This window comes from Nitrincola tibetensis (genome assembly GCF_003284585.1).
Classification (GTDB): Bacteria; Pseudomonadota; Gammaproteobacteria; order Pseudomonadales; family Balneatricaceae; genus Nitrincola; species Nitrincola tibetensis.
In genome coordinates, this window is record NZ_QKRX01000008.1 from 57,672 (window position 1) to 115,342 (window position 57,671).

The window sequence follows — 57,671 nt, forward strand, 5'->3', positions numbered from 1 at the left end:
TGGATCTTGAGGAGGAAATACCAATTCCTCGCATCGATCCCGTTCAGTCTGCAACGAATTTACCTGCGCCTTTGCATCACTATTTGCAGACAGATCTTGACCACCTTCCTTGGAAGCGTTTGGGGTATGGTGTTCATCATGTTGATTTGAATTTGCAAGGGTCTGGCACAACGCGTTTATTGAAAATTGCTCCGGGCGTGTCAGTCCCTCATCATACGCATTCAGGCAACGAATTAACGTTAATTTTACGAGGCTCTTATACTGATGAGATTGGTCGTTTTAGTGCGGGAGATGTCGCAGACCTGGATGGTGAAGTGAAACATCAGCCCATCGTTGATACTGACCAAGACTGTATTTGTTTAATAGCCACGGATGCACCTCTGAAGTTTACGGGAATAATGGGACGCTTAGTGCAGCCATTTATAGGACTATGATAAGACCTTCATTATGAATGTGTATTGGATTCGAAATGACTTGCGCCGGATGGACAATCCGGCGCTTTTTTATGCCTGTGAATCGCAACAGGGCGTCATCGCTGTCGTGACACTCACTCCCAAACAGTGGGAGGTACACGTTGAATCACCTGCGAAGATGGCACTCTGGCGTGATCGTCTGATGGAGTTAAAAGATGAGTTATCTCAACTGAATATTCCGCTTCGTGTGCTCCAACTCGATACCTTTCAAGATGTACCCAAGGCGTTACAGCATTTTGTCGCCTCGGTGAGTGCCAAAAAGCTATTTTTTAATTATGAATATCCGTTAAATGAGCGTTCACGCGATAAGTCTGTTTGTGATGAGTTAAGTGCTGTTGGAGTTGAGTGCTTAGCCTTTCATGGCGAACTGATTGTGCAGCCCGGTCAGGTTCTCACGGGGCAGGGGACACCATTTAAAGTATTTACACCTTACAGTCGAGCATGGCGTCAATACCTACTTAAACATTTAACTCCGGCGCTTGCTATCCCTGCAATACAACCTTTATCTTCCATGCCGTCTGATGTGCTTCCAGCTGATTTAGGGATGAGTGCGCTTGCGAGTGATCAGCTAGCCTATGATGCCCGTCTTTGGCCAGTTACAAGTGCCGAAATCCATCAACGATTGAATCGGTTTGTAGAAGAACAGGAAGCGGATTATAAAGCACTGCGTGATTTTCCCTTTAAGGATAAAACATCAAAGCTTTCACCCTACTTGGTTCTGGGTGCTGTGTCGCCAAGGCAATGTCTTGCCGCATTAATGAGCCACTACGCATCCGATGCTTGGCTTGACAGTACTTGGTTAAATGAATTGATTTGGCGTGAGTTTTATCGACATATGCTGGTTGCTTTCCCTGAGCAAAGCAAAGGCCATCCTTTTCGGCCTGAAGTCGAAGAAAAAATACAATGGCAATTTGATGAAACACTCTTCAAAGCCTGGTGCCAAGGCGAAACGGGTTACCCAATTGTCGATGCCGCGATGAAGCAGCTCTTGTCCACGGGCTGGATGCACAATCGATTACGCATGGTGGTTGCCTCTTTTCTCACTAAATTGTTGCGAATTGATTGGCGGATAGGGGCAGATTTTTTTATGTCCAAGTTGATAGATGGCGATTTTGCATCCAATCAAGGCGGATGGCAGTGGTCTGCATCCGTGGGGGCAGATGCCGCGCCTTATTTTAGGATCTTCAACCCTCAGTTACAAAGTGAAAAGTTTGATGCATCGGGTGAGTTTATTGCCTTTTGGTTGCCAGAGTTGCGACAATTGCCGGCTAAGCAGCGCCACTTACCAGGTGCTGGCCAGTCTTTAGGACGGCCAGCACCCATCGTTGATTATAAAAAGGCGCGGCAATCGACATTAGATGCCTATCAATCCCATGCAAAATGAGAAGTATATGACTCCGAATGAATTAGTAACTGCGTTGAATGCAGGTCCAGTCGCCTTTGAAACTGTGATGGAAACCTTAAATGCTCACTACGATTTTACGCCTATGGCCTTTCGAAACGGTGATTTGGAAAATTCCGCTGATGTGAACCAAGGCTCATGTAAAATTTTAGCCTTTGCACAATTGAATTCGTTATCGGAGCAAGCCACGCTGAATGCGTTTGGCCGTTTTTACACAGAGGATGTATTAAAGAATCCAGAAGGCGGTGACCATCAAAATATCCGCAACTTTATCAACACAGGTTGGACGGGCGTGTCATTTGACGGTCAGCCGTTAAGCGTTAAAGCTTAAGTTTAGTGCCTAGGTTTACAATACCGCCAGTGCAGCATCGTAATTTGGCTCACTGGCGATTTCAGCAACAAGTTCTGTATAAAGAACTTGTCCCGCTCCATCGACCACGACCACTGCGCGTGACAACAGTCCAGTCAATGGACCATCGATAAAGGTTAGGCCCATTTCGTTGCCAAAATCACTACGGAAAGTGGAGCCACTTTTAACTTTGTCCAGACCTTCAGCACCACAGAAGCGTGCCATTGCAAAGGGTAGGTCTGCGGAGATACAGACAACCGTTGTGTTGTCTAATGAGGACGCGGCTTCATTGAACTTGCGCACGGATGTTGCACAGGTTGGGGTGTCGATACTTGGGAAAATATTGAGCACAACACGCTGCCCAGCTAAATCCTGCAATGCAAAATCAGCTAAATCGGTGCCTGTTAGGGTAAAGTTGGGGCATGAGCTACCAACAGCTGGAAGATCGCCAATCGTATTAACGGGGTTACCACGAAGAGAAACGCTAGCCATGTTATTATCCTTCCTTTAAAACTGAGTAAATTGCTTGGTTATTATAACCTGTTTAGACTTAATGCCTAGTCTTAATTCTAGTGCTTGATTAGAATAAAGAGATTACAGGATTCAAACGCGTGCCTGCCATTACGCAGGCTGACATTTGGGATAAGGAAGGCACTATGCCGATGCAATGGCCGCAATTGTTGACAACAAAACGTTATGGGCATGAAAATCTTACCAGCGCTGAGATAGGCCGCAGCCATTTTCATAAGGATCATGATCGAATTATTTTTTCGAGTGCGTTCAGGCGGCTGGGACGTAAAACCCAAGTTCATCCTCTCACACTCAATGATCATATCCATACGCGTTTAACCCATTCAATTGAGGTCGGCAGCCTAGGACGCAGCCTCGGTATTCGAGTGGGTGAGCTCATCGCAGATGAACTCCCGCCTTGGTCTTCTCCTCACGATTTAGGCATGATTGTACAGTCTGCCTGTTTAGCACACGACATAGGCAATCCACCCTTTGGTCATGCGGGTGAATATGCCATTCGAGATTGGTTTCGACGCCATTCTCAAGATCAGCGCTTTGCATCCTTACATCCCTTGGAGCTGCAAGATTTACAAACCTTTGAAGGCAACGCTCAGGGCCTTCGAGTGGTGACAAAAATCGAAAACAATCTATTTGATGGTGGTTTGCGGCTGACTTATCCAACCCTCGGCACCCTGATTAAATATCCCTGGACGGTTGAAAAAGGGGGTGACAAGGGGAAGTTCAGTGTTTTTCAATCCGAGGTGGATACTCTAAATCAGCTTGGACGAGAGCTAGGGCTTATAGAGCTGGGCGAAAACCATTGGTGTCGGCATCCTTTAACCTGGTTGGTGGAGGCGGCTGATGATATTTGTTATGCCATTCTGGATCTCGAAGATGCGATAGAGTTGCATATCTTGACGTTTGATGAAGTCAAACCCATCTTGTTGCAGTTGTGTGGTGATCTTGATTTCGATCATGAAATTTTCACCTCACAGGCGTCAGCCCGCCGCAAAATATCGGCTTTACGGGGTAAGGCGATGGAAAATATGGTTGAGTCTGCGATTGTGGCCTACCGTCATCACTACCCGGCCATTATGAGTGGGCAATACACTGGAGAGTTGTTGGCGGATGGTGATCCAATGGTTAAGGCGGGGTTGGCCACAGCGAAACGTATTGCACGAGAGCGTGTGTTCCCGAACAATCGCAAAGCCGAGTTGGAAGTCGGTGCCTACACCATGCTTGGAGTTCTTTTAGAGGCGTTTTGTGATGCTGTGTATGAAGCCCATGCGGATTCACCCGCTCAGCCGGGTTACCGCACTGAAAAAATTATGAATTTAATGGGCATTCATGCACCAGAACCGGATTGGCCTTTGTATCAAAGTTATTTGCGTGCTATCGATTTCATCTCAGGGATGACCGATAATTACTGCATCTATTTGGCGCGTCAAATTGGCGGCGGACTCGGGTATTAATCTTTAAAAACAAGGGGACACAATGGCGTCTTTGCAAGATCAACTTCGTGGCTTGGTGTATTCGACAGAAACAGGCCAGCAGTGCTCCGAATGTCGACACCCAGTGAAGGAGTGTATCTGTGATCAATTGGCCGATGAAACACGCTTGGCACAACTTGATGGTATTGTGCGCATACGCCGAGAGGTCTCGGGCCGAAAAGGAAAAGGCGTCACAACGCTTTCAGGTGTTCCTTTACCCGAGGCGGATCTTAAACGTTTGGCGAAAACTTTAAAACAGAAGTGCGGAACGGGTGGTTCCTACAAAGATGGCATCATTGAGATTCAAGGCGATCATCGAGAGTTGATCAAAAGCCTTCTGGAGGCGGAAGGCTTTAAAGTGAAGTTGGCGGGTGGTTAAGCGTTATTTACAAGGAGTACGACAGGGCAATGGAACCAAAGTTATGGCTGTTGCGTTGCGTACGGAATTGCTTGGTACGGTAAACCCGAGCGTAAGAGAGCTTCCAGCGCTCATAGGTGCCTGCCAAGCCAAACGATGCCTCAGCAAATGCATGGCGCTTGTCTACGGAGTGACTGTCTCGCCAAGTGTTGCCATCTAAGAAAATATCGCGGACCACAAAGCGTCCATCAAATGACATGAAGCCATGTACGCTCCATTGGTTATCAAAGCGTGGGTCGCCAAATCCAGGTACGCTGCTGTCACCTCCAGCCCTTAAGGCAGAGGTGCCTAAATCAGACGGTAAGTTTTTTCCAATACGAATTTGACCGCCTGTATTCACATAGGTGGCCACATTGCCAAGACTGCCTCCGGCATGAACGATGGCATCAAACTCCATTCCTGGAAACAATGAGGCACGTGCAATGCGGTTTTTATGTTCATAGACCAGTTGAATACCAAGCTCATTTTTCAGTTGGTTATCCCAACCATCAAAACGATCAAAGCCACGTAAGTCATGGACAATATCTTGCGCTTCTTTAGCTAAGGCGGCAGGTCCAACGACCCCTAGATTGACCTCAAAGGAGTTCATTTTATGTTGACTGCGCGTATGGTATCCCATCCCTGCATATAACCAACCCGCATAAGGGCGATCGTTAGGGTCGACCTCCGTTAGCAGTCTGTCTTCAGGGGTGAACATTTTTTGGCCTAAACTGAAGATAAGACGACGGCTGACGGCTTGCTGTTGATCAAAAGGGACTGGATCAAAGGGAGTTAAGTAGGTATTAACTCGGCGAATCCAGATGGGTAAATTAGCGTCATCAACAAAGCTTAAGATATCTGGTGAAATCCAAGAGACGCGCACACCATTGGTGTACTGCTGATCTGTATCGTTAAATAAATCGTTTTCAAAATACAGGTTAAGTGTCCAGCTTTGACGGACATCTGGTGCATTGTCTGGCAAAACAACGGGTTCAGCTAAGTTGTTGATATCAAAAACGTCATCTGTCTCTTCAGCCTTAAGGGCAGAAGGTGCGGCCAATAAAGCACAAAGCAAAGCACAGGTGATAGAAGTGAAACGTTGATCAGAGGTTGTTCTGAACACGTTAATATCTCCGATGAGAACATTAGGGAAGATTTAAATGACTAGATCTGCTGTGAACCAAAAAATTGATCGTAAAGCAGGGTGTTCCATCACAAATAGGTGACCATTTTGCCAAATGTTCAATCGGAAAAATAGAGACCAGAGTGTCAATTTTGTTGAAAAGAGATGTTGTGTGGGGGTAATCGCTTCATATTTAAGGCAAAGATATTCCTGACAATGCTCAGCTATCTGGAGGCATTGTCAGGGAAAGAAGGATTACACGCTTTCTAGCGCCTTTTGCGCTAAATGGAGGTCGAGCGTTGCCTTTAAAAGCTTGAAAAGATGCACAGATGCATCGATTTCTTCTTTCCGGTTCGTCAAACTTTCAATGTTTAATCCTAAAGGCAGATCAAGATGGCGACAGGCGCTGAGTATTTGATCTAGGTTTGTTTGGCAAATTTTGACGGACTCGGATAAGGGTTTTTCTGAATCGAGAATGCGCCAACGAGTTGCTTCAGGAATAGAGATTCCGAGCCACTCCATAAACTCAAGGGTTTTGGCGCTGCCACAAGGTGCGAAGGTTAAAATGATCCGCTTCGGCTGTTGATTCTGGAGCCGACATGAGCGCGCGTAACTGGTTAATAAGTCGATTGTTGCTTGAGGGTTATACACGGCTTGGGAGATAAAAAACTCACAGCCTTGCAAGGTTTTATTCATGAGGCGTTCGTGCTCATTCCCTTTTAATGCGTGACGTTCGGCAATGGTTACTCCACCTAGATGATAGTCGAAGCTCCCATTTTTAAGAATTTGATAGGCGTCATTCAAATTCAAGCGAATGTCGCCCTCAGAAGACGGGCTGCCAACGAGTACCAAATTATGAAGGTGGTACGTCTCACGAGTTTCATGCAGCCATGCTTTAAAGGCTTCGCCATCACGTTGTGCTACACTTTTATAGGTGATGATTTCGTGGCTAGATTGCGTTGCTAACAATGCAGAGTACTCTCGTGCGTCACGTGTATGAGCAAATGGAAAGGGACGTGGTGAGGCGATACGGCTGCTTTCATCCTGTATGTCGTAGACCACCAGACCGTCGTAATCTAGGCCCATTAGGCGTGCTAAGAGTTTGTCAGCAATCATGGACATCTGTTCATCATCGGTAGAGTGTTTTGGTGGGGTGGTCCCAATAAAGTAAACGCCCTGCTGAGGATCTTTGAACTTGGTGGAAAGTGACTGAGACATAAACTGACACGCCTTTGATTAAATATCGTCTTCGATGTCGATATTGTAACAATGAATTAGATTCAGATGTGCCTTGTGAGCCTTGAAAGTTTTTTGAGTTAAGCTGAAGATGACTCATATAAATAAAGTTACTTAAAATTCATTTTCTTATTCTATTTAGGTGAAGCTGTCCATGGAGACATTGCCCAATCAACTGTTGATACAGGCGGGAAGTGATGAAAAATTACCCCCGGTTGATCGCTGGAATCCATCATTTTGTGGTGATATTGACATGCGCATCGCCAAGGATGGTCGTTGGTTTTATCAGAACAGTCCAATAGGACGTGAGCGTATGGTTAAAATGTTTTCTCGTATTCTTTGGAAAGAGGGGGAGCACTACTACCTAAAAACGCCAGTAGAGAAGGTCGGTATTCGTGTTGAGGATGTCCCTTTTCAAGTGATCAGTTTAGAAGTAGTCCAAGAGAATGAACAAGTGGCTTTGCGTTTTACCACCTCTGTCGGTGATCAGGTCATTGCAGGAGTTGAACATCCTCTACGGATAGGAATAGATCCTGTAACGCAAGAGCCTAGCCCTTATCTAATGATACGTTGGGGCATGGAGGGACGTTTGTCTCGTAACGTCTTTTATCAGTTAGTTGAGTTGGCTGAGGAAAAAGATGGGCATTTAAGGGTGAGCAGTCAGGGTGTCATCTTTGATCTGGGTGCTATTTAACCCTCAAGCTAGGGGGAACTCAGCCGATAGCCTAAATAATATATGATTGAAATACGTATTCAGTGCAACGAATACGAACATCAGAGTTGGAGACGACCGTGAATACGATAAAATCCTCCTTGGTGCCGACACCAAGACCCTTCGATAACGCTATGAGCCCATCCAAATCAGCTAAGCCGTCAGAGTCGGGGCGCAGTTTGTCTGAGTTGCACAACAAAGTTTTGCAAACCCTATCCCAAAGCATACCGGGTATGTCCGTCGATAAGTTTAAAAAACTGGATGCGAATCAGTTTACACCAGAGAAGGTGGCCGATCGAATCAGCGGATTTGTTGCAGCTGGACTCGAAAATGCCCGTGCCCGTGGTGCATCCGAGGAGCGTGTACAGCAAATGTACGATGCGGCTATGAAAGGCGTAGAGCAGGGTTTTAAAGAAGCAAAAGAGATTTTAACTAACTTAGATGTGCTGAAGGGAACGATTGCAGACGATGTTTCCGAGACGGAACGTCTAACTTTTGACGCGCTGGCAAAGTTGTCACCACAACAGCGACTTGTTTCAAATCTGACACAGATGACAGCTGCACAACGTTTTGAAAAATCAGAAACCTTTGAATTAAACCTGATGACCAAAGAAGGCGATAAAGTCAGTATTTCCTTTGGACGATCTGAAAGCATGCAAGCAGGAATGGCTGTTGCCAAATCTGATTCAGGTATGGCTGCCATTTTTGATATGAGCCGAAGTGAGACTTCAGGATTTAGTTTCTCGGTGCAAGGGAATCTGAATGTCGATGAAATTGATGCGATTCAAAGCTTAATTCGCGATGTGAATCAGTTGGCGAATGAGTTCTTTGAGGGCGATGTGCAAAAAGCGTTTGAGCAGGCCGCGAATTTTAAAATGGATACGCAGCAGTTGGCTTCAATGAGTTTAACACTGACCCGCAGTGAAAGTTACAGTGCAGCGATGAGCTATGAAAAAACACAAGCCTTAGGCAACTCAGCTGAAACGCAAAGGCCTCAGCAACGTTTGTCGCAGTTAATGGATGGCATGAAGCAGGCGATGAATGAACAGATCAAGAGCTTTATTAAAGAGCCTGAGTCATTTATGTCTGAGCTGATGAATGGTTTGATGCACCAAGATATTCGGTATATCGATGCTCAAAAAGAGCAGCAAGAAAATCTGAACAACAACATGAGTCGCTTGTTAGAGTCAGTTTTTCCAAAGCAATAATTTAACTCTCCATCGATAAAACGGAGCTCTAACAGAGCTCCGTTTTTTATCTAAGCTTTGACAACATCGACAAAGTAAGCATCTTTTCCATCAATTTTTTCTCTAACCAGTCCATGGACATCAGTTTCAAAACCAGGGAATAAAGAGTTGAAATCGCGGGCAAACTTCAAGTAGCTAATGATAGTATCGTTAAAAATTTCACCTGGCACCAGCAAAGGGATGCCCGGTGGGTAAGGTGTCACTAGCATCGCAGTAACGCGTCCTTCAAGTTCATCAATCGAGACACGCTCAACATCACGGTGTGCCATTTTTGACCAAGCATCTGCAGGTGTCATTCCAGGCTCAATGTCGGACAAATACATCTCAGTGGTGACTTTGGCGACATCGTATTGCTTATAGACGTTGTGAATCTGATGACATAAGTCACGCAACCCAATACGCTCGTAAGCAGGATATTTTTTCGCAAACTCCGGCATAATGCGCCACATTGGCTGGTTGTGGTCATAGTCATCTTTGAACTGTTGCAGTTCTGTGACCATTGAGTTCCAGCGGCCTTTGGTGATGCCAATCGTAAACATGATAAAGAAAGAGTAAAGTCCAGTTTTCTCTATGATGATCCCATGCTCAGCCAAGTACTTACTAACGATGGCAGCGGGAATACCGACTTCGTCAAACTCGCCAGCTAAATTAAGCCCCGGTGTGATAATGGTGGCTTTAATTGGATCAAGCATGTTAAAGCCTGACTCAATTTTACCGAATCCATGCCACTTATCATCGGCATGAATCACCCAATCATCGCGATTGCCGATACCTTCTTCCGTAAGGTACTCAGGTCCCCACACTTTAAACCACCAGTCTGCACCGAACTCTTCATCCACTTTGCGCATGGCGCGACGGAAATCCAAAGCCTCTAAAATGGACTCTTCAACCAGCGCATGTCCGCCTGGTGGCTCCATCATCGCTGCAGCAACGTCACAGGATGCGATGATCGCGTATTGTGGGCTGGTGGAGGAGTGCATCAAGTAAGACTCATTGAAGCGGTGAGTGTCCAGTTTACGTGATTGAGCATCCTGAACCAGAATCTGTGAAGCTTGTGACAAGCCCGCCAGTAACTTATGCGTCGACTGGGTGGCAAAGACCAGTGTATTCTCTGAGCGTGGACGATTTTCACCAATGGCGTGCATGTTGTGGTAGAACTCATGGAACGAGGCATGCGGCAACCAAGCTTCATCAAAATGCAAGGTGTCGATGGTGTCACCTAACATCTCCTTGATGGTCTCAACGTTATACAAAACACCATCATAGGTACTTTGTGTAATCGTTAGAATACGAGGTTTTTTATTCGCCACTTCACGGGCAAAGGGATTCTGCTCAATTTTCTTACGAATTGTTTCTGGATCAAATTCAGATTTGGGTATTGGGCCAATGATGCCGTAATGGTTACGTGTCGGCATCAAGAACACCGGAATAGCGCCCGTCATAATGATGGAGTGCAAGATCGATTTATGGCAGTTACGGTCAACAACGACAATGTCTCCTGGCGCTACGGTGGAGTGCCAAACGACTTTGTTGGAGGTCGATGTACCGTTGGTGACAAAAAACAGATGATCGGCATTAAAAATACGTGCGGCATTCGCCTCGCTTGCCGAAACAGGCCCCGTATGATCCAGTAGCTGACCTAGCTCATCAACCGCATTGCAGACATCGGCACGTAAGAGGTTTTCACCAAAGAATTGGTGAAACATTTGTCCTACTGGGCTTTTTAAAAATGCAACGCCGCCAGAGTGCCCAGGGCAATGCCATGAGTAAGAGCTGTCGCTGGCATAGGCCATAAGCGCTTGGAAAAACGGCGGGGCTAGGCTATCAAGATATTTGCGTGCTTCACGAATAATATGTCGCGCCACGAACTCCGGTGTGTCTTCAAACATGTGAATGAAGCCATGCAGCTCTCGTAGAATGTCATTTGGAATATGGCGAGATGTGCGTGTCTCTCCGTATAAAAACACGGGGATGTCCGCATTACGCTTGCGGACTTCGATAATGAAATTTCGGACGGCTTCCAATGCGTGACCGTTTTGCTCATCGGCAAACTCTTCGTCATCGATTGAAAGAATAAAGCAAGAGGCTCGGCTGGCTTGCTGGGCAAAGGACGTTAAGTCGCCGTAGCTGGTAAAGCCAACCACTTCCATACCTTCTTTACTGATCGATTCAGCAAGGTCACGTATGCCAGAACCAGAGATGTTTTCGGAACGGAAGTCTTCGTCAATAATAATGACCGGAAAACGAAATTTCATTCATGTCGCCTGTCGTTAGAGGGTTTTATGGCATTGTCCTTCTTTAAAGTGACAACTCTGTTAAAGAAAGCCTGAAAAAGCCTTATGTAACTCACCTATTTTAGGTGATTAATATCTCAGCGGCTACCGCCCTGAGCGTACAATCCGTTGCTATATTTCGCAGCAATTGCATTTATGAGCTAAAACTAGATTAGCACTTCAAAGATATTTTTGCTAAAAACAGAAAAAAACAGATAAAATGAAAAAAACAGAAATCAGGAGTTTGCTATGCGGCGCATTTTTTTGGAAGTCATCTGTGTTCTCTCTTTGTTGAGCGTTGGAATTGTCTATGCTCAACCATTACCTGAGCCTAACGGAGCGGTTATCTTGACGGTCTCCGGTAAAATAACCAATACAAACTTTGGTGATCGTGCTGTGTTTGATCGCGAAATGTTAGAAGCATTGGAGCAGAAAATAACCGAAACCACGACCCCCTGGACTGAAGCAAAAGATCGCTTCGAGGGACCCTTAGGTCGAGCGTTGCTCGAAGCGGTCGGTGTGGATGGCGCAGAGGTCATGATTATTACAGCACTGAATGATTACAGTGCTGAAGTGCCTGTGAGTGACTTTATAGAAATCGATGCCATCTTGGCATTAAAGCACAATGACGCTTATATGCGAGTGCGTGATAAAGGTCCTTTGTTTATAATTTATCCCTTTGATGATGAGCCTAAACTCAAAAATGAGCTTTACTATAATCGGTCGGTCTGGCAGATTCGTGCAATAGAATTCCGTTGAGTTCCAACAGTGTGGGTGGTTCGTAGTGAGAGAGGCCAGTCCTAAAAAACAAATAAAACGCATGTTGGTATATGGGTTTAATGTGTGGTTGTTACCCTTTAGTGCGATTGTTTTTTTACTCGCTTCTCTTGTGATGCTTTTTACCCTCCATGATCGACAGGATCAAGTGTTGAGTGCGGCCCGCGATGATGCGTTGTGGGCCGCTTATCAACTGGATCGCGAGAATCTCAAATTAAGGACGCTTATCGCACAATATCAGCGTGATTTAGATCCTGTTACTTGGGATGAACTTTTGTTGCGCTATGAGATTCTTTATAGCCGTTTAAGTCATTTAGAAAGAGGGCAGTTGGCAGAGTTGTTTGACTCGTCGCCTCGAACACGAATGCTCTCAAATGAGATACTTCGACTGGTGAGAGAGATGGATCTGATTTTTGAGCAGGGAGATGCTCATGCCCAGCAGTCTCTTGCTAGTATTGAGGTACTGACGGCGGAGGTGCTGACAAACTCCGAAGAGCTTGTGACTCGAATGAAGGGAATAAGCGCACTCCTGATTACTGAAAACCGTGAGCATCAATTAAAACTCTACAACTATCTGGGTTTGTTGGTTCTGCTCTTGGCCATCATTGTGTCTATGATTATTTTCTTCATTGTCCGCAAAATGCTAGAAGCCAAAAATGCCCATAAGAATGCAGAAACCTTAGCCGCTGAGCTGCAGTTGGCTGCGATAAAAGCAGAGGCTGCAAGTAAGTCTAAGTCAGAATTTCTGGCGACGATGAGTCATGAAATTCGCACTCCTATGAATGGCGTATTGGGTATGGTGACACTTTTAAAAGAAACACCTCTAAGCCCTACTCAAGCTGATTATGTTGCAACAATTTACGGCAGTGCATCGGCGTTGCTCACTATCCTGAACGATATTCTTGATATTTCAAAATTAGAAGCAGGGCGTTTCGAAATTGATGATTCAGAGTTTGATCTTGTGCCGATGGTACAGGATGTGACGGCTTTGTTTTCGATCACCGCTGAGCAGAAAAACACTCGAGTACTCACGAAAATTGACGAGAGTGTTAAGGGGATATACCGCTCAGATGCTGGAAGAGTTCGCCAAGTCTTGCTCAATCTCGTTGGAAACGCAGTTAAATTTACGGACTCAGGCGAGGTGATTGTTTCTGTCAAGAAAGATAAATATCGCCAAGGTTGGGTGAGGTTCAGCGTTAAGGATACTGGGCTTGGTATTGCGGAAGACGCTAAAGGCAAGCTTTTCAATGTTTTTACGCAAGCGGACGCGTCAACGTCTAGAAAGTTTGGAGGGACGGGACTGGGGTTGGCGATTTGTAAACGTATTGTTGAAGGCTTAGGTGGTGAAATCGGCTTTGCAAGCTTGGAAGGCGTTGGAAGTCGTTTTTATTTTACGCTACCTATGACGCATCTAGGAGTAGCAAGTGATAAGGAGCCGGTAAAGTCATTTTCAGATCAAACAAAAGACCTGTTGAAAGGTGTGTCTGAGCCCATGGAGTCGCTGAGGTTTATTGCTGATAAGTCGCCATCTGCAGAGCTAGCCCCATCCAATCGTCTTAGGGTCTTGGTTGTCGAAGATAATCGCGTGAATCAAAAAGTGGCGATGGGGTTATTATCTAAATTCACTCAGGAAGTATTGATTGCTGAAAATGGTGTTGAGGCCTTAGCGCTGCTTGAAAAGGAAGCCGTTGACCTTGTCTTTATGGACATGCAAATGCCGATCATGGATGGTTTAGAAGCGGCTCGAGCGATTCGTTCGTCACAAACGGCGTTTAAAGATGTGCCCATTGTTGCCATGACTGCCAATGCAATGAAAGAGGATCGAGAGAGATGTTTAGCGGCAGGAATGAATGATTATCTTTCGAAGCCAATTAAAAAAGCAGAATTAGAGGTGATGGTAGAGAGGTGGGGCAAAAGGATTATAAAAAAAGAGAGCACTTAGTGCTCTCTCATCGATGTGTTTGAATTAACCGCGACGGCTTAATGCGGCAATACGGTCATCAAGCGGTGGGTGAGTTGAGAAAAGTGCCATTAGCCCATCTTTCAAATGACTGTTGATACCAAATGCCATCATTTGGTCTGGCATTTGATCTGGAATGCCTTGCTCTGCTTTTAGACGCTGTAGGGCGCTGATCATTGCTGCGGAGCTGACCAAAGTTGCACCTGCTTCATCCGCACGGTATTCGCGTTTGCGTGAGAACCAAGAGACGATCATCGATGCAAGAATGCCAAAGATGATTTCAAAGACAATCACGGTAATAAAGTAACCAATGCCGCGTCCTTCACCTTCCCCCTTACGTAAGAAGTTATCGACAGCATAGGCTGCAATGCGCGCAAAGAACATTACAAAGGTGTTCACAACGCCTTGGATCAAAGCCAATGTCACCATGTCGCCATTGGCAACATGTCCAATTTCATGGGCGAGTACGGCTTTGATTTCTTCAGGACGAAAACGCTGTAACAGGCCGCTGCTAACGGCAACTAACGCATCATTTTTATTCCAGCCAGTTGCAAACGCGTTTGATTGCTGGGCCGGAAAAATACCGACCTGCGGCATTTTGATGCCCGCTTTTTGGGAGAGCTCTGCAACTGTTTCAAGTAACCAGCGTTCTTCAGCGGTGCGTGGCTGTTCAATGATTTGTGTTTTGGTTGCCATTTTTGCCATGAATTTCGATAAAAATAAAGAAATAAATGACCCTGCAAAGCCAAAAACAGCACAAAAAATCAACAAGGATTGAAGGTTCAACCCAGTGCCGGATAAGTAATGCTCAACACCGAGTAGGTTCAGTGTAATGCTTGCAATGAAAATCACTGCAATGTTGGTTGCAAGAAAGAGGAGTATTCTCATGGTGGCTGTCTTTTCCTGTTAGAAGTTGAACTGGCTATTAGATGTGGGTGAAGGGTAAAAGTTTCAAGATGGAAAAGCCGGTTTTTTGAACCGGCTTAGTCTAAGCAAGGTATAGATGAATTAAAGATTGGCAACCTGGGTTTCGATGACACCTCTAAGTTCAAGGTAAGGGTCTAGGTTTTCAGGTCTAAAGAAAAGCTTATAAAACTGTCGCTCAGCCATACGACCTTTACGGCCCGCATTGTCTTCAGTGTAGAGCGCATAGAGATAACTCATTTGAAGATGTACAACGGCTGTGTGCATGGGTAGTTCGATTTCGCGACCTTCAAGATCTACGTGGGTTTTAGCGGTTTTTAGTGTGTAGAAAGACGCTTCAGCAACTTGATCAAGGTTGATTAAAAAGTTAGAGGTAACGGGAACTATATGGCGCTTATCTATGCCATTGTGCTGCATAGAGATACCAAGATTCTTTTTGATTTTGATAAACATGTTAGATCTGCATCCCTTAAATGTGCTTGGAAATAGAAGAATAGGTCAGTCAGATTACAAAAAGCTGAACCTGAATAAAACACTATTCAGGTTCTTTTATGATAGCAGTCTGTTTTACTTATTGCTCGTAGGTTTTCAAAAAAACCGCAATTCGCTCAATTGCTTCGACAAGAAGGTCGGTGCTGGGCAGAAAAACTAGGCGGAAATGTTGAGTATCATCAAGATTAAAGCCACTGCCCTGAACAATCAGTACTTTTTGCTGCTGCAGTAAGTCCAGTGCAAACTTCTCGTCATTGTGGATTGGGTAGCGCTTTGGATCTAGTTTCGGGAACAAATACAAGGCACCTTTGGGTTTGACGCAGGATACACCCGGAATATCATTCAGCATGCGCCAAGCCAGCTCCATTTGCTCATGCAAGCGCCCACCAGGTACGATGAGTTCATTAATGCTTTGGTAACCACCTAGCGCTGTTTGAATGGCGTATTGCGCGGGAACATTGGCACAAAGACGCATGCTGGCGAGCATGTCCAGTCCTTCCACATAGTCACGTGCTTTGTGTTTAGGGCCGCTGACAATCATCCATCCTGAGCGAAAGCCAGCCGCTCGGTAGGTTTTTGATAAACCATTAAAGGTGATGCACAGAACATCGTCTGCAAGTGAGGCAATCGACGTATGATCTGCTTCATTGTAGAGAATTTTGTCGTAAATTTCGTCAGCGAAAACAATTAATGAATGCTCGCGAGCAATTTCGAGAAGTGCCAATAAGATGGATTCAGGATAAACAGCGCCTGTTGGATTATTTGGGTTAATAATGACAAGGCCACGGGTTCGCTCTGTGATTTTACTGCGGATATCATCTAAGTCGGGTAGCCAATCATTGCTTTCATCGCAACGATAGTGAACAGGACTGCCGCCTGAGAGGCTCACCGCTGCTGTCCATAATGGATAGTCAGGTGAAGGAATCAGCATTTCATCATTGTCGTTCAGCAAGCCCTGCATCGCCATCACAATCAATTCAGACACACCGTTGCCGATGTAGATGTCCTCAATGCCAACATGTTTGATCGATTTACGCTGACATTCTTGCATCACCGCTTTACGTGCAGAGAATACACCTTTAGAGTCACAATAGCCTTGAGACTCGGGGAGATTGTAAATAACGTCTTTTACAATCTCTTCGGGTGCGTTAAATCCCCAAGGTGCTGGGTTGCCAATGTTTAGCTTAATGATACGATGACCTTCGTCTTCGAGACGCTTGGCTTCCTGCATGACAGGGCCACGTATGTCGTAACAGACATTGATAAGTTTATTCGATTTGCGGATAACAGACATCTTGTAGATCCCGAGCTCTAAAGGCGAGGCCTGAGCGTAAAAAAGCTAAAAAGAGTGTTAGCGGGCGTTTAGCATGATTTGGGTGCAAGAAATGGCAGACCAAGCGTCCCGGTAGGCGCATAATGATACGCCTTACATGGCTAATTTCAATTGGGAATCACGATAAATTACGTGCATGCTGGTTAATAATTATGACAAATAAAGTGGTTAAAACTGAGGATGAGTGGCAAAGTCTTCTCACGTCAGAGCAATTTTACGTGTGTCGTCAGAAGGGGACTGAAAGGCCTTTTTCCGGCGAGCTTTATGCATTAGACCAAGACGGTCAGTATCATTGTGTGTGTTGTCAGCAACCTTTGTTTTCATCTGCGCACAAATTTGATGCTGGCTGTGGTTGGCCGAGCTTTTGGCAGCCTATCGATCCACTTGCTTTGACAGAGCATGTGGATCGATCTCATGGCATGTTGCGAACAGAGGTGACCTGTAGTGGGTGTGGTGCGCATTTGGGGCATGTGTTCCCAGATGGTCCACCCCCAACAGGTCTTCGTTATTGTATTAATTCGGTCGCAATGAATTTTGAAGCATCTGATGAAACAGGCTAACCCTCTACAACGACCCTTGAATTAAGTAACGCGTAAATTCGGGGTCGTTAAACGCTTGCGTGAGCAGGTCAGTTGCCACTTCATTCATGAATTCACGGCTTTTTTGCTCATTGGGCGTTGCTAGGACTTCTTGGCGTTGTGCGGCTTCGAACTTTCCTGAATAGCTACGGCGTCCATCGTTAACGTTCATGCTCATACGTATTTCACCCACCAGTTCTCTTCTTACACCATCGCTGCGAAGAAAGTAGGTGACTTGGTCAAGTGTTAGGACTAAACGTGCATTTGAAGATGCGCTCGTCTGAACGCCCATGCGATTGAGTGTGTTGATCGCGGCTCGCTGAAATTCGGTGGTCATTCCATCTGTTACAGAAATAGTTGTTTCGTTGCCAAACCTGTCAGCCAAGGTGCCGATTTTGAGTTGTTGTTGCGGGTAGCGTACCTCAACGGATAAGGGGATGGAGGATGGGAGTCTGGGTATGGATGTGATTTGAGGTTCGAAATAGATGCGCTGTGGCATAGGGCCACTGGTGCATCCGATCAAAAGCAGCGTTGATAGTATGATCGTAAGGGGTAGCGTGCGCACAAATAAATCCTCTAAACAGTTGTGAGTTCAGGTTCTAAAGAGTTGATGAATTCAGCCAGTGAATCCGCAATGCATAGATGGGGTGACTTGCCTGGGCGCTCAACCCAAATGCGTCCATCTGCATTGTCAATGCTGATCATCATCTCAGTGTCAGGAAGAGTCAATGCAAAGAAAAGCGTCAAGGGGTGTCTACGCCGCGTTTTTTGCAAAGCATGCCCAATAAAGTTAGCGCGTAGACGTTCAAAATCATCATCATTCCAAACCTGTAACAAGGATAGTTTGCCTTGTGCGGTGCTTGCAGTGATTGGATCTGACCAATAATGACTGTAAAAGTCGATGATATCGGGGTGTATTGGCGTTTCCAGAGCTTCACTTAGCCTCTCAAACATATCGGTCGCTTGAGTTTGACGTTTGGGCAGCCATCTGACATCGTCACCTTCTTTGCCGTCTTCTAAATAGCAAACGCTAAGCCATTCGGAGTCATAAGGAACGAGTGGAGTTCCTTTCTCATCTACTAGCTTAAAAAACTTTGTGTAAAAGCCATCAAGTGCATCTTTAACAGGGGAAGAGGTTTTTCGCATCGGGTGTCCATCGCTGGTGATCGTGAATTTGGGTTACTCTAGCTTTCTGAGTGTAAGTCGATCAAGTCCTTGGCACTAAAATCAGTGTTGACCTGTGATTTAGTGGCAGCGTTGAGTGTTTGTGGTTAAATTGTTTGTATAAAATTCAATCAATTACACGGCGTGCTACTTGATGTTAGAGAAAAAAATTAATTTTCTGATAAAATATTTTTAGGTGTGAAAAAGGGCTGGAGCCCTTATGTTTGCTGGCGATTTGAGTGTTTCGAGAATTGTGCTATCAAAAATATTTAAATATTTTGCAAAGAAGTGTTTGACAAAGTTCTGAATATCATTAGAATTCGCACCGTCATTGAGGCACAGCAAAACAGCGACAGCCGCAATGACAGCAATGCCAGATTACGGAGTGGTAGTTCAGTTGGTTAGAATACCTGCCTGTCACGCAGGGGGTCGCGGGTTCGAGTCCCGTCCATTCCGCCACTGGTATTGAACGTTATGGGCGAATAGCTCAGTTGGGAGAGCACCTGCCTTACAAGCAGGGGGTCGGGGGTTCGAACCCCTCTTCGCCCACCATAACGGAGTGGTAGTTCAGTTGGTTAGAATACCTGCCTGTCACGCAGGGGGTCGCGGGTTCGAGTCCCGTCCATTCCGCCATTTATGTAAACGTTTTAGTGGTTACCGACATTTTATTATGTCATTCGTTATGGGCGAATAGCTCAGTTGGGAGAGCACCTGCCTTACAAGCAGGGGGTCGGGGGTTCGAACCCCTCTTCGCCCACCATAACGGAGCGGTAGTTCAGTTGGTTAGAATACCTGCCTGTCACGCAGGGGGTCGCGGGTTCGAGTCCCGTCCGTTCCGCCATTAAAATTGTTTATATTTCTAAATGCATATTTCTTCCAGCTCATATTCTAATGCCTTGATAAGACAGAAATGTCTTGATGTATCGATAATTAGGCTAGATCTGTGTCATCCCCAAATTAGCGGTAACAAGTGGTTCAAACTTGAACCTGTCCTCAAGCGAAGCCTTGATTCAGGTAAGCGAAGACCCTTGCTCAGTTTTGGCGGCTGCTATTCAAATCACCTTCATGCGTTGGCCTATGCGGGTTACCATTACGGTATTGCAACCATTGGTGTTGTCCGGGGCGAAATGCCCAGTCCATTAAATCCCACGTTGCAAGATGCAGAATCTTGGGGAATGAAGCTTCATTTCGTTTCAAGACTGGAATATCGAAATAAAACCCATCCAGATTTTACTCAAGCGCTTTATGAGCAGTTCGGAGATTTTGAGCTGATCCCGGAAGGGGGGAGTTCTCCAGAGGCTGTTTTAAGCTGCGCTAATATCTGGTCTTTTTTAGCAGAGTCTGATTTCGACTATGCACTGTGCCCCCTTGGAACGGGAGCGACGGCAGCTGGCTTGCTGTTAGGAAAGCCTAGAGACTGTCACCTTGTTGTCGTTCCAGCGCTTCAAATTAGCGCGCAAGAGGCGCGATCTATACTGTCTCAGCATTTAACTGAAATGAGTGTGTCTATGCCTGAGGGTTTGACGGTGCTGGATGGAAGCTCGCCTTATGGGAAGGTCAATGCGGAGTTGGCTTCGTTATGGTATAAAAACCCAAACCTTTGGGATCCTTTATACACGTTAAAAATGTATCAAGCGTTTTGCCGACTTGCAATGTCTGATACATTTCCTCATGGTAGTCGTGTAGCCTTGTTTCATACAGGTGGAATGCAGGGGTTGCGCGGCTGCAAGTCGAGAATTGAGCGATTAGCCCCTGAATTTCAAGGGCCATTACCACTATAATGAAGACAGACTTCTTAACAGTGAGATACCCATGGATAACTTTCGTAACATTGGTTTGATTGGTCGCCTAGGTAGCAAAGCGGTGATTGACACCTTGAAGCAGTTGATTCGATTTTTGGATGATAAGGGATTGAATGTCATTTTGGATCAAAAAATAGCAGAGGTTATGCCGGGTCATGGTCGACAAACCAGCAAGCAAAAAATGATGGGTGAGATCTGTGATTTAGTTATTGTTGTCGGTGGTGATGGGAGTTTGCTAGGAGCAGCACGGTCGTTGGCTCAGAGTAATGTCCCAGTGCTAGGTGTTAACCGAGGGAATCTAGGCTTCTTGACCGATATTTCACCACAAGAAATTGAAGAACGCGTCAATGAAGTGCTGCAAGGTAAGTACAGTGTTGATACACGTTTTCTTCTGGATGTGAATATTCGTCGTAAAGGTGAGATGGTTGGAGAGATGGCTGCCTTAAACGATTGTGTGTTGCATCCAGGTAAAGCCACACGCATGATTCAGTTTGATTTATATATAGAGGGGCAGTTTGTTTATACCCAGCGTTCAGATGGATTGATTATTTCAACCCCGACGGGGTCGACTGCATATGCGTTGTCAGCGGGTGGACCCATCATGCACCCTAAATTGGATGCGCTTGTGTTGGTGCCCATGTTCCCGCACACCTTATCAAGCAGACCGATTGTAGTGAATGGTAACAGTGAGTTGAAGATGGTCGTGAGTGAAGAAAACTCGACCTATCCAACTATTTCGTGTGATGGCCAGTCCGATTTTAGTTTGACGCCTGGGGATATTATTACGGTCCGAAAAAAGTCAGCCAAGCTTAAGCTGATTCATCCCGTCGATTATAACTTTTATGAAACCTGCCGCGAAAAACTGGGCTGGTCATCCCGGCCAAGTTAATGGAGGCACTTAGTGAGCGAGCGAGCGTTTAAAGGCTATGACCTAATTGGTGATATTCATGGTTGCGCCTTGAGTCTTCGAATTCTCCTAACTCGTATGGGCTATACCCAAAGCAAGGGTGTCTATTCTCATCCTGAACGGCAAGCCATCTTCGTGGGGGATATTATTGATCGCGGCCCTCATATCCGTGAAGCTCTGCATTTGGTAAGAGATATGGTTGATGCCGGTCATGCCCAAATTATTATGGGTAATCATGAATACAATTACCTGTGTTATTTGACACCCGCACCTAGTGGTTTCGCACAAGCCTATTTGCGCAGTCATACGCCTCGTCATGAGCGTATACTTGAACAAACGTTGCAGCAGTTGGCCAACTATCCTGAAGACCAGAGAGCCTTCTTGCAATGGTTTGAACAAATGCCATTATTTCTTGATATGGACCGTTTTCGAATTGTACATGCCTGTTGGCATCAGCAAATGATTGATCGGTTTATAGAGATGAACGGCGGCAACCGGATGAAAAGAGGCTTTCTTTTTCGTTCTGCTGTTCAGGACTCACTGGAATACACCATTATCGATCGACTGCTAAGAGGCACTCATTTAAAGTTACCTAACGATGAGGTCATGATCAGTCGAGATGGGTTTGAGCGACATTTTTTTCGAACTAAATTCTGGGTTAGAGATCCATATTATCTTGTAGATGTGGTGTTTCAGCCAGATCCTCTACCATCGCATTTGGCACGATTGCCCTTAAGTCGAGAACAGCGCGCAGATTTGATCTGCTATCGAGAAGACCAAAAGCCCTTATTTATTGGTCACTATTGGTGTCAAGGCGAGCCAGAGCCCTTGGCACCGAATATTGCATGTTTGGATTATAGTGCGGTGAAGTACGGCAAGCTAGTAGCCTACAGGATGGACGATGAAGTTAGAATTCAAAAAGATAAATTTGTTTGGGTCGACGTCGCTCGAGAGTTTGTCTTCTCAGATTAAGGAACATAAATGACCTGGCGTAGATACTGGATGACGCTCATTTTTATTGGTTTGAGCATTTTTATTTCGATGCTGGTTGGGTTTGGTGACAATCGCAGCATGATGCGATTGCTGACGTTTTCAGACTTCTCCAGTGTTGGAGCACAAATCTCATATTACAATCTGAAAGGAGTCGTGGCATCTGGTGAGTGGTGGCGTTTTTTTTCGCCCATGTTTATGCATTTTAGTATGCTGCACCTTGTCTTTAATCTCTTGTGGATTTGGGTTGTGGGAACGCGTATTGAGCAATCGCAAGGCCCAGTTTGGTTGTTGGTGATCGTACTGATTTCTGGCGGGTTGTCCAATCTTGCTCAGTTCTTAGTCAGTGGGCCACTATTTGGTGGTATGTCCGGTGTGGTTTATGCTGTGCTAGGATACGCATGGTTATGGGACCGCATGCAACTGCGTCCTAGATTCTATTTGCCACAGGGTTTGATGGGCTTTATGGTGGTTTGGTTGTTACTAGGCTACACCGGACTTTTGGGTTTGATTGGCTTTGGGGCTATCGCTAATACGGCCCACTTGGTGGGCTTATTGGTTGGGCTTTTATTGGTATTGCCAGGTCATCTGCTTAGGCGATATTTTGCGTAAAATGCGTCACGACGAGCGTCTTGTATTGGAGAGGTCAATGTTATCGTTTAATGAAATGATTGAGTCCATGACTCACGATGTCTATGAGTCGATGAAGACATCAATTGAAATCGGTAAATGGCCGAATGGGCAGCCGTTAACACCAGAACAAAAAGAATATAGCTTAAAAGCTGTGATTGCTTATGAGCACTTGCGTAACCTTCCGGAAGAAAAGCGGGTAGGCTTCATTGATCGAACGCGTCCGGATGGAAATCAGCACGGTTGTGATCCTCTGCAGCCCGAAGTTTTAAAAATTTTAAATAGCTAAGGTCTCTCCGTATTATGTCGCAAAAATCCGTTATTTACCTCAAAGACTATACTGTACCCGCATTTTTAGTAGAAACGGTTGATTTACGTTTTGAGCTTGATGCAACGGCAACTTGCGTTGAGTCAGTGTTACGGATGCGACGTAATCCGCAAGCCTCTCCAGATGAATCACTGTGTCTGTTTGGACATGATTCCCTAGAGTTGTTGAGTCTGTCAATTGATGGCGTCGATTTGCCTAGTAGTGCATGGTTGCGGCAGGATGAAGTGTTGCGCTTGACTGTTCAGTTAAACGAAACATTTGAATTGCGCTGTGTCACAAAAATCAACCCTGAAGCGAATACCGCTTTGGAAGGGTTGTATCTGTCTGATGGGATGTTTTGCACTCAGTGTGAAGCTGAAGGGTTTCGGCGTATCACCTTCTACCCCGACCGTCCGGACGTTATGGCCGTTTTTACCACGACTCTCATTGCCAATAAAAACGAATATCCGATCCTGTTAAGCAATGGCAATCCAGTTGCGCAGGGCTCAGATGAAACGAATCATTGGGTGACTTGGCAGGATCCATTTCCTAAGCCTGCGTATTTGTTTGCGCTGGTTGCAGGCGATCTCAGTTGCGCAGAGGATACGTTTATCACCCAATCGGGTCGAGCGGTTAAGTTGCAAATTTATGCCGAGGCTAAAGACTTAGATAAGTTAGGCCATGCCATGGAATCCTTGAAACAGTCCATGCGCTGGGATGAGCGTGTCTACGGTCGTGAGTACGATCTCGATATTTACATGATTGTCGCCGTCGACTTTTTTAATATGGGCGCAATGGAGAACAAAGGACTCAATATTTTCAACACCTCTTGTGTGCTTGCGCATCCAAGAACAACAACAGATGCCGCCTTTCAACGGGTCGAATCCGTAGTTGCGCATGAGTATTTTCATAACTGGTCTGGAAATCGTGTGACCTGTCGTGACTGGTTCCAGTTGAGTTTAAAAGAAGGATTTACTGTTTTCAGAGACCAATGCTTTTCGGCAGATATGCACTCGGCTGCGGTTAGGCGTGTCGAAGATGTGACCCTGCTGCGTACTGCACAATTTGCAGAAGATGCAGGTCCTATGTCGCATCCGGTTCGTCCAGAGTCATTTATCGAAATTTCAAACTTCTACACGCTGACGGTCTATGAAAAGGGCGCTGAAATTGTCCGAATGCTGCATACATTGCTTGGAGAGAGTTTATTTCGAAAAGGCACGGATCTGTATTTTGATCGCCATGATGGTCAGGCGGTTACCACAGATGATTTTGTTGCTTGTATGGAGGCCGTTTCTCAACGCGATTTGACTCAGTTCAAGCGTTGGTACAGTCAAGCGGGTACGCCACGATTAGACGTGATTGATGACTATGATGCCGATCAGGGAACCTACTCATTGCGGTTTATCCAATCAACGCCGCCAACGCCAGGCCAGACCGAAAAGTATCCGCTGCATATCCCGCTGAACTTAGCGCTTTTCGATTCAAACGGAGAAGTGATTCCACTATCAAATGGACAGTCCTCGCAGTTGCTTGAATTGACCAATGAAGAAACAACCTTTGTAGTTGAAGGGCTGCATGAGCAGCCGATCCCTTCTTTATTGCGAGGTTTTTCGGCACCCGTCAAGCTTTTTTATCCCTATACAGAGGAGCAGCTTAGCTTTCTGTTGACCTATGAGATGGATGGTTTTTCGCGATGGGATGCGGGGCAGCAATTGGCGGTTCGCTTGCTACAAGCGCGAATTCTTAAAGGAGGAAAAGTTGAAGAAGAGTTGCCTAAAACCATTGTAGCTGCTTGGAAAGTCTTGCTTGAAAACGCATCGGATGATCCTGCAATGGCATCACTGTTACTGACCTTGCCAACCGAAGCCTATCTCAGTGAGATATCGAGTGTGATTGATGTCGATGCGATATTTCATGCGCGTCGGACTGTGCGCAGACAACTCGCGCAAGCGCTTGAGACTCAATGGTTAACGCTGTACAACGAGATGGGCAGTGAGGAGCGCTACCGTCCTGACTCTTCTGAAATGGCTCGCAGAAGCTTAAAAAATACGTGTTTGAGCTATTTGATGGCATTGGATAGCCCAACGTACTTGGCATTAGCCGAGCAGCAGTTCGCCGAGTCAGATAATATGACAGAACAGTTTGCGGCTTTATCCGCGGTTGTTTATTCTGTTTTTACCGATTCTGCGCGAGAAATGCTGGACGAATTTCTGAATCAATGGCAGCATGAGTCTCTCGTGATGAATCAGTGGTTAGCACTGCAAGCGGCCGATCCAAAAGCAGGTGCATTGTCTCGTGTCAAAGCATTGTTAGAGCATCCTGTGTATGATTCACGTAACCCAAATAAACTGCGTGCTGTGATTTCAACATTTTGTAATCAAAATACAGTGAACTTTCATGGATTGGATGGCGAGGGGTACCGCTTCTTAGCAGACAAAATTATAGAATTAGATAAACAAAACCCGCAGGTTGCATCACGCTTATTGACTCCCTTAACACGGTGGAAGCGTTATGATGACCAACGGCAGGCGTTGATGAAGGCACAACTACAGCGCATCATTGAGTCTGGGGATTTGTCGGGTGATGTTTATGAAGTTTTAAGTAAGAGTATGGCTTAACTTAGTCAAAGGTTGTATTGGATTGACTCGCTCCATTCGCCTAGCTTCGTTATACTCTGTTATAAAATGTTTTTAAAATAAACCATTGGGATAAGTAGAATGGAACGATTCTTAGTTGCAGACGACAAGTTTGATATTCAGCAGAATTTTCGCCGTGCATTAAAGTGCCAAGAACAGTTGAGCACTGCCAAAGAAGCAGTTAAAGAGGCCAAAGGTAGTCGAGTGTGGATTGTCGCTCTGATTATTTTGGTTTTTGCGATTAGCTCAAAGTTCTTTTTAGGTGCTGCAGCTGCACTTGCTGCGCATTATCTCTACCGAGTCATCCGTGCTTGGTACGCCGTTAGCCGTTCCGAAGAAGCGCTGGAAGAAAGTGAGCGTTGGTTCAGCTCCAAAGGGCTTAAGCTTGAAGGACGTGTCCTTTATTTCAATGAAGATAGCTTGCTAGAACGTCCACTTGATCCGTTCAATGACGAGCAGTATCGTTGAAATCTAAACAATAAAGGCCGCACTTGCGGCCTTTATTGTTTAAGGTGGGCATAGTTTTCAAGGTGAAATGAGCATAGGGCAAGGTTGATGGTGTACAGAGTTGCGCCCATTATGTTTACTCCGATAGAGGGCTTGATCTGCACTGCTGATTAAGTTTGATTTTAGCTTTTCAACGTCACGATAATATTGCGGGTGTTTTGGGTCACAAACGGTTAATCCAATTGAGCAGGTAACCTGTATCGACTCACCCTCTTGCCCATAAAAGGGCGTTTGGCTGATGGTGTTACGCAGCTCTTCTGCTATTCTTAATCCTGTGTCTAGCGAACAACTGGGCAGCAGTAACGCAAATTCTTCTCCACCGTAGCGTGCAACGCAGTCAAGAATTCGTCGCTTTTCTTTTAACAATTGTGCAACAGCACGAAGGACTTGGTCACCACTTAAGTGACCAAAACGGTCGTTAATCGATTTGAAATGATCTATGTCGAGCATCATGCAAACAAAAGGTTCACTTGATCGCTGGCAACGATTGATCTCGCGGCTCAAATGCTCATTAAAACTACGACGGTTGGCTGTGGTTGTAAGAGAGTCAATGCTGCTTAGGCGGACAAGTGTTTCTCGGCTAATACAGATCTCAATACAGGTTGATAAGACTGATGCAAGGTACATCACGTAATCGTAACTTAGAAACTGGCTGTAGCGCAGTTGATCATGGCTGCCAAGGTTTAAGGAGCCAATTAAGCAGTTATCCTGGATTAAGGGTAAAAGCACACAAGACTGAATAGACGCCGTATGAGGAAAGCAAAAGGTTCGAACGGTTTCGTTTGGCTCACCACAGAAATACGTTAAATCTGGAAACAGCTCATTAAGAGGGTCTTGTGATTTCAGCAAATGTAGCTCGGACTCTATTGAGTTCACTTCATAGCCCTGAAGAAGATCTCTTACGATATCTTCTGGGTCGAGCAACATAAGTGTTAAGCTTGATAGCTTAAAATCTCGCCTAAAGTCATTCAATAAATAGCTGACGAGCTCAACTAAGGTGGTGGATGACATAAGCTTGAGCTTTGCTTCAAAGAAAGAATGTAAGAGTTGGTCATTGTGATAGGCTTTTTGCCGCATAATCGTCAGCATGCGACGTAACTCTTTGTTTTCTTCCTCAAGAGAAATAGCGCGACTCATCCAGATATCCTTAGTTGGCTGTCCTGAATAGAATGTAAGGGCGTACAATCTGTATTAACGGTATCAACGTACATATTTACACTAAAGTTTAGCTGCGCCTAGTGTATACAAAAATGAATAAGGAGAGAATCACATGAACCTACTCTTAACAGGTGGTACGGGATTTATTGGGCGTGCATTGGTGAAAGCGCTGACTGATCGTGGCGATCATGTGATTGTCCTTTCAAGGACGCCACATAAGACGGCACAAGGTGTTCGGTATGTGCAGCACTTAACGGATATTTCGATTGATCAGCCACTGGATGCCGTTATTAACTTAGCGGGTGAGCCGATCTTAGATCGACGTTGGAGTGCGAGTCGCAAGCAGCTTTTGAGAGAAAGTCGTATTAAGACTACCGCTTCATTGGTTAAATGGTTAGGCGGATTAGAGCAAAAACCTGAAGTGTTAGTGAGTGGTTCTGCCATTGGCTTTTATGGCAGTCAACAAGAGTCCTTGATTTCTGAAGACAGTGCCATTGTCGAGGGCTTTACTCATCAGCTATGTGCGGACTGGGAAGCGGAAGCGCTTGCCGCTGAAGCCTTAGGAATCAGAGTTTGTTTGGCTAGAACTGGAGTGGTGCTGGGTCCTCAAGGTGGAGCTTTGGCAAAGATGCTTATGCCATTTAAGTTGGGCCTAGGTGGGCCAGTTGTGACGGGTAAGCAATGGATGTCTTGGATTCATTTACAAGACGAGGTGAGAGCGTTGCTTTATCTTGTTGATAATCCAGAGATTCGAGGTGCGTTCAATCTTACAGCACCAAGCCCTGTAACCAACGAAGTGTTTTCTAAAACTCTTGCTAAAGCACTTTGTCGGCCAGCTATTTTTAGAGTGCCGGAGTTTACCCTCGCTTTGATGTTAGGTGAAGGGCGCGAGCTACTCGTAAAGGGGCAGCGAGTTGTACCTACACGTTTAACCAGTCTCGGATTTGTATTTGACTATCCTGATTTACCTGGCGCAATTAGCGCGTCTATTTAAACAGGTCGCTTAAGGGTAACGCGTCGGTTTAAATGCTGATTCCAGCGTTGATAGAACGTGTAGCTCAGAACTATCAGCAACATTAATGTTGCTGTTATTAACCCTAGGCGTTGAGTATTGAAATCTTGATCCTCTCCTTTGTGAGGCTTGATAGATGGGCTTGTAGCGATATCGATCACTGCGGAGGGGATGAACTCAGATCCTATGGTAATCTCACCATGAGGTTTGCTAGTGATTCTGGCTTGATCTGATAAGGTGTCCCACCAGTGTATCTCAGTTCCAGGATGGGGGTATGTGCCTTCTAACTCAGGGGTTAACAGCCATAACTCTTGCAATACGCTCGTAACACCTTGGCTTGATAAATGCTCGTCACTTTGACGTCCGACGAGTGTGTAATGAGAATAGGCTTCTCCTGGCAGCAGATTATCGGGTAAGTGATCAGATGTGAGTCCTACCGCCGTTAGCGTGATGCTGCGCAAGAGTCTTGGTTCATCACCTAAGGGGAGGCTTCCTAGTGTGTCACTTAAAAACACATTTTCTGAAGGCAGCCAATGGCCATCATGCGTTTCGTGGGCCTGAGGTAAAACCTCAACTTCTAGGTCATCGGCCAGAAGCTCATCCAATAAAAACAGGTTCCCTTCGGGTAGTCTTAACGCAGGTCCCTCAATGCGGATATAACCCTCTTCATTGGGAAAGAGGGCAAAGCTGAACTCAGTGACTAAATAGGGTTCGCGGTTGACCTCGGCTGTGCGCGTATTCGGTGGTTGAAGACGAATCACGCGCCCTGACTCAATGTAGGGCGGGACAAACTCTGTGTCATCAGGTAAAGGCTGTCGATGAAATAAAGTAACATCCATAATCAGCTGAGCATTTTTATAGACGATCAAACGATCGAGCCTTGCCTCAATGACTAAATCGTTGAACTGAGCAGCAGTGGAGGCTGGAGCTCGCTCGCGGCCAGGGGTGATGGATAGCTGAATGGGTTCTGATATAAAGTTTTGCAGCTTCAGAGGAGGAAGCACAACGGAACCTGTTGTTTTAGCGCTGATGGGAATCTGCCAACGCGTTCTGGATTGCCGATTGCCAGCTGTGTGGGTGGTCACTAATGAACGTTGAATCGCACCAAGTCGGAAGTCCTGCTGCAAAGGGGATAGATCCGGTGGTAATTGAAAATCACCATTCGCTTCAATCGTCAAAACAGCACGGTCATCTAAGGTTAGGCTTTGGCGGTCAATATTGACTTGAAGCTCTGCAGCTACAGGAACTGAAATAACCCAACATATAAAAAAAACAGTAATAAAGGCTTGCTTAAGCTTAGTGTTCATATAATCTTATTCTTAAGTCTATAGGATTATTATCAAGTAAGGCATGGCTCTGTGCAATGAGTAAATTGTCTTACGTGGTCTAATCTAGTCTTAATATAATCAAAAAGAGAGTTTTTATGCCCCGTCAAGCTGTGGAAAGTAAATCTGAAATTCTCGCTAACCTAAAGCGAGAGGTTACAAACCGTTTAGCTGAGAGTAAGTCAGCGGCATTGCTTCGGTTTATGGATCGATTCTTCATGACCACTCCGGAGTTAGATCTGCAAAAATGGAGAGCAGATGACCTATTAGGTTCAGTGCTTTCGGTTTGGGAATTTTTCCAACAAAGCCAGCTTTCCGGTCCAAAAGTTAAGGTCTTCAACCCGGATTATGAGCAACACGGTTGGCAGTCAACACATACTGTTGTCATGGTGTTGGTGCCGGATATGTCCTTTATCGTTGACTCATTGCGCTTAGAATTAAATCGACAAAATGTAGCGACGCATGCCATTACCAATGCTGTTATTCGTGTCTCACGTGATGATCAAGGTCATTTTTTAGAGATGTCGGATAAAAGTCAATCGCGAGAGTCCATTGTTTGTATTGAAATTGACCGACATACCGACAAAGAAAGGCTTGAGAATATTCGTCAGGGGCTCTTGGCTGTTTTGAATGATGTGAAGGCGGTCGTTAATGACTTCGACCCTATGCTATCTGCACTTAAAAAACAGATGGCGCATTATGAGCATCAAGGGCAGCTTCATGGCCGTCCAGAAATTAAAGAAGCATCTGCATTTTTGGTTTGGTTAGAAAATAATTTTACATTTCTCGGTTATGAAGAGTTTGAGCGTGTCGAAAAAGAGACAGGCGCTCATTTCGAAATCAAGCCAGCGTCTGGCTTGGGTTTATTGCGTGATTGCGATACAGATTGCCGCTCTGAGTTGTTAGATGCAACGTTACAGCGTTCTCCACATATTCTGTTGCCTGATTTAATCAGCTTTTCTAAAGCTTCTGTCAAGTCACGTGTTCATCGCCCCGCCTATCCAGATTATATTAGTTTTAGACAGTTTGACGACCAAGGTGAGGTTTGCGGTGAGGTTCGGTTTTTAGGTCTTTATACCTCGTCTGTTTATACCCACTCACCGAGCGTGATTCCTGTTGTGCGTGACAAAATCAAAGCGGTTATGGATGGTGCTGGTTTTTATCCGAATGGGCACGATTGGAAAGAACTCTTACAGGTCATGGAAACCTTTCCTCGAGATGATTTGTTTCAGACACAAATCGATGATCTAAGTAAAATGGCACTGGGAATCTTGCAAATTCGGGAGCGCCGTCAAATTCGGTTGTTCCTGCGTCGAGATTATCAAGGTCAGTATTTCTCAGCATTAGTCTATGTGCCGCGTGATATTTACAGTACAGAGTTTCGTCTTAAGGCTGAAAATATCCTAAAAGCAGAGTTAGGTTGCGACTTAGCCGAATTTAATACCTATTTCTCTGAGTCAATCCTCGCACGGACACAGTTTAACCTTCGTTGTTCAAAGGGTGAGTCAGTTTCTGACGTCTTTGATGTACGTGAGATAGAGTACAAAATTCGTATTGCTGCACGTAGTTGGGATGAAGACTTGTACGATGCCCTGATTGAAGCCATGGGCGAAGAGCAGGGGATTCATGCTTTCAATCACTATGGTCGCGGATTTTCGGCAGGTTATCGGTCAGATTTCTCGGCTCGCTCAGCTGTGATTGATATCCAGCACATGAAAGGTATGTCGACAGAGTCGCCGATTGCTCTCAGTTTTTATCGAGCCTTCGACCGAGAAGAGGACGAGATCAACTTCAAACTCTTCCATTTTGGTCACTCTTTACCCTTGTCGGATGTTTTGCCAACCTTGGAAAATCTTGGTTTGCGCGTGATTGATGAGCACCCCTACCAAATTGAAGACAGCCAAGATAATTGCATCTGGATCCATGATTTCAATCTGCGTTTTTCGGGGAAACAGCATGCGTCAATCGAAGAGTTGCAAACCATTTTCACGGATGCGTTTCTAAGTATTTGGCGAGGAGTCAGTAGTAGTGATGACTTTAACCGCTTAGTTCTGGGTGCGGGTCTGAACTGGCGAGAAGTATCTGTTTTACGTGCATACGCCTCCTACATGAAACAAATACGTTTCCCGATTAGTACAGAGGCCGTTAGCCTTGCATTAAACAACCACGTTCCAATTGCACGTGATCTGATTCAGCTGTTCAACGCTCGTTTGCATCCGCAGCAATCGAACTTGGATTTGGCTAGTAGAATTGAAGAGCGCGTTTTAACCGCGCTAGACGACGTGAGTAGCTTAAATGAAGATCAGGTTATTCGACAGTATCTGGCGTTGATCAATGCGACATTGCGAACCAACTATTTTCAAATGTGCAAGGGGCAGTCTAAAGGCTATCTGTCCTTCAAGCTCTCTCCAGCACAGGTTCCATTTGTACCGCAGCCTTATCCTATGTTTGAGATATTTGTCTTTTCACCAAGGGTTGAGGGGGTACATTTACGGGGTGGTAAAGTTGCGCGCGGAGGCTTACGTTGGTCTGATCGAAATGAAGACTTTAGAACGGAAGTCTTGGGCCTAGTTAAGGCACAGCAGGTTAAAAATGCGGTGATCGTGCCTGTTGGAGCGAAGGGGGGATTTGTTGCTAAGCGCCTTAATAGCCGCATGACGAGAGATGAGTGGCTAGAAGAAGGGATTGCCTGCTATAAAATTTTCATTAGTGCTTTGCTCGATATTACAGACAATGTTATCGACAACGAGGTTGTACCGCCTAAGGATGTGGTAAGGCATGATGAAGACGATACCTATCTAGTTGTCGCGGCGGATAAGGGTACCGCTACTTTTTCAGATATCGCCAATGGAATTGCTGAATCTTATCAGTTCTGGTTAGGTGATGCCTTTGCATCCGGTGGGAGTCAGGGGTACGACCATAAAAAGATGGGGATTACGGCTCGTGGTGCCTGGGTGTCAGTTGAGCGTCATTTCCGTGAAATCGGAATTAATACGCGCTATCAGCCCTTTACGGTCATAGGCATTGGTGACATGTCCGGGGATGTATTTGGTAATGGACTATTGCTGTCAGATCAAATTAAATTGGTCGCTGCCTTTAACCATATGCATATATTCATCGATCCAAATCCGGACCCACAAGCAAGCTTTGTTGAGCGTAAGCGTTTATTTGAGTTGCCAAGGTCAGGATGGATGGATTACCAGTCATCGCTTATCTCTAAGGGGGGGGGTGTTTTTGAACGGTCTGCAAAATCCATAACCTTAACGCCTGAGATGCAAGCACTCACGGGACTGACTCAAACTCGTATAACGCCAACTGAATTGATCTCTGCACTGTTAAAGTCTCAAATTGATTTGTTGTGGAATGGAGGTATTGGTACCTACGTGAAAGCCAGTACCGAGACACATGCGGATGTGGGCGATAAAACCAATGATGCATTGCGAGTTGATGGTAATGAGTTGCGTTGTAAGGTTGTCGGAGAGGGTGGTAATTTAGGGATGACGCAATTAGGGCGAATGGAGTTTGCTCGCAATGGCGGTCGTTTAAATACCGACTTCATTGATAACGCAGGTGGCGTTGATTGCTCCGACCATGAGGTCAATATCAAGATCTTGTTGAACGGTTTGGTGGCAGCAGGCGATTTAACCCTCAAACAACGTAATCAGCTGTTGCTGGATATGACCGATGAAGTCTCTGGGCTGGTCTTAAAAAACAATTACCGTCAGGTTCAAGCGATCACCTTAGCAGAGCGTCGTTCGCTGAAGGCAATGGCTGAATATCAGCGCTTTATTAACAAGCTAGAGTCTGAAGGTAAGCTTAATCGTAAGCTGGAGTTCATTCCATCTGATGATAAACTAGAAGAGCGTCGAATGAGTGGTTTAGGGTTAACTCGTCCAGAGTTGTCTGTGCTGGTTTCATACAGCAAGGCTGACTTGAAAGCAGAGTTGCTTAAAACAGATGTTCCGGATGATGCATACCTTGCACGCGAGTTGGTAACGGCTTTCCCCAATAAAATGGTGAAAATTTACAATGAGCCTCTTAAGCAGCATAAGCTCTGTAGAGAAATCGTTGCGACTCAAATCGCCAATGAAATTGTTAATCTTATGGGTGTCAACTTTGTAGATCGTTTGGTGACAACAACGGGCACTGATATTAGTACGGTTGTTCGCTCGTATGTGTTGGTTCGAGATGCCTTTGATTTGCCTAATTTGTGGAAGCAAGTTGAATTTCTAGATTATGAGGTCGATGCAGAGGTTCAGCTAGAAATGATGGAGCGTCTTCAGTACTTAGTTCGTCATGCTGCACGTTGGTTTGTCCGTAATCGCAGAGCCGGAATTGATTGCTCGTCTGAAACCGAATACTTTGCCGACTCGATCAAGAACATTAGTCTTACCCTAGGAAATTTATTGTGTGGAGAGCCGAGGGCTGAATGGGAAGAAGCCTACCAGCGTTACACAAATGCAGGTGTACCATCCGAACTTGCGAAAGTTGTGGCAGGCTCCGGTGTGCTGTTCACAGCGCTTGGCATTATTGAAGTGACACGTCAGCTTGAGGTTCCCTTAACTCGTGCAGCGCAGGCTTTCTTCAGTTTGGGGGAACGATTAGAATTGCATTGGTTTGCGGGTCAGTTAAATGAGCTGCATGTTGATAGTTATTGGCAGGCCTTGGCGAGAGATTCATTCCGAGATGATCTTGAGTGGCAGCAGCGTGCACTTACCGCAACCGTGTTGCAGGTTGATACCGAGGCAAATGAGGTTGCACTCGATGCTTGGATTGCTTTAAATAAAACGCATTTGGAGCGTTGGGATAAGGTTCTGTCTGACCTGAAGCTGGCGAAGACTCAAGATTATGCAATGTATACCGTTGCCGTTCGTGAGTTGTTTGATCTTGCGCGAACCTGTAAGTCATCTTAATTAAGCTGGTAGTTACCCTTCAAACTGCCGGCATCTGTCTGGCAGTTTGAATGAAATACGCAGTTTTAGATGTAAAAATTTCTCGTAATGAATTTTTAAAATACTACAAAGGCGTGGCCTCTCGTGTCTCAGTGCGGGCACGAGATGGCCGACGTTTTCACCTGCCTGCATCTGTGTTTACGCGCTTTTTATCTCACCATGGCGTCAATGGTAGTTTTATTATTTATTTTTCGGAAGAGGGAAAGCTGATTCAGATTGATCGTATGTCAAACTGATGGCTGTCATTCGATCCTTGCAAAGATTATAATGGACGAAATTGTATATAAACTCTGGGATTGCGATGTTATACACACTTGCACGATCACTGATGTTTAAGCTGGATGCTGAGACTTCTCATAACCTTGCCCTTGGTGGAATGAATCTGCTTTCTGGCTTTGGACTCGAGCAGTTAATAGGCTCCAAGCCTATGCATTTACCTGTAGAAGTCATGGGCTTGCGTTTTCCTAATCCTGTCGGGTTAGCAGCTGGTTTGGATAAAAATGCCAGTGCTGTTGATGGTTTGGCTGCGATGGGGTTTGGCTTTATTGAAGTCGGTACTGTGACGCCAAAGCCTCAACTAGGTAATCCCAAACCAAGGCTCTTTCGTTTGCAAGATCGACAAGCCATTATTAATCGAATGGGGTTTAATAATGACGGCGTAGATCAGCTTCTTAAAAATCTTGAAGGTTGTCGTTACGACGGTATTCTGGGCATTAATATTGGTAAGAATAAAGACACACCGAATGCGCAAGCAAACGATGATTACCTCTATTGCATGCGCAAGGTCTATTCTCGTGCCAGCTATATTACAATTAATATTTCTTCACCTAATACACCAGGGCTGCGGACGCTTCAATTCGGTGAGTCATTGAACAGCTTGTTAGACTGCATGAAAACAGAGCAGTCGAAACTTAGCAAAGTTCATGGTCGTTATGTCCCAATTGCGCTAAAGATTGCACCGGATATGGGTCCTGAAGAGTTTGAGTTGGTAGCGGCCTCCCTTAAAGCCTATGAAATGGATGCTGTGATTGCTACGAACACCACTCTTTCCAGGGATGGAGTGGAAGGGTGTCAGTGGGCGGAAGAGGCCGGTGGTCTTAGTGGGGCACCTGTTCGAAATCGCTCCACAGCCGCTATTATGGCGCTTTCTAAGCATTTGAAGGGTAGTGTCCCGATTATCGGGGTGGGTGGTATTACGGAAGGCTTTGATGCGGCCGAAAAAATTCAAGCGGGAGCAAGCTTGGTACAAATCTATACTGGATTTATTTACCAGGGGCCAAGTCTTATTAGGGACTCCGTTAAAGCGGTTGCCGAAATTCGTTGAACTTTGACTCCGGAAAGTCCTTATTAAAGGCTATCCGGAGCATCTGGTTAAGTGATAATAATAGAAAGTTTAAGCAAGTGACGGGTTTATCTGTATTGCAGAAACGCCAGACATGCCGTTCCAATGTGCTTCGCGTCCTTCACGCCATCCTGTCATCCAACAACTTCGCATATCCGCGTTGTTGACTGGGCATTCTTCGCGTGATTTCCCGCTGATGCCAGCATTAAAACCACGGTTGTACAGAGTGGAGCTGCGGTCACGTTTCTGTTTTCTCATAGTACGCCTCTCATGTTTCTATTTATCATAGCGCGAATGCCGATTGCACTTCGCGAGTGGCCGTGAGTTCACTATACTCACACTTCATTAATAACGTAAATAAAAATCTTTTGCGATTGAAATTTGCTATGGTTGTAAAAGGTGCTGATAGTAAGTTCTTGTGTGCAGTTGCAAAAAAATGATTGTAATCAATTGATTAAGTGAAAAAATAAAACAGTCGTTTATGGATGAAAATTTTTCAGTTAGTCATTAAAGTTAAACAAATAAATGTTGAGGTGCGAACTAAACATGCCAATTCAGAATGATGCGATGGGTATATCCTATTTTGTAACCTGTCCAAAAGGGTTGGAGGCGCTTCTTCTAGACGAAATTAACGCATTAGGTGCGATCTCCGCTAAGCAAACGGTAGCAGGTGTGGCTTGTGAGGGGGATAGAGCGCTAGGGTACCGCCTGTGTTTAGAATCGCGTTTAGCCAGTCGAGTCCTGTTGCGTTTAGCTGAAGCTCCTGCCGCAACGCCTGACGCTTTGTATGATCTAGTGCAGTCTATTGACTGGCTTGAACTGATGCGCCCTTCTGGAACCCTTAGTGTTGATTTTAACGGCCGAAGTGATGCTATTAATAATACTCACTTTGGTGCATTAAAGGTTAAAGATGCCATCGTTGATCAAATACGAGGTGCAACGGGCCAGCGCCCCTCTGTTGAGAAACAGCAGCCAGATATACGTGTCAATGTTCACCTTGCTAAAGGGCAGGCGACTGTTTCGCTTGATATGTCGGGTGAGAGTCTGCACAGAAGAGGTTATCGCCAGCAAGCAGGCGAAGCGCCAATGAAAGAAAATCTCGCTGCAGCTGTTTTACTGAGAGCAGGATGGGATAAGGACGTGTTTGATGGCGTGTTAGACCCTATGTGTGGTTCGGGTACTTTGTTGATTGAGGCGGCGATGATCGCAGCCAATATTGCTCCCGGTTTATATCGGCATCAATTTGGTTTCACCCATTGGTTAACTCATGACCGTGGATTGTGGAAAGAGTTGTGTGACGAAGCGCATGCGAAAGCAGAGGCTGGAAAAGCAGCATTAACGGCACAATTCTATGGCTTTGATCAAGATGAGAAGGTCTTGCAGAAAGCGAAAGAGAATATACGTCGTGCGGGTCTAAGTGCATTTATTGGTGTTAATTTGTCAGAGTTAAGCGAGCTTCAGCGTCCTCAAAATATGGAGAAGGGGTTGTTGGTTACCAATCCGCCTTATGGTGAGCGTCTGGGTGAAACAGAAAACCTTATGTATCTTTATCAATTGCTTGGACAGCAGTTGCGAAATCAGTTTGAAGGATGGCGAGCCGCCGTGTTCACTTCAAATCCTGATTTGTGTAAGGTCATGAAGCTGAAGGCGCAACGCTCCTATCAGTTGTTTAATGGTGCCTTAGAGAGCCGATTGTTTTTATATGAAGTCTTTGCGCAAGAGGACAGAGTGCAAGAGGAAGTAAAAGCACTTGAGTTGACTGAGTCGGCACAAATGGTTGCGAATCGAATTCAAAAAAATCAAAAAAATCTAGGGAAGTGGGTCAAAAAAGAAGGGATTGAGTGTTATCGGATTTACGATGCGGATATCCCCGAATATGCAGTGGCTGTTGATTGTTACGGCGATGAAGTGATTGTTCAGGAGTATCAAGCGCCTTCAACCATCGATCCTGTAAAGGCGTTTAGCCGTTTTAATGAAGCTGTAGCCGCTGTGGCACAGGTTATGAACAAAAAGCCACAGCAAATAGTGGTGAAGCGCCGTAAGCGTCAGCAGGGAACAGAGCAGTATGAGCGTCATGATACCACCGACCATTTTTTTGTGGTGACGGAGCTTGGCTGTAAGTTATGGGTTAATCTTCATGATTATCTTGATACGGGTTTGTTTTTGGATCATCGGCCTGTGCGCCGCAAGATTCAGTCGATTGCTCAGGGAAAAAGCGTCCTGAATTTATTTTCATACACGGCGACAGCAAGTCTGCATGCGGCGGTAGGCGGTGCTAGCAGAACAACAAGTGTTGATATGTCATCAACTTATCTCGATTGGGCGCGTCGCAACTTTGCCTTGAACGGTTTAGATAACTCGAATCACCATTTTGTTCGGGAAGACTGTTTTAAATGGTTGGAACGTCAGTCTTCGGCTCAATATGATCTGATTTTTATGGATCCGCCGACCTTTTCAAATTCAAAAAGAATGGAGGGGGTGTTGGATGTGCAGCGAGATCATGTGAAGCTAATTCACTTGGCCATGAGCTTGCTAAAAAAGGATGGTTTGTTGATTTTTTCCAACAATTATCGTCGTTTTAAGCTAGATAATGATGCACTTCACAACTTTGACGTGAAGGATATTACGGCTAGTACAATTGATCCTGACTTTAAGCGCAATGCAAAAATCCATTGCTGTTTTGAGATCAAGCATAGAGTGTGAGTGTAAAAAAGCCCTCAAACTCACCATTGGTGAGCTTGAGGGCTTTTAGAAAGTTTAAATGCGCTTAAATCTATTAAGCCGAGGGGTAGTCACGCATTTTAGCGCCAGTATAAAGCTGGCGTGGGCGACCGATTCGGTTAGGGCTAGAATGGAACTCGTTCCAATGAGAGATCCAACCAATGGTACGAGACAGTGCAAATATTACTGTGAACATGCTCGTTGGAATGCCAATTGCTTTCAGAATGATGCCTGAATAGAAGTCGACGTTGGGATAAAGCTTTCTTTCGACGAAATACGGATCTTCTAGCGCAATTTCTTCAAGGCGGGTTGCTATTTTTAATAAAGGATCGTTCTCGATTCCAAGCTCACCTAAGACTTCGTCGCAGGTCTTTTTCATGACTTTTGCACGCGGGTCAAAGTTGCGATATACGCGATGTCCAAAGCCCATCAAGCGGAAAGGGTCTTCTGGATCTTTAGCGCGTTGGATGAAATCTGGTATGTTCGCTTCGTCACCAATTTCTTCTAGCATCGTGAGAACGGCTTCGTTTGCACCGCCATGCGCAGGTCCCCACAAAGCTGCAATGCCTGCTGCAATGCATGCAAAGGGGTTTGCACCTGATGATCCAGCCAAACGAACAGTAGAGGTCGATGCGTTTTGTTCATGGTCAGCATGAAGCGTGAAAATACGGTCCATTGCGCGAACAAGAATCGGGTTAGCTACATAATCAGCGCAGGGCGTGGAAAACATCATGCGCAAAAAGTTTTCAGCATAGGTGTTGTCATTGCGCGGGTGCATGAACGGCTGACCAATTGAGTACTTGTAACACATGGCCGCCAAAGTAGGCATTTTAGCAATTAAACGATATGCACAAACCTCGCGATGATGAGCATTGTTGATGTCCAGTGAATCGTGGTAGAAAGCCGATAAGGCACCTACAACGCCGCACATGATTGCCATCGGGTGAGCATCACGACGGAAGCCTTTGAAAAAGGCGCTGAGTTGCTCATGAACCATTGTGTGATTTGAAATGGTGTTGGTGAAAACGGTTTTTTGTTGTTCCGTGGGGAGTTCGCCGTTCAGTAATAAGTAGCAAACTTCTAAGTAGTCAGACTTTTCTGCTAATTGCTCGATTGGGTAGCCGCGATGCAGAAGAATTCCCTTATCACCATCGATGTAAGTAATTTGTGATTCACAGGCCGCAGTAGACACGAAGCCAGGGTCATATGTGAATAGGCCTTTGCTGGTCAAAGGGCGAACATCAATGACGTCGGGGCCCTCTGTTCCGGAGTAAACGGGTAACTCAATCGTTCCATCCAGACCATCGACCGTCAAACGTGCTTTCTTGTCAGCCATAGTTGGCTCCTATCATTCGGTTTAATTACAACGACTTGTGACCAGTCGCTTGATTACACTGTTGAGAATTGACCTAGTTAAGGACGGTACAACTATAAAGTTTGTCACGCGATTGTCAATTAAACCTAAAGGCGAATATTGCGCCGCAACATCAAAAAAATTAAACAGGAGTGATCAACTCTTAAGAAATGGCCTTATAATACATGGGTTCGAAGAAAGGAATGCTCTGCAAGCCACGGTTTATGCTTAGACCATTGTTGTACATGCGAGATATCGCGTTGTATTCAAGGGTTGAAGTGACTATACTCCGTGGCCTGAGTTGACATTGTACTTATGTGTGCAATGCCACAAATGTGCAATGCCAGTTCGGCATCCCGAGCTACTGCTTCTGAGCACTTCCAAACAACCAAGTCCTGCAAAGGGACCAAAAAGTGTGAACTAGAGCCGTGAACAAAAAAAGACCTGTAAACTTAGATCTTCAAACGATTAAATTGCCGATTACGGCGATCACTTCCATTCTGCACCGCGTAACAGGTGTAGCGTTGTTTTTCGGCGCTATATTTGCAGTGTATCTACTTGGGCTATCGCTTGAGTCTGAAGCTGGCTTTGCCGCCGCTGCTGACTTAATGAACAATAGCTTCTTGGCGAAATTGATAGCGTGGGGACTTGTGTCTGCGTTGCTTTATCACTTTGTAGCAGGTGTCAAACATCTAGTAATGGATTTGGGTCACTGTGAAGAGTTGGAAAGTGGCAAACAGGCCGCTAAAGTTACGTTGATCGTAGCTGGCGTATTAGTCCTTCTTGCAGGAGTATGGATATGGTAACTAGCATTACGAGTTTTGGCCGTAGCGGTCTTTATGACTGGATGATGCAGCGTGTAACAGCTGTTGTCCTGATGGCTTATACGATCTTTATGATCGGGTATCTTCTGTTTAACCCAAGTCTGGATTATGCGCAGTGGAGCGGTCTGTTTTCAGGCACAGCTATGCGCATCTTCACATTGTTAGCGATCTTATCTATGGCAGCTCACGCTTGGATAGGGTTGTGGTCGGTCTCGACTGACTACATCAAGATTACTAGCCTTCGGTTTGTTTTTCAGTCCGTTTGTGGCCTGCTCGCGTTTATTTACGTTGTGTGGGGCATTCAGATTCTGTGGGGTGCTTAAGAGATGTCTAATCTTCGTACATTGAGCTTCGACGCGATTGTCGTCGGTGGTGGTGGTGCTGGTATGCGTGCTGCTTTGCAGTTGGCGCAATCAGGTCTTAAAACCGCATGTGTGACAAAAGTGTTTCCAACACGCTCTCATACGGTATCGGCACAAGGTGGTATTACCTGTGCAATTGCAAGCGCGGACCCTAATGATGATTGGCGCTGGCATATGTATGACACAGTTAAGGGCTCTGATTACATCGGAGACCAAGATGCTATCGAGTATATGTGTTCTGTTGGGCCGCAAGCTGTATTCGAGTTGGACCACATGGGGTTGCCTTTCTCCCGTACCGAGATAGGTCGTATTTATCAGCGTCCTTTTGGTGGTCAGTCTAAAAACTTCGGAGAGGGTGGCCAAGCAGCACGTACCTGCGCTGCTGCTGACCGTACGGGCCATGCGCTGTTGCATACTCTGTATCAGGCGAATATGAAAGCTGGCACCACCTTTTTGAATGAGTGGTATGCTGTTGACTTGGTTAAAAATGCAGACGGTGCTGTCGTCGGCACCATTGCAATCTGTATTGAAACGGGTGAAACCGTTTATATCAAGTGTAAAGCAACTGTATTGGCAACGGGTGGGGCCGGGCGTATTTACGCATCGACCACTAATGCTTTGATCAATACAGGTGATGGTGTTGGTATGGCTCTACGTATCGGTGTTCCTGCTCAGGACATGGAAATGTGGCAGTTCCATCCGACCGGTATCGCGGGTGCGGGTACTCTGGTAACAGAGGGCTGCCGAGGAGAGGGTGGTTACCTGATCAATAAGGATGGCGAGCGTTTCATGGAACGTTATGCGCCGAATGCGAAGGATTTGGCTGGTCGTGACGTTGTTGCTCGCTCAATGATCTTAGAGATTCTTGAAGGGCGTGGATGTGGACCTGATGGTGATCACGTTTTACTTAAGCTAGATCACCTTGGCGAAGAAGTGCTTCACTCTCGTTTACCTGGTATCTGTGAGCTTTCTAAGACCTTTGCTGCAGTTGACCCGGTTAAAGAGCCAATCCCAGTTGTGCCAACCTGCCATTACATGATGGGTGGCTTGCCAACCAACATCGGTGGTCAAGTATTGGCACCTGATGCTGAGGGTGTTGACCACTTAGTACCAGGTCTGTTTGCGTGTGGCGAAGCGGCTTGTGTGTCTGTTCATGGTGCGAACCGTCTTGGCGGTAACTCATTACTTGACTTGGTTGTCTTTGGTCGCGCGGCGGGTATGCACATCGAAGAACAGATGCGCGAAGGCTACGAAGTCAAAGATGCCACAGAGGCTGAAGTTCAGGCCGCCATGGCACGTCTCAATCGCTTGAATAACTCAACGTCGGGTGAGCGTGTTGCCGATGTCAGAAAAGAGCTTCAAAGCACCATGCAGTTGTACTTTGGCGTATTTCGTGATGGTCCTAGCATGGAAAAAGGCTTGGGGTTATTGGCTGAGATCCGTAAGAAAGTTGAAAACCTGTATTTAGAAGATAAGAGTCAGGCATTCAATACGTCGCGTATCGAAGCGCTTGAGTTGGAAAACCTTCTTGAAGTGGCAGAAGCAACGGCAATTGCTGCGGTTGAGCGTAAAGAATCACGTGGTGCCCATGCTCGTAACGACTTTACAGAGCGTGACGATGAAAATTGGCTGTGCCATTCGGTCTATTTCCCGGTAGATAAGCGTATAGGTAAGCGTGCAGTTAACTTTGCACCTAAAACTATGGACGCGTTCCCACCGAAGATTAGAACTTACTAAGGGGTTGTTATAATGCTGGTAAGTGTATATCGCTATAATCCTGAAAAGGACAATGCACCCTACATGCAGGATATCCATATTGATATTCCTGGTGGTAAAGACATCATGGTGTTGGATCTCCTTCAGTTATTGAAAGAGAAAGACACAACATTGACGTTTAGACGTTCATGTCGTGAAGGTGTCTGCGGCTCGGATGGTATGAACATGAATGGCAAAAATGGCCTAGCATGTATCACACCTCTGTCACAGGTTGTTGAGAAAGATAAGCTGGTGTTGCGCCCGCTTCCAGGTCTGCCTGTTATTCGTGATCTCGTCATTGATATGTCGCAGTTCTATCGCCAATATGAGAAGGTTAAGCCTTTCTTGATAAACGATACGCCTGCGCCTGCAATCGAGCGTTTACAGTCACCTGAAGATCGCGCAGAGTTGGATGGTTTGTACGAGTGTATTCTTTGTGCATGTTGTTCAACGGCTTGTCCTTCTTTCTGGTGGAACCCAGATAAGTTCATCGGACCTTCTGGTTTGCTGCAGGCATATCGATTCCTGGCCGATACGCGTGATACGGCTCGTGATCAGCGTCTATCTGAACTTGATGACCCATTCAGTGTTTTCCGCTGCCATGGTATCATGAACTGTGTCAATGTATGTCCTAAGGGGTTAAACCCTACCAAGGCGATAGGTAAGATCAGAAATATGCTGTTACAGCGTGCTACCTGATTAGTACTTTCCCTTAAAACGGCGCTTATGCGCCGTTTTTATTATAATAATATAACAAAATGTTACAATCAGACGTGTTCAGTACCCAAAGGTCTATGTTACGTGGAAGCTTATTTTCTGTAGAATTTCATGTGCATGATCTGTGTTAACCTATGCCTAAACGTCGTAAAATAGCCTGATGTAATTGGGCTGATACAGCGGCTGGCAAACATTACAACAATCGGTAATTAGCAGCGAGGCAGCGTTCTAAACGTTAAGGATATGGTGCAGCCTTATCGAATAGCTTCCTCCAGACTCAGGGTGAAAAAATAATGCAAGACAGCATGATGGAGCTGATGTGGAAGAATGCACACCTATACGGTGGAAATCTTTCATACGTAGAACAACTTTACGAAACATACCTCATGGATCCAAACGCTGTTCCACAAGAGTGGCGCGAAGAATTTGATCGCTTACCTGTAAGTGCTCAAAACATTACTCAGGATATTCCCCACTCTCCGATACGTGATCATTTCTTAGCCATGTCTAAGAATAAGCGTCGCGCTCTGCCCGCGGCTGTTGCGAGCGTTAGTTCTGAACATGAGAAAAAGCAAATTCGCGTATTGCGTATGATTAACGCATACCGTGTTCGTGGGCATCAGGTTGCACAGATTGATCCGCTGAAGTTGCTGAAGCGTGAGCCTGTGCCTGATTTAGACCTTCGTTTTCACGAGTTATCGGAAGCGGATAACGATACACAATTCCAATTAGGTTCGCTATTTTTTGGCCCTGAAGAAGCGCCACTGCGTACCATTGTTGAAGATTTGAAAAAGACCTACTGTTCATCCGTAGGTGTTGAGTACATGCATATTGTTGATACTCAAGAAAAACGCTGGATTCAATCACGTATGGAACCTGTGCGTTCTAATCCAGTGCTTGAAGCCGAAACGCGTAAACACATTCTTGAACGCTTAACTGCTGCAGAAGGACTTGAGAAGTATTTAGGCTCTCGTTACGCAGGCGCTAAGCGCTTTGGTGTTGAGGGGGGTGAGTCACTCATTCCATGTCTTGATGAACTGATTCAGCGCGCGGGTAAAGAAGGCGCTAAAGAAGTGGTTATCGGCATGGCGCACCGGGGTCGTTTAAACGTACTGGTCAATATCTTTGGTAAAAACCCATCGGATCTTTTCGGTGAATTTGAAGGTAAGAAGACCCTCGAAACATCAGGTGATGTTAAATATCACCAAGGATTCTCCTCAAATATCATGACACCAGGTGGCGAAGTTCACTTGGCAATGGCGTTTAACCCTTCTCACTTGGAAATTGTATCGCCAGTGGTGGAAGGGTCTGTTCGCGCACGTCAAGATCGTCGTGAAGATGAGATCGGGAACTCGGTTATTCCTGTTTCTATTCATGGTGATGCAGCATTTGCAGGCCAGGGCGTGGTGATGGAAACCTTCCAGATGTCTCAAACTCGTGCTTACAAAACGGGCGGTACGATTCATCTGGTCATTAACAACCAAGTTGGTTTTACAACATCTAAAAAAGAAGATGCACGTTCGACTGAATACTGCACAGACGTTGCCAAAATGGTTCAAGCTCCCATCTTCCATGTTAACGGGGATGATCCAGAAGCAGTTCGCTTTGTTACTCAACTTGCGCTTGATTATCGTAATGCCTTTAACAAAGATGTTGTTATTGACCTGGTTTGTTATCGTCGTCGTGGTCACAACGAAGCCGACGAACCATCAGGTACACAGCCATTAATGTATCAACAGATTAAAGTTCAGAAAACAACGCGCGAACTTTATGCTCAGCGCTTGGTTGATGAAGGCGTGTTAACGGTTGAAGACTGTAAAGAAATGGAGCAGGCTTACCGTAAAGCTCTAGAGAACGGTGAGCATGTTGCTAACGCTCTGGTACTTGAGCCAAACACTGAGTTGTTCGTTGACTGGAAACCTTACTTAGGCCATCAGTGGTCATTTGATGCCGATACTCGTGTTGACATCAAGCTCCTGCAAGAGTTGGGTCAAAAAATGTGTCGTTTCCCTGAAGGGTTTGCGATTCAAAAGCAAGTGCAGAAAATTTACGACGACCGTTTGCGCATGGCAGCAGGTGCAATGGAAATCAACTGGGGCTTCGCAGAAACTCTAGCCTATGCAACCTTGCTGGCGGAAGGGCATCCTGTTCGTCTTACCGGACAAGATGTTGGTCGTGGTACTTTCTCACACCGTCATGCGGCTGTGCATCATCAGAAAGATGCGAGCACCTATATTCCGTTGCAGTACTTAGCGGAAGATCAGCCAAACTTCGATATTTATGACTCCTACTTGTCAGAAGAAGCGGTATTGGCGTTTGAATATGGCTATGCCACCACTATGCCAAATACCATGGTTATCTGGGAAGCCCAGTTCGGTGACTTTGCCAATGGTGCACAAGTCGTCATCGACCAGTTCATTACCAGCGGTGAGCACAAGTGGGGACGTCTGTGTGGTCTGACCATGTTGCTGCCTCATGGTTTTGAAGGTCAGGGCCCAGAGCACTCCTCTGCACGTCTTGAGCGTTTCCTTCAGCTTAGTGCTGAGCACAACATTCAAGTTTGTGTGCCCACGACACCTTCTCAGATATTCCATCTGCTGCGTCGACAAATTACACGTCCTTTAAGAAAACCATTGGTGATTATGTCGCCTAAGTCCTTGCTTCGTCATAAGCAAGCGACATGCTCACTCGAAGACCTCGCAGAAGGTGGCTTCCAGCCTGTGATTGCTGAGACCGATAAACTTGATCCAGCAAATGTTAAGCGCTTGGTCATGTGTAGCGGCAAGGTTTATTATGACCTTTACAATCGTCGTGCAGAATTGGCGAAAGAGGACGTCGCAATTATTCGTATTGAACAATTGTATCCGTTCCCTGAAGAAATCTTAGGTCAGACGATTGCAGGCTACACGAACCTTGAGTCGGTGGTTTGGTGTCAAGAAGAGCCAATGAATCAGGGTGCTTGGTATTGCAGTCAGCATCATATGCGTCACGTTTTACAGAAGCATAATCCTTCACTTCATTTGGAAGGTGTGGGTAGACCCCATGCGGCTGCGCCAGCTGTGGGTTACATTTCTGTTCACGTTGAGCAGCAAGAGCAGTTGGTTAACGAAGCGATCAATGGTTAATAATACGTTCTCACAAGAACATCAGTGCAGCATATAGAAGGAAAGAGCATGAGTATCGAAATTAAAGCCCCAACATTCCCAGAATCCGTTGCAGACGGTACCGTTGCAACTTGGCACAAACAACCTGGTGAGGCGTGTGCAGCTGATGAGCTCATCGTTGATATTGAAACTGACAAAGTTGTTCTAGAAGTCGTTGCTCCTGCAGACGGCGTGCTTGCATCCATCATCAAGGGTGAAGGCGAAACAGTATTAAGCGAAGAAGTCTTAGCCATTTTTGAAGCAGGTGCTGTCGCAAGCGCCGCGCCAGCTGCCGCAACTGCAGTGGCGGCAGAAGTCACTACAACTGATGCTGAAAAAATTGGACCTGCCGCACGTAAGTTGATCGATGAGAACAACTTAGATGCCAGTAAGATTAAGGGTACCGGAAAAAACGGTGGAATCACCAAAGAAGACGTTCAAAACTACATCAGCAATCCTAGCGCAGCAGCACCTGTTGCAGCAGCGGCTCCTGCACCTGCGGCTAAACCTGCTTCAGCAGTTGTCGTCAATGTTCCTGCGGGTGATCGCGTTGAGAAGCGCGTTCCAATGACTCGTTTACGTGCCACCATCGCTAAGCGTCTTGTTGAAGCACAGCAAACGGCAGCGATGCTGACCACCTATAACGAAGTCAACATGAAGCCCGTCATGGACCTTCGAAAGCAGTATAAAGATCTGTTTGAAAAAGTTCATGGTGGTACGCGTTTAGGCTTCATGTCATTCTTCGTTAAGGCGGCCACTGAAGCGCTAAAACGCTTCCCAGCCGTTAATGCCTCTATCGATGGCAACGACATGGTTTACCATGGTTACCAAGACATCGGTGTTGCTGTTTCGACTGAACGCGGTTTGATGGTGCCCGTATTGCGCGATACTGACAGCATGAGCCTGGCCGATGTCGAAGCGACAATCGCTGATTTTGGTAAGCGTGGTCGTGACGGTAAGCTCGGTATGGACGACATGCAGGGTGGAACCTTCACCATTACCAATGGTGGTGTGTTCGGTTCATTGATGTCTACACCAATTTTGAACCCGCCACAAACGGCTATTTTGGGTATGCATAAGATCCAAGATCGCCCGATGGCAGTGAATGGTCAGGTTGTGATTTTGCCAATGATGTACTTAGCATTGTCATACGATCATCGTATGATTGATGGAAAAGAGGCTGTACAATTCCTGGTTACAATAAAAGATCTGTTAGAAGATCCTGCACGTCTGTTGCTTGAAGTCTAAGTAGCGTCCGTAATCAACGAATTAAAACAGGATAAGTGAATGTCTGAAAAATTTGATGTCATAGTGATTGGTGCTGGCCCTGGCGGTTATGTTGCGGCGATTCGTGCAGCTCAGTTAGGCTTGAAAACAGCATGTGTTGAGAAATGGGTTGACGGAAAAGGTGCTCCGGTTTTGGGAGGTACTTGCTTAAACGTAGGTTGTATTCCTTCTAAAGCGCTGTTAGAAACCACGCATAAAATGCATGAAGCACAGCACGGTTTTGCTGCGCAGGGTATTGTTGCTGAAAACGTACACATCGACCCTAAGCAAATGGTGGCTCGCAAAGATCAAATCGTTAAGAACTTGACGGGCGGTATCGCGGGTTTATTCAAAGCGAATGGTGTCACCTTGCTACAGGGTAAAGGCCGCCTTCTTGCTAACAAGCAAGTTGAAGTGACCGATAAAGATGGCAACGTTAGTCTTCATGCTGCTGACAACGTGATTTTGGCGGCAGGTTCTGTACCTGTAGAGATCCCGCCAGCTCCATTAACAGAAGGCTTGATTCTTGACAATGCTGGCGCTCTTGATATTGACGAAGTTCCAGCGCGTTTAGGTATCATTGGTGCAGGTGTCATCGGTTTAGAAATGGGCTCAATTTGGGCTCGTTGTGGATCGAAAGTTACTGTACTGGAAGCAATGGATTCTTTCTTATCTGTTACCGACCAAGACGTATCCAAAGAAGCATACAAGCTGATGACCAAACAAGGTTTAGACATCAAGCTTGGTGCGCGTTGCACGGGTACTGAAGTTAACGGTAGCGAAGTCACTGTTAAGTACACCGATGCAAACGGCGAGCAGAGCTTAGTGGTTGATAAGTTGATTGTTGCTGTAGGCCGTCGTCCATTGACGCAAAATTTGGTATCTGACGACTCTGGTGTCAAGCTTGACGAGCGTGGCTTTATCTTTGTTGATGAACAGTGCCGTACCGATGCACCAGGTATCTATGCAATTGGTGATATTGTTCGTGGTCCTATGCTTGCGCATAAGGCTTCTGAAGAAGGCATTATGGTTGTCGACATCATTGCTGGCCACAAAGCGCAATTAAACTACGATTGCGTACCGAACATTATTTACACTTTCCCTGAACTAGCTTGGGTCGGCAAGACTGAGCAAGAGCTCAAGAATGAAGGTGTAGCGATTAAAGTTGGTAAGTTCCCATTTGCGGCATCAGGCCGTGCAATGGCTGCCAATTCGACGGAAGGTTTCGTCAAAATGATCGCCGACGAAAAGACAGACAGAATTCTGGGTGTTCATATCGTAGGCGGTATCGCCTCCGAGTTGATTGCTCAGGCCGTTATCGCAATGGAGTTTTGTGCTACTGCAGAGGATTTGCAAATGACGGTATTCGCTCACCCAACCGTGAGTGAAGCGGTTCACGAAGCCGCACTTGCAGTGGATAATCACGCCATCCACATTGCGAATCGTAAAAAACGCTAACCGAAGGGTTGCAAATTAAGACCGGACCAAAAGTCCGGTCTTTTTGAACGCAGTCTAAAGTGCGTGCAACCTTAGTAATCCTTTTTACTAAAGTTGCGCATGTATAATCGATAATTCAACGGATTAGAACATGAACCTTCATGAGTACCAAGGCAAACAACTGTTTGCTCAATATGGTCTGCCGGTTTCCAAAGGTTTCGCGGTAGATACCCCAGAAGCAGCAGCTGAAGCTGCTGAAAAAATCGGTGGTGATAAGTGGGTTGTTAAAGCTCAAGTTCACGCTGGTGGCCGTGGTAAAGCAGGTGGCGTAAAGCTCGTTTCTTCTCCTGAAGAAGCCAAAGCTTTTGCTGAAAAATGGTTGGGTCAGCGTTTAGTTACGTATCAGACAGACGCCAATGGTCAGCCTGTTACCAAAATTCTGGTTGAAACCTGCACAGATATCGCCAATGAGCTTTATTTGGGCGCTGTTGTTGATCGTTCTAGCCGTCGTATCGTCTTCATGGCGTCTACTGAGGGTGGTGTTGAGATCGAGAAAGTTGCTCACGAAACTCCAGAAAAAATCTTGAAAGCAACTATCGATCCATTGACTGGCGCTCAGCCATATCAAGGTCGCGATTTGGCTTTCAAACTGGGATTGCAGGGCGATCAGATCAAACAGTTCGTACAGATCTTCATGGGTCTTGCGAAAATGTTCGAAGAAAAAGACTTGGCATTGTTAGAGATCAACCCTTTGGTTATCACTGACGCTGGCAATCTGCACTGCCTAGATGCAAAAATTGTCATCGATAGCAATGCGGTTTACCGTCACAAAGATCTTCAAGCGATGCACGATCCGTCACAAGACGACGAGCGTGAAGCGCATGCTGCTCAGTGGGAACTTAATTATGTTGCCCTTGAAGGTAACATTGGTTGCATGGTAAACGGTGCAGGTCTTGCAATGGGTACTATGGACATCGTTAAGTTGCACGGTGGCCAACCAGCTAACTTCTTAGACGTTGGCGGTGGTGCGACTAAAGAGCGTGTAACCGAAGCGTTCAAAATCATACTGTCTGACAGCACTGTCAGTGCGGTATTGGTTAATATCTTCGGCGGTATCGTTCGTTGCGACCTGATTGCTGATGGTATTATCGGTGCAGTTAAAGAAGTTGGTGTTAACGTTCCTGTTGTTGTTCGTCTGGAAGGTAATAACGCTGAACTCGGCGCTCAGCGTCTGGCTGAATCCGGTCTTGATATCATTGCAGCGACCAGCTTGACTGATGCTGCACAGCAGGTTGTAAAAGCCGCGGAGGGTAAATAATCATGTCCGTTCTGATTAATAAAGACACTAAAGTCATCTGTCAGGGTTTTACTGGCGGTCAAGGTACCTTCCATTCAGAGCAGGCGATTGCGTACGGCACGAAAATGGTCGGCGGTGTCACTCCAGGTAAAGGCGGTACTGAACACTTAGGTCTACCTGTGTTCAATACAGTTGCTGAAGCGGTTGAGGCAACCGGTGCTGATGCATCTGTTATCTACGTACCTGCTGCTTTTTGTAAAGATTCTATCCTTGAAGCAGCAAACGGTGGCATTAAGCTGATCGTTTGTATCACTGAAGGTATCCCAACACTGGATATGCTTGAGTGTAAAGTTAAGTGTGATGAACTTGGCGTACGTTTGATCGGTCCTAACTGCCCAGGTGTTATCACCCCGGGTCAATGTAAGATCGGTATCATGCCTGGTCACATTCACTTGCCTGGTAAAGTCGGTATCGTTTCACGTTCGGGTACTCTGACGTACGAAGCGGTTAAGCAAACGACTGATGCAGGTTTCGGTCAATCCACGTGCGTCGGTATCGGTGGCGACCCAATCCCAGGTTCTAACTTCATCGACATTCTGGAACTTTTCCAGAACGATCCACAGACTGAAGCGATTGTTATGATCGGTGAAATCGGTGGTTCTGCTGAAGAAGAAGCGGCTGCTTACATCAAAGCAAACGTGACTAAGCCTGTTGTATCTTATATTGCGGGTGTTACGGCTCCTGCTGGTAAGCGTATGGGCCATGCGGGCGCAATCATCTCCGGCGGTAAAGGTACTGCTGATGAGAAGTTCGCAGCACTTGAAGACGCTGGTGTGAAAACTGTTCGTTCACTGGCTGACATCGGCAAAGCACTTGCTGAAGTGACCGGTTGGGCGACTAAGTAATTACGACGTCTTAACGTTTACTCAAAAAAGCAGCGAAAGCTGCTTTTTTTGTTTTAAGCTGCTAACGTTACTATTAAACATGGCGGCTGAGTTGGCGTCGTGTCGAAAAATACACAGGACAAAGGAGAATCAAACCAGCATGAGCCAGTTTAATCCAGATATCATCCAAATTGGGATTAGTGCGTGTTTGCTCGGTGAAAAGGTCCGTTATGATGGAGGCCATAAAGCCTCTCAATACTGCATGCAGGAGCTTTCTCAGGTTTTTTCTTATGTGCCCGTTTGCCCTGAAATGGCAATTGGGTTGAGTACGCCTAGACCGACTATACGCTTGGTTCAAGAAGAGTCGGGAGTACGTTTGTTGGCCTCTGACAAAAGTTTTGATGTCACCGACGCCATGCAGGCCTTCAGCGAGGAGCGTGTCGCAGCACTGGACTATTTGAGTGGCTACATCGTCTGTGCTAAGTCGCCTTCCTGTGGCATGGAGCGGGTTAGGGTATACGATGGCCGCACTGGGTATAGCAGCAAATCAGGTATAGGGCTTTACACGGCGAATTTGCAACGGGTCTACCCCTACCTACCAGTAGAAGAGGATGGGCGTTTACATGATCTCGTCTTAAAAGAAAACTTTATTACCCGCGTGTTTGCGAACCATGCCTGGAAAACACTTAAGCATGAAGGCATCACTCGCCAATCATTGGTGGCTTTTCATACCCGTTATAAATTCTTACTGTTGGCGCATCATCAGGCACACTATCGTGAATTGGGCCGTTACGTTGCGAACTTCAGTGATGACATTGAACAGGACGCACAGCAGTACTATCAATTGTTTATGCAAGCGCTTATGCATCCAGCGACACGTAAAAATCACACCAATGTGTTACAGCATATACAAGGTTTCTTTTCCGACAGACTCACGGCTAAACAAAAACAAGAGCTGACAGATTCGATTGCCAAATACAACCAAGGGTTGCTTCCTTTGTTAGTTCCCATTACCTTGATTCGCCATTATCTCAATGAGTTTGACGAAGAGTACATCGCGCAGCAAGTGTATTTAAATCCACATCCGCAAGCGCTCAAGCTCCATTATGGCTATTGAGAATAGCGGCCTGATTAGACCGCTTTTAGAGTTACTGTGCGAGTAGGTGAGCCGGACAGACTTTGACATTGGTAAATCCAGCGCTCAGAAGATTTTGGGTTTGCAGTTTGCTCATGATACCTTGATCGCAATACAGCCAGTATTCTTTACTCTGATCCAAACTTGAGAACTGTGAATGGAGTCGATAAAAGGGCAGGACTAGAACTGGATATTCTAGTTTTTTGACTGGGGAAGCTTCACGTTCATCAGGTGCACGAATATCGATAATAACCACTCGATCATCCGCTTCGCTTTCAATCAGTCCTTCTTCAACCTGAGGCATGTCTGCTGTATTGTTGAGCACTTGCGTGATCGACTCGATCACCGCTGAGGTGATTGCATTTTGAAGAACCTGCGAGTCCATTGCGTCTTCTGAGGTTTCGATCTCGGTTAATTTTGCACGAGAGGTCGGGCGCTGGCTGATGACTCCGCAATACTCCGGAATTTGTTCGCAAAGCTCAGCAACACCAATAGCCTTCGCTTGATCAATAATCAGCTGTTTGTTGGCACTGATTAAGGGGCGTAGAATCAATCGAGAAACGGTTTGATCAATGACCTGTAGATTGGTAAGTGTTTGGCTTGATACCTGTGAAATGGCTTCGCCTGTGACGAGTGCGGAGGTTTTAAGTTTCCGGGCCAACGCATCCGCACAGCGAATCATCGCTCGTTTTAGTATAACGCCCATGAGTCCCTGATCGACTCGTGTCAGAATATGCTCAACGACTCCTTCAAAAGGCACTGTAACGAACTTAACTTGATGTGACTGAGAGTATTGTGACCAAAGATAATGCGCAACTCGTTTAACCCCCTCTTCATGAGCAGTACCACCTAAGCGGAAGAAAATAAAGTGGGTATAGATGCCTCGTTGCAGCATTTGATAGGCAGCCACACTTGAATCAAAGCCGCCAGACATGAGTGTCGCCACATTCTCCTGTGTTCCCAATGGGTATCCACCTAACCCCTCACGACGTTTGCCCACGATAAACAGTCGATCATGGTGTATTTGCAACAGTACAAGCTCTTCGGGTGATTTTAGATTCACACCTGCTGCTGAAGAATGATCCAACAGATAAGCTCCGATCTCTTTTTGAAGATCTAAAGAGCTATACGAATGAATCCCTGTTCGTTGAACCCTAACGGCAAAGGTTTTATTGTGCAGACGTTCGGCCAATGCACTGAGTGTCAGTTTGCAAATACCCTCAATATCCGGCAGTGCGTGCTCTTGCGTTTCCATAAAATGGTGAATACCAGGGATTCGTGTCAGGGCATCACTGATGGCTTGAGTTTGGGTAGGAGATGTACTTGGGTCGGTTTCGACTTCTAGTAAATCCCAGCAACCACCAACGCGGCTAAGTTCGCAAATCGGTTTAACCAAGTGACGAATGTTTTTTTTCAGCTGCTTAATATACTGCTGACGGACACCACGACTTTTAATCGTGATTTCGGGGAAGAGGCGAATAATAAATTTCATGCGATACGTGTTGATTAGGTTGGTCGCTGAAGGCGCGACTGAAAAGCCCTTTATTTTAATGGAAAATAAAGGGCTTTGGCAGGTTTTATTTATTAACTGCTTTTGGTGCGGGCTCTTTGAAGACATAGTAAGCAAAAAAGGCCGCCATGATCAGGTAACCTTGCACAAAGTCCGGTGCTGCATATAAGCCAAGCTTTGGAGCATGCATTAGCCCGATGAAGGAGAGAGTTGCTGCAATCAGCGCAAATACGGTTGCACGTTTAAAGTGGCGGTCTATCACACTGACGGCAATGGCACCCAGTAGAATGGCTGTAAACATTGCGCCTTGACCTAAGGGGACGATTCCCTCAGAAATACCGGCCATGACCTCACTGGCGCCCCGCCCAAAACGTGTCGACAGATAATTGGCGAAGTAGGGAAGCATCGCTAAGGCTACTGCAGGATAGTAACGAGTGTCATTTGTTTGGAAGCTGGTCGCAATCATCGACATACCGACAAACACCAGAATAGGCGCCACAACTGCAACTGGAATTAAGGCTGCCAACACGGCAATCAATCCAAATAAGGTGGCTAATACATACACCAAACCATTGAGCAAGCTGTAGCCACGACCGGCATTCATCCACTTGGCACCGACCGTTGCGATGTACACCGTGGTCGGGAAAAGACCACCAAATACAGCACCGAGCAACGTACCTACGCCATCAACGGCTTGGCACTCACGTACATCGTATTTATCTCCTGCTGCTTCCATTGCCTCAACATTGTTCATCGTTTCAATGGCGTTATAAAGAGTGATAGGCAAAATCACAGTAATCAGCGCAGCCCCGACACCAAACAGCATGCCTAAGCCTTCAAGCCAAGCAAAAGAAGGAAAAATGGGGTAAAAGCCAAAGTGAGTAAATGCCTCCGTCAGTTTGTCTGTTTCGGTTTCTCCCATCAGATAAGCCAATGTGGTTCCGATAATAATGGCAAACAGCGATGCGGGAATATTGAAAGGAAGGCTTACCCGCGCGACCAATCCAACTAAAATAATGGCGATGACCAGTAAACCTATGACAGGCATCTCCAGTGTTTTGAACAGCATTTCACCCGCAATAAAGGTCAGTGCGACACCCGCGACAGCGCCCAGCATAGCTGCTCTTGGCAGGTTTTTTTGAACCCAGTTACCAATAAAACTGATCAAAATTTCGATCACACCGCTGATTAAGCAGGCAGCCACCGCAATCTTCCATGCCAGTTCAGCATCCCCTGTAAGTGTTTTTGCGGGCAGTAAAATGCCAAATAAGAATACAAACATCACGGGTGTGCTAATCCCGTAGGACAAAGCCGTGACATCGGTACGTTGTTCTTTCTTAGCTAACCGAGCCGCACTCCACGCATAGTAAAAATTACCAAACATGACGGCGACGGCCGCGCCCGGTAATACTTTTCCGAAGACAATTTCGGCCGGAAAACCCATGCCCAGCATGGAAATAGCAATAATGACAAAGTTGGCAATGTTATTTTGAAAGAGTGCAAAGAAGGCATCCGTATCTTCTTTCTTATACCAAGGGTAATGGAAGGGTTTTTCGTTCATGGGGGCTTTACTCATGTAAAAACGGAGCATTTTAACAGCGTGACGCAGGTTTCCCTATCCTTGTATTTATATTTCCTGAATTAAAAAAACTGTTTCTATGCAGGGTGTGATAAGGAGTAAAATGCGCAATGTCTTAGACTTAATAGTCTAGCTTAATTGTGGACGACAACTGGACGGCTATCTTAAGGAATTCTCTATGCTCTCATCACTCGTAACTGGCTCTTACCCATGGCGGTTTTTTCGTTCAGGTGGCTTTGATCAGGTCCAAATTGAAAATGCAGATGATTTGAAGCATTTGTCTGAGTTAGACCAAAAACTTTGGTCTGTCCTCGCTTGCCCAACGGTAGGGTTGGAATTTGATCCGCGCACCTTAGCCTTACTTGATAGTGATGGAGATGGTCGCATACGTGCGCCTGAGATTATTCGTGCCGTTCGTTGGGCGATAAAGGTTCTTAAGACACCTGACATTCTATTTGAAGAAGGCGACAGGCTGCCTCTAGAGGCGATTAATCATGAGGATGAAGAAGGGGCTAAACTACTCGCAACTGCTGAACAGATCTTGCAATATCTTGGCAAAAGAGATGCAGATGTCATCACGATTGAGGATGTATCGGATACCACTCAACTATTTACCCCTGACCATTACAATGGCGATGGTATTATCCCGGTTCAGCTCACAAGTGATGAAACCCTAATTCAAGCCATGGGTCATATTATGGCCTGTTATGGTGAAGAGATGGACAGAAGTGGGCAGCCTGGGATCAATCAAAGTACATTAGATCAATTTTTCAATGATGCACATGCCTTGTCTGATTGGCTAGCAAAGGCTGAACTGTCTTCACAAGATATCTTGCCCTTAGGTGAGAGTACGGCAGCCGCTGCAGATTTGTTTGCACTTATTCAGATAAAAGTAGATGACTTCTTTACGCGGTGCCAGCTTGCAGTTTTTGATGAAAAAGCAGCTGTATGTTTAAACCCAGCAGACGAGTTGTATCAATCCCTTGCGAGCCAGCAATTGCATGATAAAACGGAAGGGGTTGCGGCTTTACCTTTGGCATTAGTTGCACCGGGTAAAGACCTACCCCTCAATGAAGGTATTAACCCTGCTTGGTCGGACTTGATTCAACGTTTTAAATCAGAAGTGATTCTGCCTATTCTGGGTGATTGTGACGTTTTAACCCTTCAGTCTTGGAATGACTTGTCGGCACGCTTCACTTCTTTTCGTCAATGGATGCAAGAAAAACCAGAGAGCCCTGTTGCCTCCATGGACATTATGGAATTACGAAGTCTTTTGACGGGGAATGTGTATGAAGCCTTAGCCGACTTAATTCTGCGAGACCTTAATGCCGAAACGGCGGCGGAACTGGTTGAAGGGGTAGAACGTCTGACACGTTACAACCGTGACTTAGTGGTTTTACTTAAAAACTACGTTAATCTTTCCGATTTTTATGGCGGTAAACGCAAGGCCATCTTTCAGGCTGGAACCCTGTATCTGGATCAGCGCAGTTGTGAACTGTGTCTGCGTGTTGCGGATCTGGACCGGCATTCACAGCAAGCCAGTTTAAGTGGTGCGTATCTTGTGTATTGCCAATGTACTCGTTTAGGCGAGTCACCCATGACTATCGTTGCAGCGATGACGGGTGGAGACGCTGACGATATGATGGTCGTTGGTCGCAATGGTATTTTTTACGATCGCC

Annotated in this window: 48 protein-coding genes and 5 tRNA genes (2 of these 53 cut by a window edge); 38 read left to right on the forward strand and 15 right to left on the reverse strand. The window is 45.8% G+C overall.

Annotation, left to right across the window (positions count from 1 at the left end; genetic code table 11):
• The 3 genes in view from DN062_RS11570 to DN062_RS11580 are tightly spaced (at most 13 nt apart) and all read left to right on the forward strand, a layout consistent with a single transcriptional unit that may run on beyond the window.
• Nucleotides 1-434: the 3' portion of a ChrR family anti-sigma-E factor gene (locus tag DN062_RS11570; RefSeq protein ID WP_112159493.1), read on the forward strand. It extends 217 nt beyond the left edge of the window; 434 of the gene's 651 nt are visible here — the last part of the coding sequence; its start codon lies beyond the left edge, outside the window; the stop codon is at nt 432-434.
• 13 nt (nt 435-447) lie between these two features.
• On the forward strand, nt 448-1,857 hold the full coding sequence (phrB, locus tag DN062_RS11575; protein WP_112159494.1) for a deoxyribodipyrimidine photo-lyase: 1,410 nt from the start codon (nt 448-450) through the stop codon (nt 1,855-1,857).
• A gap of 7 nt (nt 1,858-1,864) precedes the next feature.
• Nucleotides 1,865-2,206 (forward strand): HopJ type III effector protein, encoded by a 342-nt coding sequence (locus DN062_RS11580; protein WP_112159495.1) that lies wholly within the window; start codon nt 1,865-1,867, stop codon nt 2,204-2,206.
• Between the two features lie 15 nt (nt 2,207-2,221).
• Here DN062_RS11580 and tpx read toward each other — a convergent pair whose 3' ends face one another.
• Complete coding sequence (gene tpx, locus DN062_RS11585; RefSeq protein ID WP_112159496.1) at nt 2,222-2,716, reverse strand: thiol peroxidase; 495 nt, start codon at nt 2,714-2,716, stop codon at nt 2,222-2,224.
• Nucleotides 2,717-2,880: 164 nt separating this feature from the next.
• On the opposite strand from tpx, the gene DN062_RS11590 reads away from it, so the two are divergent.
• Together DN062_RS11590 and DN062_RS11595 are read left to right on the forward strand one after the other, a co-directional pair.
• The gene (locus DN062_RS11590; protein WP_112159595.1) at nt 2,881-4,206 is read left to right on the forward strand and encodes a deoxyguanosinetriphosphate triphosphohydrolase; all 1,326 of its coding nucleotides are present in this window, start codon (nt 2,881-2,883) and stop codon (nt 4,204-4,206) included.
• A gap of 22 nt (nt 4,207-4,228) precedes the next feature.
• Nucleotides 4,229-4,603, forward strand: a complete 375-nt coding sequence (locus DN062_RS11595; RefSeq protein ID WP_112159497.1) for a translation initiation factor Sui1 — start codon at nt 4,229-4,231, stop codon at nt 4,601-4,603.
• 7 nt (nt 4,604-4,610) lie between these two features.
• Here DN062_RS11595 and DN062_RS11600 read toward each other — a convergent pair whose 3' ends face one another.
• Both DN062_RS11600 and DN062_RS11605 read right to left on the reverse strand, forming a co-directional pair.
• Nucleotides 4,611-5,744, reverse strand: a complete 1,134-nt coding sequence (locus tag DN062_RS11600; protein WP_239995778.1) for a lipid A deacylase LpxR family protein — start codon at nt 5,742-5,744, stop codon at nt 4,611-4,613.
• 255 nt (nt 5,745-5,999) lie between these two features.
• Nucleotides 6,000-6,962 carry a hypothetical protein gene (locus tag DN062_RS11605; RefSeq protein WP_112159498.1) on the reverse strand — a complete coding sequence of 321 codons (963 nt, stop codon included), beginning with the start codon at nt 6,960-6,962 and terminating at the stop codon, nt 6,000-6,002.
• Between the two features lie 172 nt (nt 6,963-7,134).
• On the opposite strand from DN062_RS11605, the gene DN062_RS11610 reads away from it, so the two are divergent.
• Both DN062_RS11610 and DN062_RS11615 read left to right on the forward strand, forming a co-directional pair.
• Nucleotides 7,135-7,674, forward strand: coding sequence for a DUF1285 domain-containing protein (locus tag DN062_RS11610; protein ID WP_112159499.1), 540 nt, complete (start codon nt 7,135-7,137; stop codon nt 7,672-7,674).
• A gap of 98 nt (nt 7,675-7,772) precedes the next feature.
• Nucleotides 7,773-8,900 carry a DUF5610 domain-containing protein gene (locus tag DN062_RS11615; protein WP_133256758.1) on the forward strand — a complete coding sequence of 376 codons (1,128 nt, stop codon included), beginning with the start codon at nt 7,773-7,775 and terminating at the stop codon, nt 8,898-8,900.
• A gap of 50 nt (nt 8,901-8,950) precedes the next feature.
• Here DN062_RS11615 and DN062_RS11620 read toward each other — a convergent pair whose 3' ends face one another.
• Nucleotides 8,951-11,194 (reverse strand): Orn/Lys/Arg family decarboxylase, encoded by a 2,244-nt coding sequence (locus tag DN062_RS11620; protein ID WP_112159501.1) that lies wholly within the window; start codon nt 11,192-11,194, stop codon nt 8,951-8,953.
• Between the two features lie 267 nt (nt 11,195-11,461).
• On the opposite strand from DN062_RS11620, the gene DN062_RS11625 reads away from it, so the two are divergent.
• Together DN062_RS11625 and DN062_RS11630 are read left to right on the forward strand one after the other, a co-directional pair.
• Nucleotides 11,462-11,971 carry a putative pterin-binding protein gene (locus tag DN062_RS11625; protein WP_112159502.1) on the forward strand — a complete coding sequence of 170 codons (510 nt, stop codon included), beginning with the start codon at nt 11,462-11,464 and terminating at the stop codon, nt 11,969-11,971.
• A gap of 25 nt (nt 11,972-11,996) precedes the next feature.
• Nucleotides 11,997-13,931, forward strand: a complete 1,935-nt coding sequence (locus DN062_RS11630; protein ID WP_112159503.1) for a response regulator — start codon at nt 11,997-11,999, stop codon at nt 13,929-13,931.
• A 24-nt stretch (nt 13,932-13,955) separates the two neighbouring features.
• On the opposite strand, the gene htpX is transcribed toward DN062_RS11630, so the two are convergent.
• From htpX to DN062_RS11645, 3 genes are all read right to left on the reverse strand, one after another.
• On the reverse strand, nt 13,956-14,837 hold the full coding sequence (gene htpX / locus DN062_RS11635) for a protease HtpX (protein WP_112159504.1): 882 nt from the start codon (nt 14,835-14,837) through the stop codon (nt 13,956-13,958).
• Between the two features lie 120 nt (nt 14,838-14,957).
• Nucleotides 14,958-15,326, reverse strand: a complete 369-nt coding sequence (locus tag DN062_RS11640; RefSeq protein ID WP_112159505.1) for a hypothetical protein — start codon at nt 15,324-15,326, stop codon at nt 14,958-14,960.
• 118 nt (nt 15,327-15,444) lie between these two features.
• Nucleotides 15,445-16,659 (reverse strand): pyridoxal phosphate-dependent aminotransferase, encoded by a 1,215-nt coding sequence (locus tag DN062_RS11645; RefSeq protein WP_112159506.1) that lies wholly within the window; start codon nt 16,657-16,659, stop codon nt 15,445-15,447.
• Nucleotides 16,660-16,850: 191 nt separating this feature from the next.
• Between DN062_RS11645 and msrB the strand changes: the two genes are divergently transcribed.
• Nucleotides 16,851-17,258, forward strand: a complete 408-nt coding sequence (gene msrB, locus DN062_RS11650) for a peptide-methionine (R)-S-oxide reductase MsrB (protein WP_112159597.1) — start codon at nt 16,851-16,853, stop codon at nt 17,256-17,258.
• A gap of 4 nt (nt 17,259-17,262) precedes the next feature.
• Here msrB and DN062_RS11655 read toward each other — a convergent pair whose 3' ends face one another.
• Nucleotides 17,263-17,841 (reverse strand): YajG family lipoprotein, encoded by a 579-nt coding sequence (locus DN062_RS11655; RefSeq protein WP_112159507.1) that lies wholly within the window; start codon nt 17,839-17,841, stop codon nt 17,263-17,265.
• Nucleotides 17,842-17,852: 11 nt separating this feature from the next.
• Nucleotides 17,853-18,422 (reverse strand): SecY-interacting protein, encoded by a 570-nt coding sequence (gene syd, locus DN062_RS11660; RefSeq protein ID WP_112159508.1) that lies wholly within the window; start codon nt 18,420-18,422, stop codon nt 17,853-17,855.
• A 400-nt stretch (nt 18,423-18,822) separates the two neighbouring features.
• Here syd and DN062_RS11665 point away from each other — a divergent pair.
• The 12 genes from DN062_RS11665 to DN062_RS11720 all read left to right on the forward strand — a co-directional run bounded on the left by DN062_RS11665 (nt 18,823) and on the right by DN062_RS11720 (nt 26,180).
• Nucleotides 18,823-18,899: transfer RNA gene (locus DN062_RS11665), tRNA-Asp, on the forward strand.
• A 17-nt stretch (nt 18,900-18,916) separates the two neighbouring features.
• Nucleotides 18,917-18,992: transfer RNA gene (locus DN062_RS11670), tRNA-Val, on the forward strand.
• Nucleotides 18,993-18,996: 4 nt separating this feature from the next.
• Nucleotides 18,997-19,073 (forward strand) — tRNA-Asp (locus DN062_RS11675).
• Between the two features lie 51 nt (nt 19,074-19,124).
• Nucleotides 19,125-19,200 (forward strand) — tRNA-Val (locus DN062_RS11680).
• Nucleotides 19,201-19,204: 4 nt separating this feature from the next.
• Nucleotides 19,205-19,281: transfer RNA gene (locus DN062_RS11685), tRNA-Asp, on the forward strand.
• A 187-nt stretch (nt 19,282-19,468) separates the two neighbouring features.
• Nucleotides 19,469-20,221 (forward strand): 1-aminocyclopropane-1-carboxylate deaminase/D-cysteine desulfhydrase, encoded by a 753-nt coding sequence (locus DN062_RS11690; protein ID WP_162301295.1) that lies wholly within the window; start codon nt 19,469-19,471, stop codon nt 20,219-20,221.
• A 31-nt stretch (nt 20,222-20,252) separates the two neighbouring features.
• Entirely contained in the window at nt 20,253-21,131 is an 879-nt protein-coding gene (locus tag DN062_RS11695) for an NAD(+) kinase (RefSeq protein ID WP_036507060.1), read from the forward strand.
• A 12-nt stretch (nt 21,132-21,143) separates the two neighbouring features.
• Nucleotides 21,144-22,121: a metallophosphoesterase gene (locus DN062_RS11700; protein ID WP_112159510.1), complete on the forward strand. Its 978-nt coding sequence runs from the start codon at nt 21,144-21,146 to the stop codon at nt 22,119-22,121.
• 9 nt (nt 22,122-22,130) lie between these two features.
• Complete coding sequence (locus tag DN062_RS11705) at nt 22,131-22,751, forward strand: rhomboid family intramembrane serine protease (RefSeq protein ID WP_112159511.1); 621 nt, start codon at nt 22,131-22,133, stop codon at nt 22,749-22,751.
• A gap of 37 nt (nt 22,752-22,788) precedes the next feature.
• Nucleotides 22,789-23,058: a YeaC family protein gene (locus DN062_RS11710; RefSeq protein ID WP_112159512.1), complete on the forward strand. Its 270-nt coding sequence runs from the start codon at nt 22,789-22,791 to the stop codon at nt 23,056-23,058.
• Nucleotides 23,059-23,072: 14 nt separating this feature from the next.
• Nucleotides 23,073-25,694, forward strand: a complete 2,622-nt coding sequence (gene pepN, locus DN062_RS11715; protein WP_112159513.1) for an aminopeptidase N — start codon at nt 23,073-23,075, stop codon at nt 25,692-25,694.
• A 99-nt stretch (nt 25,695-25,793) separates the two neighbouring features.
• Entirely contained in the window at nt 25,794-26,180 is a 387-nt protein-coding gene (locus DN062_RS11720) for a hypothetical protein (protein ID WP_112159514.1), read from the forward strand.
• A 57-nt stretch (nt 26,181-26,237) separates the two neighbouring features.
• Here the strand turns inward: DN062_RS11720 and DN062_RS11725 are convergent, their stop codons facing one another.
• Nucleotides 26,238-27,356 carry a DUF484 family protein gene (locus DN062_RS11725; RefSeq protein ID WP_112159515.1) on the reverse strand — a complete coding sequence of 373 codons (1,119 nt, stop codon included), beginning with the start codon at nt 27,354-27,356 and terminating at the stop codon, nt 26,238-26,240.
• A 133-nt stretch (nt 27,357-27,489) separates the two neighbouring features.
• Between DN062_RS11725 and DN062_RS11730 the strand changes: the two genes are divergently transcribed.
• Entirely contained in the window at nt 27,490-28,371 is an 882-nt protein-coding gene (locus DN062_RS11730) for a TIGR01777 family oxidoreductase (protein WP_112159516.1), read from the forward strand.
• Here the strand turns inward: DN062_RS11730 and DN062_RS11735 are convergent.
• Nucleotides 28,368-29,696 (reverse strand): BatD family protein, encoded by a 1,329-nt coding sequence (locus DN062_RS11735; RefSeq protein WP_112159517.1) that lies wholly within the window; start codon nt 29,694-29,696, stop codon nt 28,368-28,370. The two genes, DN062_RS11730 and DN062_RS11735, sit on opposite strands and share 4 nt — an antisense overlap.
• A 116-nt stretch (nt 29,697-29,812) precedes the next feature.
• On the opposite strand from DN062_RS11735, the gene DN062_RS11740 reads away from it, so the two are divergent.
• The 3 genes from DN062_RS11740 (at nt 29,813) to DN062_RS11750 (ending at nt 35,990) form a co-directional block, all read left to right on the forward strand.
• Nucleotides 29,813-34,627 carry an NAD-glutamate dehydrogenase gene (locus tag DN062_RS11740; protein ID WP_112159518.1) on the forward strand — a complete coding sequence of 1,605 codons (4,815 nt, stop codon included), beginning with the start codon at nt 29,813-29,815 and terminating at the stop codon, nt 34,625-34,627.
• Between the two features lie 50 nt (nt 34,628-34,677).
• A complete protein-coding gene (locus tag DN062_RS11745) occupies nt 34,678-34,902 on the forward strand; it encodes a DUF2835 domain-containing protein (RefSeq protein WP_112159519.1) in 225 nt (74 codons plus the stop codon).
• Nucleotides 34,903-34,967: 65 nt separating this feature from the next.
• The gene (locus DN062_RS11750) at nt 34,968-35,990 is read left to right on the forward strand and encodes a quinone-dependent dihydroorotate dehydrogenase (protein WP_112159520.1); all 1,023 of its coding nucleotides are present in this window, start codon (nt 34,968-34,970) and stop codon (nt 35,988-35,990) included.
• Between the two features lie 69 nt (nt 35,991-36,059).
• Here the strand turns inward: DN062_RS11750 and rmf are convergent, their stop codons facing one another.
• The gene (rmf, locus tag DN062_RS11755) at nt 36,060-36,266 is read right to left on the reverse strand and encodes a ribosome modulation factor (protein ID WP_081763680.1); all 207 of its coding nucleotides are present in this window, start codon (nt 36,264-36,266) and stop codon (nt 36,060-36,062) included.
• A 288-nt stretch (nt 36,267-36,554) separates the two neighbouring features.
• On the opposite strand from rmf, the gene rlmKL reads away from it, so the two are divergent.
• A complete protein-coding gene (gene rlmKL, locus DN062_RS11760) occupies nt 36,555-38,711 on the forward strand; it encodes a bifunctional 23S rRNA (guanine(2069)-N(7))-methyltransferase RlmK/23S rRNA (guanine(2445)-N(2))-methyltransferase RlmL (protein ID WP_239995779.1) in 2,157 nt (718 codons plus the stop codon).
• 73 nt (nt 38,712-38,784) lie between these two features.
• On the opposite strand, the gene gltA is transcribed toward rlmKL, so the two are convergent.
• Nucleotides 38,785-40,065, reverse strand: coding sequence for a citrate synthase (gene gltA / locus DN062_RS11765; RefSeq protein WP_112159521.1), 1,281 nt, complete (start codon nt 40,063-40,065; stop codon nt 38,785-38,787).
• A 446-nt stretch (nt 40,066-40,511) separates the two neighbouring features.
• Here gltA and sdhC point away from each other — a divergent pair, with 446 nt between their 5' ends.
• From sdhC to DN062_RS11815, 10 genes are all read left to right on the forward strand, one after another.
• The gene (gene sdhC / locus DN062_RS11770; protein ID WP_112159522.1) at nt 40,512-40,889 is read left to right on the forward strand and encodes a succinate dehydrogenase, cytochrome b556 subunit; all 378 of its coding nucleotides are present in this window, start codon (nt 40,512-40,514) and stop codon (nt 40,887-40,889) included.
• On the forward strand, nt 40,883-41,230 hold the full coding sequence (gene sdhD / locus DN062_RS11775; RefSeq protein ID WP_036507089.1) for a succinate dehydrogenase, hydrophobic membrane anchor protein: 348 nt from the start codon (nt 40,883-40,885) through the stop codon (nt 41,228-41,230). The genes sdhC and sdhD overlap by 7 nt, the downstream gene beginning before the upstream one ends.
• 3 nt (nt 41,231-41,233) lie before the next feature.
• A complete protein-coding gene (gene sdhA, locus DN062_RS11780) occupies nt 41,234-43,006 on the forward strand; it encodes a succinate dehydrogenase flavoprotein subunit (RefSeq protein ID WP_112159523.1) in 1,773 nt (590 codons plus the stop codon).
• Nucleotides 43,007-43,018: 12 nt separating this feature from the next.
• Entirely contained in the window at nt 43,019-43,723 is a 705-nt protein-coding gene (locus DN062_RS11785; RefSeq protein WP_036507094.1) for a succinate dehydrogenase iron-sulfur subunit, read from the forward strand.
• A gap of 311 nt (nt 43,724-44,034) precedes the next feature.
• Nucleotides 44,035-46,866: a 2-oxoglutarate dehydrogenase E1 component gene (locus DN062_RS11790; RefSeq protein ID WP_112159524.1), complete on the forward strand. Its 2,832-nt coding sequence runs from the start codon at nt 44,035-44,037 to the stop codon at nt 46,864-46,866.
• A 48-nt stretch (nt 46,867-46,914) separates the two neighbouring features.
• Nucleotides 46,915-48,132: a 2-oxoglutarate dehydrogenase complex dihydrolipoyllysine-residue succinyltransferase gene (gene odhB / locus DN062_RS11795; protein ID WP_112159525.1), complete on the forward strand. Its 1,218-nt coding sequence runs from the start codon at nt 46,915-46,917 to the stop codon at nt 48,130-48,132.
• A 39-nt stretch (nt 48,133-48,171) separates the two neighbouring features.
• Complete coding sequence (gene lpdA, locus DN062_RS11800) at nt 48,172-49,608, forward strand: dihydrolipoyl dehydrogenase (RefSeq protein WP_112159526.1); 1,437 nt, start codon at nt 48,172-48,174, stop codon at nt 49,606-49,608.
• Between the two features lie 130 nt (nt 49,609-49,738).
• Nucleotides 49,739-50,905, forward strand: a complete 1,167-nt coding sequence (sucC, locus tag DN062_RS11805; protein WP_112159527.1) for an ADP-forming succinate--CoA ligase subunit beta — start codon at nt 49,739-49,741, stop codon at nt 50,903-50,905.
• Nucleotides 50,906-50,907: 2 nt separating this feature from the next.
• Nucleotides 50,908-51,789, forward strand: coding sequence for a succinate--CoA ligase subunit alpha (gene sucD / locus DN062_RS11810; RefSeq protein ID WP_112159528.1), 882 nt, complete (start codon nt 50,908-50,910; stop codon nt 51,787-51,789).
• Between the two features lie 139 nt (nt 51,790-51,928).
• A complete protein-coding gene (locus DN062_RS11815; RefSeq protein ID WP_112159529.1) occupies nt 51,929-52,885 on the forward strand; it encodes a YbgA family protein in 957 nt (318 codons plus the stop codon).
• Nucleotides 52,886-52,916: 31 nt separating this feature from the next.
• Here the strand turns inward: DN062_RS11815 and thiI are convergent, their stop codons facing one another.
• Entirely contained in the window at nt 52,917-54,395 is a 1,479-nt protein-coding gene (thiI, locus tag DN062_RS11820; RefSeq protein ID WP_162301296.1) for a tRNA uracil 4-sulfurtransferase ThiI, read from the reverse strand.
• 85 nt (nt 54,396-54,480) lie between these two features.
• Nucleotides 54,481-55,974 carry an NCS2 family permease gene (locus DN062_RS11825; RefSeq protein ID WP_112159599.1) on the reverse strand — a complete coding sequence of 498 codons (1,494 nt, stop codon included), beginning with the start codon at nt 55,972-55,974 and terminating at the stop codon, nt 54,481-54,483.
• A gap of 196 nt (nt 55,975-56,170) precedes the next feature.
• Between DN062_RS11825 and DN062_RS11830 the strand changes: the two genes are divergently transcribed.
• Nucleotides 56,171-57,671 carry the 5' portion of a hypothetical protein gene (locus DN062_RS11830; RefSeq protein ID WP_205126719.1) on the forward strand. 713 nt of this gene lie beyond the right edge of the window, so the window shows 1,501 of its 2,214 coding nt (coding positions 1-1,501); the start codon lies at nt 56,171-56,173; its stop codon lies off the right edge, out of view.

Coding starts and splice junctions, on each gene's coding strand:
- phrB (WP_112159494.1), top strand. CDS start 448: ATGAATGTGTATTGGATTCGAAATGACTTGCGCCGGATGGACAATCCG.
- DN062_RS11580 (WP_112159495.1), top strand. CDS start 1,865: ATGACTCCGAATGAATTAGTAACTGCGTTGAATGCAGGTCCAGTCGCC.
- tpx (WP_112159496.1), bottom strand. CDS start 2,716: ATGGCTAGCGTTTCTCTTCGTGGTAACCCCGTTAATACGATTGGCGAT.
- DN062_RS11590 (WP_112159595.1), top strand. CDS start 2,881: ATGCCGATGCAATGGCCGCAATTGTTGACAACAAAACGTTATGGGCAT.
- DN062_RS11595 (WP_112159497.1), top strand. CDS start 4,229: ATGGCGTCTTTGCAAGATCAACTTCGTGGCTTGGTGTATTCGACAGAA.
- DN062_RS11605 (WP_112159498.1), bottom strand. CDS start 6,962: ATGTCTCAGTCACTTTCCACCAAGTTCAAAGATCCTCAGCAGGGCGTT.
- DN062_RS11610 (WP_112159499.1), top strand. CDS start 7,135: ATGGAGACATTGCCCAATCAACTGTTGATACAGGCGGGAAGTGATGAA.
- DN062_RS11620 (WP_112159501.1), bottom strand. CDS start 11,194: ATGAAATTTCGTTTTCCGGTCATTATTATTGACGAAGACTTCCGTTCC.
- DN062_RS11625 (WP_112159502.1), top strand. CDS start 11,462: ATGCGGCGCATTTTTTTGGAAGTCATCTGTGTTCTCTCTTTGTTGAGC.
- htpX (WP_112159504.1), bottom strand. CDS start 14,837: ATGAGAATACTCCTCTTTCTTGCAACCAACATTGCAGTGATTTTCATT.
- DN062_RS11640 (WP_112159505.1), bottom strand. CDS start 15,326: ATGTTTATCAAAATCAAAAAGAATCTTGGTATCTCTATGCAGCACAAT.
- DN062_RS11645 (WP_112159506.1), bottom strand. CDS start 16,659: ATGTCTGTTATCCGCAAATCGAATAAACTTATCAATGTCTGTTACGAC.
- msrB (WP_112159597.1), top strand. CDS start 16,851: ATGACAAATAAAGTGGTTAAAACTGAGGATGAGTGGCAAAGTCTTCTC.
- syd (WP_112159508.1), bottom strand. CDS start 18,422: ATGCGAAAAACCTCTTCCCCTGTTAAAGATGCACTTGATGGCTTTTAC.
- DN062_RS11695 (WP_036507060.1), top strand. CDS start 20,253: ATGGATAACTTTCGTAACATTGGTTTGATTGGTCGCCTAGGTAGCAAA.
- DN062_RS11705 (WP_112159511.1), top strand. CDS start 22,131: ATGACCTGGCGTAGATACTGGATGACGCTCATTTTTATTGGTTTGAGC.
- DN062_RS11710 (WP_112159512.1), top strand. CDS start 22,789: ATGTTATCGTTTAATGAAATGATTGAGTCCATGACTCACGATGTCTAT.
- pepN (WP_112159513.1), top strand. CDS start 23,073: ATGTCGCAAAAATCCGTTATTTACCTCAAAGACTATACTGTACCCGCA.
- DN062_RS11720 (WP_112159514.1), top strand. CDS start 25,794: ATGGAACGATTCTTAGTTGCAGACGACAAGTTTGATATTCAGCAGAAT.
- DN062_RS11725 (WP_112159515.1), bottom strand. CDS start 27,356: ATGAGTCGCGCTATTTCTCTTGAGGAAGAAAACAAAGAGTTACGTCGC.
- DN062_RS11730 (WP_112159516.1), top strand. CDS start 27,490: ATGAACCTACTCTTAACAGGTGGTACGGGATTTATTGGGCGTGCATTG.
- DN062_RS11735 (WP_112159517.1), bottom strand. CDS start 29,696: ATGAACACTAAGCTTAAGCAAGCCTTTATTACTGTTTTTTTTATATGT.
- DN062_RS11740 (WP_112159518.1), top strand. CDS start 29,813: ATGCCCCGTCAAGCTGTGGAAAGTAAATCTGAAATTCTCGCTAACCTA.
- DN062_RS11745 (WP_112159519.1), top strand. CDS start 34,678: ATGAAATACGCAGTTTTAGATGTAAAAATTTCTCGTAATGAATTTTTA.
- DN062_RS11750 (WP_112159520.1), top strand. CDS start 34,968: ATGTTATACACACTTGCACGATCACTGATGTTTAAGCTGGATGCTGAG.
- rmf (WP_081763680.1), bottom strand. CDS start 36,266: ATGAGAAAACAGAAACGTGACCGCAGCTCCACTCTGTACAACCGTGGT.
- rlmKL (WP_239995779.1), top strand. CDS start 36,555: ATGCCAATTCAGAATGATGCGATGGGTATATCCTATTTTGTAACCTGT.
- gltA (WP_112159521.1), bottom strand. CDS start 40,065: ATGGCTGACAAGAAAGCACGTTTGACGGTCGATGGTCTGGATGGAACG.
- sdhD (WP_036507089.1), top strand. CDS start 40,883: ATGGTAACTAGCATTACGAGTTTTGGCCGTAGCGGTCTTTATGACTGG.
- sdhA (WP_112159523.1), top strand. CDS start 41,234: ATGTCTAATCTTCGTACATTGAGCTTCGACGCGATTGTCGTCGGTGGT.
- DN062_RS11785 (WP_036507094.1), top strand. CDS start 43,019: ATGCTGGTAAGTGTATATCGCTATAATCCTGAAAAGGACAATGCACCC.
- DN062_RS11790 (WP_112159524.1), top strand. CDS start 44,035: ATGCAAGACAGCATGATGGAGCTGATGTGGAAGAATGCACACCTATAC.
- odhB (WP_112159525.1), top strand. CDS start 46,915: ATGAGTATCGAAATTAAAGCCCCAACATTCCCAGAATCCGTTGCAGAC.
- lpdA (WP_112159526.1), top strand. CDS start 48,172: ATGTCTGAAAAATTTGATGTCATAGTGATTGGTGCTGGCCCTGGCGGT.
- sucC (WP_112159527.1), top strand. CDS start 49,739: ATGAACCTTCATGAGTACCAAGGCAAACAACTGTTTGCTCAATATGGT.
- sucD (WP_112159528.1), top strand. CDS start 50,908: ATGTCCGTTCTGATTAATAAAGACACTAAAGTCATCTGTCAGGGTTTT.
- DN062_RS11815 (WP_112159529.1), top strand. CDS start 51,929: ATGAGCCAGTTTAATCCAGATATCATCCAAATTGGGATTAGTGCGTGT.
- thiI (WP_162301296.1), bottom strand. CDS start 54,395: ATGAAATTTATTATTCGCCTCTTCCCCGAAATCACGATTAAAAGTCGT.
- DN062_RS11825 (WP_112159599.1), bottom strand. CDS start 55,974: ATGAACGAAAAACCCTTCCATTACCCTTGGTATAAGAAAGAAGATACG.